The organism is Pseudoxanthomonas sp. PXM03 (assembly GCF_014852005.1).
GTDB lineage: Bacteria > Pseudomonadota > Gammaproteobacteria > Xanthomonadales > Xanthomonadaceae > Pseudoxanthomonas_A.
Genome location: NZ_JACVAU010000001.1, coordinates 443,015 through 499,855, shown reverse-complemented (window position 1 = coordinate 499,855; position 56,841 = coordinate 443,015). Strand labels below are relative to the sequence as shown.

Genomic DNA, 56,841 nt, shown 5'->3' with positions numbered 1-56,841 from the left:
CCAGCCTGCCGGGGTCGGTCTGCGGATAGTGCTGGCGCAGATACGCGCGCACCGTGTCGGACACGCAGATCACGCGCTCGCCGTACGTCATCACCGCGCTGTAGCGCCCGGGCGAATTGAGACCGTGCATGGTGGTGACGAATCTCGGCCGCGCGGCCGCGGGCATCGCACGGATCGCCCACAGGCCAAGCCACGCAGGGAGCCGCGAGCGCGCGTGCACGATGTCGGCCCCGACATCGGCGAACAACCGGCGCAGCGCGATCACATGGCGCAACGTCGGCAGTGATTTGCGACCGATGTCGAGCGTGACGTGCTCCGCGCCCATCGCCCGCAACGCCGGCTCCAGCCGCCCGCCCGCCGACACCACCACGGCACGGTGGCCTGCGCGCACCAGTGCATCCGCGATCTCGAGGGTGGAACGTTCGACGCCGCCGGATTCCAGCGCCGGCAGCAGCTGGACGACGGTCAGGCGGCGCATGGGCGATGGGCCGCGCGCTTCGGCCGCATCAGGCGATCAGTCGGCCAGGACGAAATGCGAACCGCAGTACGGGCACTGCACATCCCCGCCCGGCGCGTCTTCGATGGGCAGGTAGACGCGCGGGTGCGAATTCCACAGCGCCATCGACGGCAGCGGGCAGCTCAGCGGCAGGTCGGCGCGCGAGACGGTGTAGCGCTTCTCGGCGTTGGCGGGCGCGGTGGCGGTCTGGGTCATGGCGATGCGGGACGTGCTGGAACGAGGCGGCCAGTCTACCAGCCGGTGCCGTGACGGCCCAAGGAAGGAATTCCCATGACGGAAAACGCCGCCCGGCGCGAGCGGGGCGGCGTTTCCGGCAGCATCCGGCCGGCGCGCGAAGGCCGGGGAAGGCGTGCTTACTTCTTGGCGTCGGCCGTGGCTTCGGTGGTGATCTTCAGCGTCACTTCGTCGCTGACCATCGGGGCGTACGCGCCCACGCCGAAGTCGCTGCGCTTCACGGTGGCGGTGGCATCGAAGCCGATCGCCGGCACCTTCTTCATCGGGTGCTCGCCGGCCTTGTTGAGGGTCACGTCCAGCACCACCGGCTTGGTGATGCCCTTGATGGTCAGGTCACCGGTGACCTTCAGCTTGCCTTCGCCGGCCGCTTCCACCTGGGTGCTCTTGAAGGTGGCGGACGGGTACTTGGCGGCGTCGAACCACTTGTCGCTGGTCAGGTGCTCGTAGAACTGGTCGGCCAGCGCGCTCAGGCCGCTCAGCGGCAGGGTGACCTGGACGCTGGACGCGGAGACCTTGTCGGCGTCGTACACCAGGGTGCCGTCGGCCTGGCCGAAGTTGGCGCTCGGGTTGGAGAAGCCGAAATGGTTCCAGGTCGCCAGCACGTTGGTGTGGCCGGGGTCGATCTTGTAGGTGACCGGCGCGGCGAAGGCGGAGCCGGCGAAGGCGAACAGGGCGGCAACGAGCAGGGTCTTGCGCATGGGATATCTCCGGGGTGGTGGGGTGTCAGAGGATGCGCGCGGCTTCGTCGAAGCCCAGGCGCGGGGAACGCGGGAAAATGCTGGCCGGGTCGCCATGGCCCAGGTTGACCAGGATGTCGGACTTGATCGCGGTGCCGGCGAAGAAGGCCTCGTCGACCTTCGCGGCGTTGAAGCCGGTCATCGGACCGGCATCCAGGCCGAGCGCGCGCGCGGCGACGATCAGGTAGCCCGCCTGCAGGCTGGCGTTGCGCAGCGCGGGCTTGAAGCGGTTCTCGCGCGGGCCGTCGAACCAGGCCTTGGCATCGGTATGCGGGAACAGGAACGGCAGCTTCTCGTGGAAGTCTTCGTCGCGGCCGATGATGACGGTCACCGGGGCGGCCATGGTCTTGGCGTAATTGCCCTCGTCCAGCGCCGGGCCCAGCTTGGCCTTGGCTTCGGCCGACTTCACGAACACGAAGCGTGCCGGCGTGGTGTTGGCCTGGGTGGGACCGAACTTCAGCAGGTCGTACAGCTGGCGCAGCGTGTCGTCGCTGACGTCACCGCCGAACGCATTGTAGGTGCGGGCGGTGCGGAACAACTGGTCAAGCGAAGCGGCGTCGAGAACGTGGGGCATGGCATACCTGTCGCGAAGAGGGAAACAGCATCCGCAGCGGCCGGCCTGGGCCGGCGGATCGGACGGGCAGTGTAGGGTGTCCTGACTATGGCAACATCCAACCGACCCGGAACGGATTGTTTTAACCAGTGGAACGAACGAGCCCTCCCACGACCGATTCGGCGCGCCCCTGGACCCTGACCGATGGCCACGCCGGCAATGTGCGGCAGGCCCGGGCGTTGATGAAGGAGCTGGATGCCGGTGAAGCGCGCGAGTGGATGCTGCAACCGCGTGCGCCGTGGCGCTGGGCGGCCCCTCGCCTCTGGCCCGGATCCGCGCAGGCCTTCGGAAGCGCTTTCGCCACTGCCCTGCGCACGCCCCCTCCGCTGGCCGTCGGCTGTGGCCGGCAGGCTGCGCTTGCGACGCGGCTGCTGCGCGGGCGCGGCAGCAAGGCGGTGCAGATCCTGGCCCCTCGCATCGACCCCATGCACTGGGACGTGGTCATCGCGCCGGCGCATGACGGCCTGCATGGCCGCAACGTCATCACCCTGACAGGCAGCCTGAACCCGGTCGACGATGCCTGGCTGGCGGACGCGCGCCTGCAGTTCGCGACCTTCGCCCACCTGCCCTCGCCACGCACCGCCGTATTGCTGGGCGGCGACAGCGCGCATGCGCGCTTCGACCCTGCAGCCTTCCTGGCGTTGGCCGCGGACCTGGACGCGGTGCTGGCGCGCGAGGGCGGCAGCGTGCTGGTGACCACCTCGCGGCGCACGCCGCGCCAGGTGATCGACGCGGTGCGCCAACGCTATGCAGCCACGCCCGGCATTGTCTGGTGCGGCGAACACGATGGCCCGAACCCCTACCCCGGCCTGCTGGCCTGGGCCGACCGCATCGTCTGCACGCCGGACTCGGTCAACATGCTGTCCGAAGCCTGTGCGACCAGGGTGCCCGTGCATGTCTTCGATCCCCACCGCGTCAGTGGCCGGCCGCGCCGGTTCCTGGACGCCCTGCTGCAACGCGGGCGCATCCGCGTGATGGATGGCGCACTGCAGGCCTTCGATGTCGAACCGCTGCGGGAAACAGCGCGCGTGGCCGCGGCACTCCGCGACCGCCTCGCGCCCTGACTTCAACGGCGCGCTTCCGTCGCCATCCGCACCGCCAGCGCCGCCAGCACCGTGCCCATCAGCCAGCGCTGGGCCGTGGCCCAGAAGGGCCGCTGCGCCAGAAAGGCGGCAACACTGCCCGCGAATACCGCAATCAGCGCATTGACGACCAGGCTGACGAGGATCTGCACCGACCCCAGCGCGAGCGACTGCGCCAGCACGTCACCGCGCGCAGGGTCGATGAACTGCGGCAGCAGCGACAGGTAGAGCACGGCGATCTTGGGATTCAGCAGATTGGTCAGCAGTCCCATCAGGAACAGCTTGCGTGGGCCATCGGCGGGCAGTTCGCGCACCTGCAGTAGCGAACGGCCACCGGGTCGCACTGCCTGCCAGGCCAGGTAGAGCAGGTAGGCTGCGCCGGTGATGCGCAGCGCGTCGTACGCATAGGGCACCGTCATCAGCAGCGCCGTGATGCCGAAGGCGGCGCACAGCATGTAGACCACGAATCCGGCGGCAACACCGCCCAGCGATATCAGTCCGGCACGCGTGCCCTGGCTGATCGAGCGCGACACCAGGTAGATCATGTTCGGCCCTGGCGTGAGGACCATGCCGAGCGCGATCAGTGCGAAGGCGAGTAGCGGGGAAGCGTCGGGCACGGAGCATCTCCTGGTGGAGGAAAGGATGCCCAGGCGCGCGGCGGCGATGCCCGCGCTTCCCGAGGGTGCTCCCTCCAGGCGCCAGTCACGCGGGGGTGCAGGTTATCGACGGACGCGCGCGACTGGCAAGCGCCCCTCACGGGGCGAACACCAGTCCATGCGCCTCCGCCGTGCGGACGACCAGCGCGCGAGCAGTCGCCAGCGCGGCATTCTCGACCACCAGTCGCGGCCGCCGGTCCAGCGTGCAGGCCAGCCCTTCGGCCACGAAGGTGGCATGCACCTGGCAGAGTGCCTCGGCTTCCTCGCGCGGCAGCACGCCGGCCTCCGCCATCGCGATGATCAATCCGCTGCTGTCGCGCGGTGCGAGCAACGCCGGGTGCGTGGCGGAGTCGCGCAGCACCAGGTACTGCAGCAGGAATTCCAGATCCACCAGCCCGCCCGCGCCCTGCTTCAAGTCGAAGCGCGCGGCATCGCTGCGGTCCAGTTCGCCGCGCATGCGTGCGCGCATGTGGATCACGTCGTCCCGGAGTTTCGCGGCATCGCGCCGAGAGGACAGCGTTTGCGCACGGATACGTTCGAACGCCGCCAGCAGGCCGGCATCACCGGCGATGCCCCGGGCACGCACCAGGGCCTGGTGCTCCCAGGTCCAGGCGCGCTCGCGCTGGTAATCGCCGAAGCTGGCCAGCGACGAGACCAGCAGGCCCTTGGCGCCGTCGGGGCGGAGGCGGACGTCCACATCGTAGAGGCGGCCCGCCGCCGTCACCGCGCCCAGCAGGGCGACGATCTTCTGCGCCAGGCGCGCATACCAGCGTCCCGCTTCCAATGGGCGCGCGCCATCGGATTCGGCATCGGCTGGCGCATCGAACAGGAACACCAGGTCCAGGTCCGAACCGAAACCGAGTTCCTCGCCGCCCAGGCTGCCGTAACCGATCACCGCGAACCGGCCGCCTGCGACAACGCCATGTGCCGACGCGACATCGCGCGCAGCGACCTGCACGACGACCCGGACGACCTCGTCGGCCAGCCACGCCAACTGGCGCACACTGTCGCGCGCCGCCTGGCGACCATCGAGCGCGGCCAGCGCCACGCGGAAGCTCAGCGCGAGTCGCCGCTCGTTCACGACACGCAGACAGGTTTCCGGATCGTCCTCCACCAGCGCCGCTTCGCACTCCATGCGCAGTTCGTCGCGGTCGGGCATCGGGCCGGAGACGCGGGTGTCGAGCAGTTCGTCGAGCAGCAAGGGGTACTGCGCCAGCCGCTCGGACAGCAGCGCACTGCGCGCCAGCACGTTGACCAGCCGCGCCAGTGCGCTGGGCTGTTCGTCGAGCAGTGCGAGATAGCTGGCACGGCGCAGGATCGCCTGCAGCAGCGACAACACGCGCCGCAATGCCGCATCCGGTTGCGACGACCGTGCGCAGGCGTCGAGCAAGGCCGGCAGCACGCGATCGAGCCGCACACGCGAACCATCGGACAGCGCGCGCACGCCACTGAACTGGGCGAACTCCCGCAGCGCACCGTCGGCGCTGGCCGCATCGGCGAACCCGGATGCGGCCAGCGTCTGGACATCGCCCCCATCGGGCAGCGCTCGCCAGTACAGCGCCAGCGCATCCGGCGCGGCGTCGCGCTGGCGCGGTGCGAGCAGCTCGGCGAACTCGGCCGACACCCGCGCACGCTGCAGGTCCAGTGCGACGCGCAACGCATTCCAGTCCGGATAGTCCAGGCCACGCGCGATGCGGTGGCGGTCCATCGCGTCCTCCGGCAGCGCATGTGTCTGCGCATCGCGCAGCATCTGCAGGCGATTCTCCAGCCGGCGCAGGAAACGGTAGGCCTGCGCCAGCGCATCGCCCTCCTCTTCGGACATCTGCCGCGTGGCGACCAGCGCGGGCAAGGCCATGCGCAGCCTCCGCTCGCGCAGCGCGGCTTCGCGCCCACCGCGGATCAGCTGCAACGCCTGCACCAGGAACTCGATCTCGCGGATGCCGCCGGGCCCGCGCTTGATGTCATCGGCCAACTCGCGGCGCGCGACTTCGGCGGCGATCGCCGCCTTCATCTCGCGCAGCCCGTCGAGCGCCGTGTAGTCCAGGTAGCGCCGATAGACGAACGGGCGCAGCGACTCCAGCCAGCGCTCGCCCGCCTCGATGTCACCGGCCACAGCGCGCGCCTTCAGCCACGCGTAGCGCTCCCAGTCGCGGCCTTCGCGCTGGAAATACTGATCCATGCCGGCGAACGAGAGCGCCACCCGCCCGGCGTTGCCGAACGGCCGCAAGCGCAGGTCGACGCGATGGCAGAAGCCGTCGACGGTGGGCTCGTCCAGCAGCTTCGCCAACCGCTGGCCCAGCCGCATGAAGTAGTCCTCGGCCGCGAGCGATCGCGCACCGTCCGACTCGCCGCCCTGCGGATACGCGTAGACCAGGTCGATGTCCGACGAGAAGTTCAGTTCGCCGCCGCCCAGCTTGCCCAGCCCGAACACGACCAGCCGCTGCACGCCGCCGTCGGGTGCGCGCACGATGCCATGGCGTTGTGCGAACTCGGCTTCCAATGCCTCCAGCGCGGTCTGCAGGCAGACTTCGGCCAATCGCGTGGTGCCCGCAAGCGTATCGTCCACCGTATCGAGGCCATGCACATCGCGCCACACCAGACGCGTGGATTCGGCGGTGCGGTAGCGACGCAGCAACTCGGGCCATTGCACGGCGTTGTCCGCCACCAGCGCAGGCACTGGCCACGGTGCGGCGCCATCGTCGTGCAGCAGTGCCACCAGCAGGTCGGGCTGCCGGCGCAGTGTTTCGAATGCGAAGTCGCTGGTCGCGATCACGCGCGACACACGATCGACATTGCGCGCGTCGCCGAGCAGGGCATCCAGGTCCGGCGACGCGGTGCGCAGGCGCGCCAATCCGCGTTCGGTCAGTGCTTCAAGCTCGGCATCGAGGGAGAGAGTCGCGTCGTTCATCGCGGCCGATTGTGGCATGGGCCAACGGCTGTTGTAGGAGCGACGTCAGTCGCGACCGCGGACCACGACTCGGCATTGCACCCTGGCCAGGACGCTTCATGTCAGGGGGCATGCTTTGCACTCCTTACACGCTCGCTGGCGGGCCGGCCGTGCGGTCGCGACTGACGTCGCTCCTACAACAAGCGGATCACGCCGCCTGCGACAGATCCGGCAACGCAGCTTCGTGCTGCAGCGACAGGCCGAACTGGTCCGCCATGTGCGTCAGCAATACCGGCTTCACCTGGTCCATGCCGGTGGGGCCGCCGAGGTCGGCGAGCGAGACCACCTGCAGGCCCTGGTAACCGCAGGGATTGATGCGGTGGAACGGTTCCAGGTCCATCGCGATGTTGAACGCGAGGCCATGGAACGTGCAGCCGCGCCGCACGCGGATGCCGAGCGCACCGATCTTGGCACCGGCCACGTACACGCCGGGGGCGCCGTCCTTGCGCTCGGCATGGATATTCCACTCGGCCAGCGTGTCGATCATCGCCTGCTCGATCTTGCAGACGTAGTCGCGCACGCCGACTTTCAACCGCTTCAGGTCGAACAGCGGATACGCGACGATCTGCCCGGGACCGTGGTAGGTCACCTGCCCGCCACGATCGACATGGACTACCGGGATGTTGCCCGGCGCCAGCACGTGTTCGTCCTTGCCGGCCTGGCCGAGGGTGAACACCGGATCATGTTCGACCAGCCAAAGTTCGTCGCCAGTGGCCTCGGTGCGCGCGTCGGTGAACCGCTGCATGGCACGCCACACCGGCTCATACGGTTGCCGTCCCAGTTCGCGGACGACGCAGGGCGACGTCACAGCGTCCACTTCACTTCCGGATGGTCGCGCAACGCAACGTGGGCGGCGTCGTATTGGGCGCGGTCGTTGGCCTGGAAGCGGATGCGCACGGACACGTACTTGCCGTTGGCCGAGTGCTTCCACGTGATGTCTTCGTGCACCACCGCGATGCCGGAGGCTTCCAGCAGGCGGGGAAGTTCAGTTTCCAGCCCGGTGCCGGCCGTGCCCATCGCGCTGAGCTCGAAGGTACCGGGGAACTGGAAGCCGTGGTCGGGGTTGTCGGATTTGATTTCCATGCGGGAATTATTGGGATGGCGGGCGGGAAAGCCAAGCCGTGGCCCCCCGGAACGAAGAAGGGCCGCTTTCGCGGCCCTTCGTATGCATGCGGCAGCTGGTTCAGCGCGCCAGCTGCACCAGGCTGGACGACACCCACCCCTTGTTGCCCAGCTCGTCCTCCACTTCCCACATCATCCCGTCCTTGTTGCCGGTGGGATACAGCAGCATGCCGGGGTCGAGGTCGCGCACGGCCTTGCCGGTGCCCTTGGGATTGGCGAACAGGCGGCCCGGCTTGGTCATCTCCACTGCCTGCTGGGCGTTGGACGCGGACGCGTTGCCGGACAGGCCGCCCAGCTCGGTCACCAGGTTGGTGTACGCCTGCAGGTAGGCCAGCGTGATGACCTGGCCGATTTCGGTGTTGGCATAGCCGCTGGCGCCGCCGCCGCCCCAGTGGCTGCCCGTGAACAGGCTGCCACCGGCACCCCAGCCGATGTCGGTCTTCTTGGCGCTGCCTTCGGCCATGGCGACCTGCTCGGACGAACGCACGTCGGTGACCGTCAGCACCACATCGGCGGTCTTCTTCTTGAAGTCCAGCCCACCGACGGCGCGGCCGAGGTTGCCCCCCACCAGACCCCCGAGCAGGCCGCTGATCGCATTGCCGCCGGCATTGCTGTTCTGCGAGATCAGGTCGGGCACCAGCACGTAGTCGGCGGCGCGGATCTGGCCCTTGCCGATGTTGGAGCGGTTGCGCAGCTCGCCGCTGGCCGCCAGCTCGCGCTCGGCCATCGCCGCGCCCATGCCCACGCCGCGATCGACAAGGGTGAAGCAGCGCGACTTGTTGACGAAGACCTTGATCAGCTTCGATGGCGCCGGCAGCTGCTGGCCGCTCCACCAGTTCACACCGTCCTCCGGTTCGATCACCGAGATCGAACCCAGCGGCTTGCTGCAGGTCGGGATCTCGGCCATCTGCTGCTTGCGCTGGTCCTGCGCGCTCTGGCGCTGCGCGAAGGCAGGCAGCGTGGCGGCGATGGCCAGCATGCCCACTGCGATGCGGAGCGTGTTGTTCGTTCCCCTGTTCACTCGTCTATCTCCTTGAAAGGTTGTCGCCCCATGCGAGGGCATTCCGTCGATGCGGGGGCGCCACGGCACGTGTGCCGTTGTCCCCGCCTCGATGATAGGCCATGGCGGCCATGTTCCCCGGTAGGCACGAGAAATGTGACTGGCTGCGGCCAGCCGCGCAGCATGATGGCCGATGCGCGCCTTGCGCCATAATCCGCTCCCCTCCCGCGAGTCCGGCCGTGTCCTACCTGCTCATCAGCATCGTCTGCAGCGTCCTGGTCTCGGTCCTGCTCAAGCTGATGCTGCGGCGCGGCATCGATATCGCCCAGGGCATCACCTGGAACTACCTGGCCGCGTCGTTGTTGTGCTTCGCGCTGCTGGACCCGCCGCTGGCAGCCCTGTCGCGTGCCGGCGCGCCGCACGTGGAACTGGCCCTGCTGGCCCTGTTGCTGCCCGGCATCTTCCTGGCGCTGTCGGCGTCCGTGCGCGCCGCGGGCATCGTGCGCACCGACGTGGCGCAACGGATGTCGCTGGTGCTGTCGCTGCTGGCGGCGTTCCTGTGGTTCGGCGAACGCGTGGACAGCCTGAGGATCATCGGCCTCGTCCTCGGCGTGGTGGCCATCGCCATGCTGGTGCTGCGCCCGCGACACGGGCCGGCCAACGATGCAGACGCGGGCTGGACCGGCTGGGCGTTGCCGCTGCTCGTACTGATGGGCTATGCGAGCGTCGACGTGCTGTTGAAGCGTCTTTCCGCCGCGGGCACGCCCTTTGCCGCCTCGCTGCAGGTGGCTTTCGTCGCGGCTTTCGTGGTGATGCTGGCCGTGCAGATGCTGCGTGCCTGGCGTGGGCGGATCGCGCTGACCGGTGCTGCGCTTGCCAGCGGCCTGCTGCTGGGCACACTGAACTTCGCCAACATCCTGTTCTACGTGAAGGCCCACCGCGCATTGCCGGAGAACCCGGCGGTGGTGTTCTCGATGATGAACATCGGCGTGGTGCTGCTGGGCACGCTGGTGGGCATGCTCGGTTTCGGCGAACGTCTGAGCCGCCTTAATCTGCTGGCCATCCCGCTGGCCATCCTGGCGATAGGCTTGATCGCCGCGGGCATGCGCTGAGCGGGAAATGAAGAAGCCGGCTTCCGCCGGCTTCTTCGTCGTCATGGCGCGTGGCGGATCACTCCGACTCCCACCACATCCAGAAGGCGTCCCACAGGCGCTTGAAGAAGCCGGCTTCCTCGATGGCGGTGATCGCCACCAGCGGCGACTGCGCGACCACCTTGCCGTCCAGCGTGACCTTCACCGTGCCGATGGCCTGGCCTGCGGTGATCGGTGCCACCAGTGTCTTCGGCACGTCCATGGTCGGCTTCAGGTCGTCGTAGCGGCCGCGCGGGACGCTGACCAGCATCGGCTGCGCCACGCCCAGCTGCACGTCCTTGGTCTTGCCCTTCCACACGCGCTGGGTGGCGATGGCCTTGCCGGGCTCGTACAGGCGGTGCGTCTCGTAGAAGCGGAAGCCCCAGTTCAACAGCGCCAGGCTGTCGTCGGCGCGCTGCTTCTCGGACGTGGAACCCATCACCACCGCGATCAGGCGCTGGTCGCCGCGCTTGGCCGAGCTCATCAGGCAGTAGCCGGCAGCGGAATGGTGGCCGGTCTTGATGCCGTCGACGCTGGGGTCGCGCCACAGCAGCAGATTGCGGTTCGGCTGGGTGATGGCGCCGACCGTGAACTCCTTGATCTTGTTGAAGGCGTACTGCTCGGGGTATTCGCGGATCAGCGCGCGCCCCAGCAGGGCCAGATCGTACGCAGTGGAGTAGTGCTCCGGTGCCGACAGGCCATGCGCGTTGGCGAAATGCGAACCCTTCATGCCGATCTGCGCGGCGTAGTTGTTCATCAGCGCCGCGAAGGCTTCCTGGCTGCCGGCGGCATGTTCGGCCAGCGCAATGGCGGCGTCGTTGCCGGACTGGACAGCCATGCCGGTCTCCATGTCCAGCAGCGATGCGGTCTTGTTGACGGCGAACCCGCTGTAGCTGCCATCGGTGCCGGCGCCGCCCTCGCGCCAGGCGCGCTCGCTCATCATCACCTGGTCGGTGGGCTTGATCTTGCCGTTCTTCTGTTCGGCCGCCAGCACGTACGAGGTCATGACCTTGGTGATGCTGGCCGGTTCGACGCGCTCGTTGTAGTTCTCGCCCGCCAATACCTGGCCGGTGATGTAGTCCATCAGCACCCAGGCAGTAGCGGTGGGCGTGGGCGCGGGCGGGATGGCCACGGCAGCGGACGCCGGTGCGGCGGCGGGTTGCGGAGTCGGCGCCGGGGTCTGGGCGATGGCCAGGCCCATGGCGGTGGTCGCGAGCGCGGCAAGGACGAAACGGAACTTCATCGGCGGAAAACTCCTGGCGAGGCCGTGGGCCTGACGATTCAAGGCGATCATTGTAGGGAGGCCGGCCGCGGGTTGGGTTGGAAAGACGTAAAAACCGGCGAACAGGCGGCTTGCAGGGTTACTCGCGGACCACCTGCGGGCGGCCGAAACCCAGGCTCGCGATCCTGCCGGCGAGGACTTCCGCCGTGGCGACATCGGGTGCACCCACGCGCAGGCGCCACAGCGTGCGGCCCTGGCCGGGGACGTCGCTGAGCCGCGCATCGACGATGCCGGCCGCCGCGAGGCGTGCCAGTGCCCGGTCCGCGTTGTCGCGGCTTGAGAAGCTGGCGACCTGCAGTTGCAGAGCGGAGGGCGGTGATGCCGATTCCGCGGCGGCACCAGCCGGCGCTGTCGCGGCCTGTACCGGCTGCGGCGGCGACGCGACGCTGGAAACCGGGGATGCCACCGATGCCCCGGGCTTGCCGGACGCCACGCGCACGCCGTTGGCCTTCATCCACGCTTCGAAGCCGGCCGCACTCGGCGCATCACCCGGCTTGGCAGGCACGTGGTAGCGCGCGGTGTCCTGCGGCAAACGTCCGACCAGATGATCCATCGCGGAAGGCGCGGGCGCGGTGGCCAGCGTGCTGTCGTCCGGCGTCAGTGCGCGCACCTCGACACGTCCGGTGCCGCGCTGGGTGATGCCCAGGCGCACGGCCGCTGCATAGCTGAGGTCGATCACGCGGCCTTCGTGAAACGGCCCGCGATCGTTCACCCGCACCACCACCGACTTGCCGTTGTCCAGGTTGGTGACGCGGGCGAAGCTGGGTAGCGGCAGCGACTTGTGCGCCGCGCTGTAGGCGTACATGTCGTACACCTCCTGGTTGGAGGTGCGGCGGCCGTGGAACTTGTTGCCGTAGTACGACGCCGTGCCCTGCTCCACGTAGCCATCGACGCGGTCGAGCACCCGGTACTGCTTGCCGAGCACCGAGTAGGGCGACTTGTTGCCCACGCGCGAGCGCGCCTCGGCGGTGACGACGGGTTCGCGGATGCAGTCCAGGTCCGGCACATGGTCCGGCGTGGTATCCGACACGCCCGGCTTGTAGAGACCGCCTGCGGTGTAGTCGCCGCGCGTGGCCAGGTTTTCCCGGGCCGGGGCGTAACGCGAGCAGTCCTTGCCGGCGACGGTGGGCGAAGGCGCCGTCGGCGACGGCCGGACCGCACCGCCGGTTGCGGAAGGCGACGGGGACTTCTTCGGCGCCGTGCCGCACGCGGCCAGGGCCACTGCCAGCACGGGCAATGCCAGCCACTTCATGCCGACGGGATCTCGCGGCCCGCGATGGCCTGCGACAGCTGGTGCACGGCCATCGCGTACATCTTCGAATTGTTGTAGCGCGTGATCGCGTAGTAGTTCTGGAAGCCCAGCCAGTACTGCTTGCCGTCGGCGCCATCCAGCTGTACCAGCGTGGCGGTGGCGTCGGGGGCGACGGGATCGAGCGGGCGATAGCCCTTCTCCGCCAGCTGCGCCAGCGTGTAGTCGGGCGTCCACGTTTCCGGATTGAACTCGGCGAAGCCCGGCTGCAACTGCGCACGTGCGACCACCGCACCGCCCGGCACCCAGCCGCCGCGTTCGCCGCCCTTCTTGCGGAAGTAGTTGGCGATGGACGCGAAAATGTCCGGATACGTGGTGAACAAGTCGCGGCGACCGTCGCCGTTGCCATCCACCGCGAACTCGCGGTAGCTGGATGGCATGAACTGGCCCAGCCCCATCGCGCCGGCATAGCTGCCGGTCAGCGAGGCGATGTCGAGCTTCTCCTCGCGACCCAGCGCGAACAGCTGCGCCAGTTCGTCGCGGAAGAACTGCTCGCGACGGTGTTCGTAGGCCGCGCGCTCGGGATTGCCGCTGCGCGGATAACGGAATGCCAGTGTGTACAGCGCATCCAGCACCTTGTGGCGACCGGTGAAGCCGCCGTAGTTGGTCTCCACGCCGATGATCGACACGATCACTTCGGCGGGCACGCCGTATTGCTGTTCGACGCGGGCCAGTTCATCGCGGTGCTCGGCGATGAACGTGCGGCCACCATCGATGCGCGCCTGCGTAAGGAAGCCGACGCGGTACTCGCTCCACGGCTTCACCCGCTCGGCGGGACGCGACATCGCGGCCACCACGCTGTCCAGGAACTGCGCCTTGGCCAGCGTGGCCTCGATCTCGGCGGGTGCGATGCCGTACTTCGCCGCGGTATCGCGCACGAACTGCGCGCGCGCGGTGGGAAAGTCGACCGGCTTCAGCACCTCGGCGGGCACCTCGGCGACGCGCTCGATCGAGGTTTCGGCGGGCGTCGTCGGAGCAGGAGCGGAGGGAGTCGCCGAAGAAGCCGGCGGCGGTTGCGGTGTGGCGCAGGACGCAAGGCCCAGCACCAGCAGAGAGGAAAGTGCGTGTCGCATCATCGGCGCGAGGGTAGCACGCGATTTTGCGGGCAGGGTGAACAGAGCACGTCGTGATGCGGCATCAATACCCGTGCACGGGCCGGTGCGCGCGCACCGCCATCACCAGTCCCAGGCCCGCGAGCAGCGATACCGCAGACGTGCCACCGTAACTCAGCAGCGGCATCGGCACGCCGACCACAGGCAACAGGCCGGACACCATGCCGCCGTTGACGATGACGTAGACGAACAGCGCCATCCCCAGCGTGCCGGCGAGCAGGCGCGAATACGTGTCGCGCGCGTCCATCGCAATCCACAGGCAGCGCCCCACCACGAACAGATAGAGCGCCAGCACCGTGGCCACGCCGGCCCAGCCGAACTCTTCGGACAGCACCGAAAAGATGAAGTCGGTGGTGTGCTCCGGCAGGTAATCCAGGTGCGACTGCGAGCCCTGCCCCCAGCCCTTGCCGGTCCAGCCGCCGCCGCCGATCGCGATCTTCGACTGCAGGATGTTCCAGCCCGCGCCGAGCGGATCGTTCTCGGGGTCGCGGAAGGTCAGGATGCGGTTCTGCTGGTACTCGCGCAGGAACGAGAACCACGAGATCGGCGCGAACATCACCAGGCCCACCGCCGTGCCGCCCAGTACGCCCGCCGTGATGAACCACCACCACGACAGCCCCGCGAGGTACAGGCCGAATACACCGCTCGCAGCGACCAGCATCGCCGTGCCGAAGTCCGGCTGCATCAGGATCAGGCCGGTCGGCAACCCGATCAGCAGCGCCGACACGAAGGTCGTTCGCCAGCCCGGTGGCAGCGGCTCGCGATGCAGGTACCACGCCAGCATCATCGGCAACGCGATCTTCAACAGTTCGGAGGGCTGCAGGTAGAAGACCTTCAGGTCGATCCAGTGCGCACCGTGCTTGCCCGTGCCGATGAACAGCACCAGCACCAGCGGCACCAGCGCCACCGCGAACACGCCGGGTGTCCACGCGCGCAACCGCACCGGCGTGACGCGCGACAGTGCCCACATGGCGGCCAGGCCGACGCCGAAGCGCACGCCCTGCGCCAGCATCAGGCGCGCACCCAGCGCTTCGCCGCCGGCGCTGTACAGCACCGCCAGGCCGATCGCCATCAAGGCGACCAGCGCTCCCAGCAACGGCCAATCGAGCGTGCGCAGCAGATGGCGCAGCAGGTCGAAGCCCCAGCGCAGCAGGTCGGTCATGCTGGACGCCTTTCCGTCGACGCCGCCTCAAGCCCCTCTCCCCTCGGGAGAGGGGTTGGGGTGAGGGTCGGGACAGGCGCTGCGGCGTGCATGCGCGAAAGAACGGGTGCGAGCGCGGCCACCCCATGAGGGTCTCCATCCATCCGGTCTTCGCCAACCCTCACCCCAACCCCTCCCCCACGGGGAGAGGGGCTTTGAGCGGGCGCTCCCGTCGGCGGCGACACCGGTGAAGTGGGCACCGCGGGCGTGGCCTGCGGCACGGGTGGGCTCGGTGAAGCATTGCCGTTCCCCGTTCCCGGTTCCCCGCCCTCCACCGCTTCCTTCTCCGGCATCTTCCCCAGCAGGTACGCATCGAAGATCTTGCGCGCCATCGGTCCCGCCGTGCTGCCGCCGTAACCGCCACCTTCCACCGCGATGGCGATGGCGATCGTGGGGTTGTCGGCCGGTGCGAAGCCGACGAACAGCGAGCGATGGCGCAGGTGCATCGGCAGGCTGCGCGGATCGACGGCGGCGGTACCGCGACGGCTGATCACCTGCGCGGTACCGGTCTTGCCGGCCATGAGGTACGACGCGCCCTGTGCCACGCGCCAGCCCGTGCCGCCCGGCTGCATGGTGTCCTGCATGCCGAGCCGCACCACTTCCACGTTCGCCGGGTTGGGACTGATGGCGATGGGCGCAGGCTGCGGCGTCGGTTCCCATGGCCGATCGAAGCCCACGCGCGTCTGTCTGACCAGGTGCGGGCGCCGCATCTGCCCGCTGGCGATGCCGGCCGTGGCCCGCACCAGTTGCAACGGCGTGACCTTCCAGTCGCCCTGCCCGATGGCGACGTTCACCGTGTCGCCCGGATACCAGCGCTCCTTGCGCGCCTTGAGCTTGGCCTGCGGCGACGGCAGGATCCCGCCGATCTCGCCACGCAGGTCGATGCCCGTGGGTTCGCCGAACCCGTAATGCTCCATGTACTGGTCGAACTGTTCGATGCCCAGATCCAGCGCGAGACGGTAGTAGTACGTATTGACGGATTGCGAGATCGACTTGCGCAGATCGGTCACCCCGTGGCCGCGCCGGCTCGCGTCGCCCCAGCCGCGACTCGTACCCGGCAGGTAGAACATGCCCGTGGAGACCACGGTGTCCTCCGGCTTGCGCTTGCCGCTGTCCAGGCCGGCCAGCGCGATCAGCGGCTTCAGCGTGGAACCCGGCGCCACGCCGCCCAGCACCAGCCGGTTGAACTGCGGCCGCGACGGATTCTCGTTGAGCGCCCTGAAGTCCTTGCTGGAGATGCCGTTGACGAACAGGTTGGGGTCGTAGCTGGGCAGGCTGACCATCGCCAGCACCTCGCCCGTGCGCGGATCGACCGCGATGGCCGACCCTTCCAGCTCGCCGAACGAATCGACGATGGCCTGCTGCAGCGTCGCGTCCACGCTCAGCCGCAGGTCGGTGCCCGCCTGCGCCGGCACGCGGCCGACCACGCGCAGCGCGCGCCCTTCCACGTTGGTCTCGACCTTCTCGTAGCCGATCTTCCCGCGCAACTGCTCGTCGTAGTAGCGCTCCAGGCCGGTCTTGCCGATGTGGGTCAGCGCGGAATTGATCTCGCCGAGTTGCTCGAGGTCCTTCTCGTCCACGCGACCGACATAGCCGACGATGTGCGCGAACAGGTCGCCGTAGGGATAGCGCCGGGTCAGGTACGGCACCAGTTCGACGCCCGGATAACGCCAGCGGTCCACCGCAAAGCGCGCCATTTCCTCCTCGCCCACACGCAGCTTGAGCGTGATCGGGCGGAACCCGCGCGTGGTCTTGCGGGTGGCCTCGAAGCGTTCGATGTCTTCGGGCGAGAGTTCGATGATCCTGCCGAGCTCGGCCACCAGCTTCGCCGGTTCCTTCACCTTGTCCGGGGTGACGTCGAGCCGGAACGCCGGCACGTTTTCCGCCAGCAGCAGTCCGTTGCGGTCGTAGATGGCGCCGCGGCCGGGCACGACGGGGCGCGGACGGATGCGGTTGGCTTCCGAGCGCGTGGCGTAGTCGTCATGGTCGACCACCTGCAGCTTGAAGTACCAGGCGCCCAGGCCGATCAGGCACAGCGCCACCACCACGAAGCCCGTCACCGCACGCCGACGGAACTGGTCGGCTTCGGCATGCGGGTTCTTGCTGCGCCGGCGCGGCCCGATCATCGCTCAGCCCCGCTTGCGGCGACCCAGCCGCAGCGCGTCCATCAGCACGAACAGCGGCGGCCACAGCAACATGCCCAGCAGCGGCGCCCACCAGTATTCCCACGGAAGCGTCGGTTCGCCCAGCGCCAGATGCACCACCGTGGTCACGATGCGATCGTTGAGCAGCAGGCCACCGATGGCCAGCGCCTGCTGCGACATCGGGAAGAAACGCAACCGCGCGCGGAAGCGCTGCAGGATGAACGCCATGATGAGCAGGCGCAGCGCCTGTTCGCCCAGCAGGGTCCCGAACATCAGGTCGGCGACCAGGCCGATGGCGACGGCGAAACCGAGGCCGGCGCTGTCCGGTGCCTCGATCACCCAGTAGGCCACGATCAGCGCCAGCCAGTAGGGACGCAGCGGCTGCAGCAGGTCGGGCAACGGCAGCAGGCCCAGCAGCAGGGCGATGACAATGCTCACCGGCATCAGCCAGCCCGCGCGCGAGCGACTCATCGTTGCGGCTCCTGCGGCGGAGGTTCAGTGCGTCGGGCGCGTGCGTTGAGCCCCTCTCCCCCCGGGAGAGGGGTTGGGGTGAGGGTCGGGACGTTCGCAGCGTTCGTAGCCTGCGAGGAAACCGTCGCGGGCGCGGTGGCCGCTTGTTCAGCGGCGCCCACACTGCCTTCGTTGCCCCTCACCCCAACCCCGCTCCCGGCGGGAGAGGGGCTTTGGGTCGCGGGTGCGGACGCGGGCGCGTCTTCCGGCTGTGTCGCGCCTTCCACGGGCAACGACGCTTCAGGCAGGAACCGCGCCGGATCGGCCGGCGGCAACGGCTGTGGCGGTGCGGACTTCAGCAGCAGCACGTCGCGGCCGCGGTCCAGGCGTGCGGCCGGCGTGACGTCGCCGATCAGGAACGCGTGGCTGTCATCCGGTCGCAGGGCCGAAATCGTGCCGACCGGGAACCCGGCCGGAAAGCGGCCACCTAGGCCGGAGGTCACCAGCAGATCACCCACCTGCGCGCCACTGTTCAGCGGCACATCGGCCAGTTCCAGCAGATCGCTGCGGCCGCGCCCATAGACGATCAGCCGCACGCCGTTGCGCGCGATCACCACCGGCACCGCGTGGTCGGGGTCGGTCAACAGCAGCACGGTGGCATGGGCAGGCGTGGTCTCGATGATCTGGCCCATCAGGCCGCCCGCGTCGATCACCGACTGGCCGACGGTAGCTCCCGCGCGGCTGCCCGCATCCAGCACCAGGCGCTGGCGGCCGGGTGCCAGGTCGATGTCCAGGATGGGGGCCAGTTGCACGTCCAGTCCGCGGGATGTCTTCACGCCCAGCAGCGCGCGCAACTGCGCGTTGTCGGCCGCCGCCGTTTGCAGGCGGGCGAGCCGGGCGTTGGCGACCAGCGCATCGTTGCGCAGGCGCGCGTTCTCTTCCTGCAGCCCGCTGCGCGTCGCGGCATCGTCCTGTACGCGGGTGGTCACGCGGCCGGGCAGGCCAGCCAGCCACCACAACGGCTGCGTGACCACGTTGGCCTGCGCACGCACCTGCGACAGCCAGCCACCACGATGGTCCAGGATCACCAGCGCAATGGTCAGCGCCAGATAGCCCAGCAACCGGAGCGTACTGGCGACTTCACCGGGGCGGGAGGCAACGGGGGGACCGGCGTAGGAAGGCATCAGGGCCGGGCGTCGGGAAGGGGGACTCGGGAATGGGAAAACGCGCGTGGACGGCGTCTCGAATCGTGCGCCTCCGGCAACGGCTGCGGAAGCGGACGCGGGTCGGGAAAACCAGGAACACGGACGGGCGACATGCCCATCCCCGACTCCCGGTTCCCCTTTCCGTTCTTCATTCCGGCGCGAAGAACTCGTTGCCGTGCATGTCCACCAGCTCCAGCGCACGACCGCCACCGCGGGCCACGCAGGTCAACGGATCGTCGGCCACCTGCACGTGCAGGCCGGTCTCCTCGCTGATCAGGCGGTCGAGGTCGCGCAGCAGGGCACCGCCGCCGGTCAGCACGATGCCGCGCTCGGCGACGTCGGCGCACAGTTCCGGCGGGGTCTGCTCCAGCGCCAGCTTGACCGCGCTGACGATGCCGGACAGCGGCTCGTGCAGGGCTTCCAGCACTTCGTTGGAGTTGATCTTGATCATCTTCGGCACGCCCTCGGCGAGGTTGCGGCCGGAGATCTCCATCTCCTGCACCTCGGCCTGCGGGTAGGCGCAGCCGATCTCCAGCTTGATGCGCTCGGCGGTGGCCTCACCGATCAGCATGCCGTGGTTGCGGCGCACGTAGTTGGTGATGAACTCGTCGAAGCGGTCGCCGCCGATGCGGACCGACTGCGAATAGACGATGCCGTTCAGCGAGATCACCGCTACCTCGGTGGTGCCGCCGCCGATGTCGATGACCATCGAACCGCGCGCCTCGGTCACCGGCATGCCGGCACCGATCGCCGCCGCCATGGGCTCCTCGATCAGGTAGACGTCACGCGCGCCGGCCTCTTCGGCCGATTCCTTGATGGCGCGGCGCTCCACCTGGGTGGAGCCTGCCGGCACGCACACCAGCACGCGCGGGCTGGGGCGCAGGAAGCGCGACTTGTGCACCTTCTTGATGAAGTACTTCAGCATCGCCTCGGTGTAGGTGAAGTCGGCGATCACGCCATCCTTCATCGGGCGGATGGTGGTGATGTGGCCCGGGGTACGGCCGAGCATCTGCTTGGCCTCCGCGCCGACCGCCGCGACCGAGCGCGAACCGCCGATGGCACGGTCCTGGCGCACCGCCACGACCGAGGGTTCGTTCAGCACGATGCCCTGCCCGCGCACGTAGATCAGGGTATTGGCCGTGCCCAGGTCGATGGACAGGTCGTTGGAGAACATGCCGCGGAGCTTCTTGAACATCGGGGGACGGGTTCCTGCTGGGGGCGGATCGCCTTGAAATGGCGATTTTTTGGGCAAAAAACGAAGTCAGCTAGCCTAACAATCCGGCATGGTGCGGGCAAGGAAAAATCTCGTGAATACACGGGGAAAACCGCTGTTCGCTGCGTCCGCCCGCACGCATGGTCCTGGCGACCGCGCGGCCGGCAGCGCCGGATCAAGGCTGGTCGGCACCGGCCCCAGCCGGTAACCTTCGCACCGGCGCACCGGGAATGGGGCGCACGTCCCGATTTTCCTGCGGCCCGGGACGGCCGCATCCGCCTCCAACCGAGTCTGCCGATGTCCGCACTGATCTGTGGTTCCCTTGCCTACGACACCATCATGGTGTTCCCGGACCAGTTCAAGAACCACATCCTGCCGGACAAGGTGCACATCCTGAACGTGTCGTTCCTGGTGCCGCGCATGCGCCGCGAGTTCGGTGGCTGTGCGGGCAACATCGCCTACAACCTGAAGCTGCTGGGCGGGGATCCGATCCCGATGGCCACGGTGGGGCAGGATTTCGGCCCGTATCGCGAGCACTTCACCGAGCAGGGCATCCGGCTGGAGAAGGTGAAGGTGATCGACGAGCTGTTCACCCCGCAGGCGTTCATCACCACCGATCACGACAACAACCAGATCACCGCCTTCCATCCGGGCGCGATGATGCGCAGCTACGAGAACCACGTGAAGGACGTGGCCGGGGTGACGTTCGGTATCGTCAGCCCGGACGGACGCGAGGGCATGATCCAGAACGCGGCCGAGTTCGCGGAAGGCGGGATTCCCTTCATTTTCGACCCGGGTCAGGCCATGCCGCTGTTCAACGGTGAGGAACTGCGCAACTTCATCGAACTGGCGGACTATGTGACCGTCAACGATTACGAGTCCAACCTGCTGCAGGAACGCACCGGCTGGAACGAGGCCGACATCGTCAAGCGCGTGAAGGCCTACATCACCACCCGCGGCCCGCACGGCTCGCAGATCCATACGCCGGACAAGACCTACGACATCCCGCCGGCGCACGAGCGCCGCGTGACCGACCCCACCGGCTGTGGCGACGCCTTCCGCGCCGGCCTGATCTTCGGCATCGAGAAGGGCTACGACTGGCTGACCATCGGCCGCATGGGCAACCTGATGGGGGCCTTGAAAGTCGAGCACCCGGGCACCCAGAACCAGCGCTTCGACTACGACGAGTTCAACGAACAGTTCAAGCAGCAGTTCGGCTATTCGCTGTAACCGCAACCAGCGCAGCCCCGCTTCCCGCCGGGGCCTTGGCTGCGGCTGACACGCCTCCGGCCCATCGGCACACTCGCGCTGCCGATGCGCAATGCGTAAGGTAAGACCGGGGGATGGCGCTGGCGCCGGTCTCCGCGCCGTCAGCAATCAGGCAGGGGCAGCATGGTCGGGCAGCAACGCCAACCCATTCCACGGGATCCAAGCGATCCCGTGCCCGCCATCGCCCTGTTCCGTCGGTTGTCATGCCAGGCCCTGCTGGTCGCCGTGGTGGTCTTCCTTGCCAGCGGCCTCGGCATCCTGACCCGTCCCGAGAAGCAGCTGGCCGCGTTCTGGCTGACCAATGCATTGCTGTTGGGGCTGTTCGCGCGCCGTCCGGCGCTTGCATCACCCGCCGGCTGGGCTGCGGCAGCGCTGGGCTATGTCGCGGCGGACCTGCTCACCGGCACTTCGCTGCCCACCACCCTGCGCCTGACGGCGGCAAACCTGGCGGGCGTACTGGCCGGGTATCTCGTGTTCCGGCACATCCGCGAGGAAGACCTCCGCCTGCAGCATCCGCTGTCCATGCTGTGGGTGCTGGCGGTCTCGGCAACGGCGGCGGTGGGCGCGAGCCTGGTGGGCAGCCTGACCTCGCACGCGATGATGCGGATGGGCTTCCTGACCGCCAGCGGCTTCTGGTTTTCCGCCGAACTGGTCAGCTACGTCACCGTCCTGCCGGTCGTCCTGCTGGCTCCCGCGCCCGGGCAAGGGCTTCGCGAACTCCGCGACGGACTGGACCGCGCACGCCAGCGGCCCCTGCTGCTGATGCCGCTGGTCGCGCTGGCGCTGACGATCCTGCTGGGCGTGGCCATCGGCGGCCCCGGCGCCATCGCGTTTCCCGTACCGGCATTGCTGTGGTGCGCGTTGGCGTATCGGCTGTTCACCACGGCGGTGATCACGGCATTGCTGTGCATGTGGACATTGATCGCGATCGCGACGGGCCTGATCGATCTGCAACTGCAGGAGACCAGCGTGCAGCCGGTCATTTCATTGCGCATGGGCATGGCCCTGCTGGCCGTGGCACCCCTCACGGTCGCCAGCGTCAACGCGATGCGCAACCGCCTGCTCGCCACCCTCAACCACACCGCCGACCACGACGCGCTGACCAGCGCATTGAACCGCCGCGCCTTCCTGCGCCGCGGCGGCGACCTGATCGCGCACGCCCACCGGCACGGCCAACCCGTTGCCGCGATGATGCTGGACATCGACCACTTCAAGTCGGTCAACGATCGCCACGGACACGCCGCGGGCGACACCGTGCTGGTGACGTTCGCGCAACGGATGCGCTCGCACCTGCGAGAAGACGGCCTGTTCGGCCGTCTGGGGGGCGAGGAATTCGCCGTCCTGCTGCCGGGCGTCGACGCGGTGTCGGCCATCGCCGTGGCCGAGCGCCTGCGCGAACTCGCAGGCGAACCCATGCCGCTGGACGACGGGCGCATCCTCGACATCACGGTAAGCGTCGGCGTGTCCGCTCCCTCCCGTCCTGAGAGCGCCGACGCGCTGGAACGGCTACTCAGCCAGGCCGACGTGGCGCTCTATCGCGCCAAGGCGACGGGGCGCAACCGGGTGGTGGCGTAGCGCCGTCGGCCTCAATCCCATCCCGGCATCTGGCTGCCGTCCAGGCCGCCCGTTTCGAACACGGCCTTGTGCGTGCTGCCATCCTTCACCGTGAACTCGATCTCCAGCACCTTCGTCTTGCGCGCGAGCCGCCACAGGGCCTTCTCGTCGTCGATGAACATCGCGGTGGCTTCATCGGTATCCGGACGGTTGGCCGACATGCGTCGGGGTACCGCGCCATCGGCGACCACGGACACCTGGCAGCGGCTGTAGCAGGCCCGGGCGAAGTCGCTCGCCTGCAGCACCAGGTAGCTGCTGCGCTTCCAGGTGGGATGATCGCGGAACACCAGTTGCACCGGCTTGGCCCCGTTGCCGTCCACATCCACCGGCTCCTTGCTCAGCAGCGCGGCCGAACGCTGCGTGCCGCCGTCGGTGCCTACCTGCGAGTAGTCCCACAGGGCTTCCATCCGGCGCTGCTCGCGCGCGGCTTCAGCCTTTCCCTTCACGTCATCCAGGCCCGGGCCGATGCGGGCAGCCGCCTCGCTCTGCGGATACTGGTCGAGCAGCGCCACGCCGTGGATGCGCGCCATGTCCCAGTCGCTGGAGGCCACGGCGCTGTCGTATTTCTTCGCCAGTTCGGCCGCCTGCTGCTCGACGGCGGCGGCCTGCGCGGCAGCAGCGGCAGCGCGTTCGGCTTCGCGATCGCCGCAGGCCGAGACGGCCAGGCAGGCGATCGCCAGCAGGAAGGACTTCATTGCGTGCTTCTTCATCGGGGTACGCCTCGCTGGATCAACAGGGCGACTGCGGCCGCCACCTCGTCGGGTTTTTCCATGATGGACATGTGGCCGCAACCATCGAGTGAAACCTGCATGGCCTGCGGCATCTTCGCGGCATACAGCGCCATCGCGCTGGGATCGATCACGCGGTCCTGCCGGCACCACAGCAGCAGCGCCGGCTGGCGGATCGCCGCAGCCGCTTCGCCGGGCAGGAAACGTTCGTTGCTGCGGCCGATGCGGTCCAGCACCTGCTGCTCGAATGGCGCCTGCGCGATACGCCAGTCGATCACCGCCCGCGATGCCGGCCACGGGATGGACGGCTGCACGCCGCGATCGTGGAAGACGGTATCGAGGTAGCGCTGCAGCGACGCGGCATCGTGGACGGCAAACGGATTCTGCCCGGCCAGCACCTCGATGCCGAAGCGGTTGTCGGCGAACCGCACGCCTGCCGCATCGATGAGGCCCACGCGTGCGACGAGTTCCGGATGCCGGGCCGACGTGATCGCCACGATGCCGCCGCCCATCGAATGGCCGAGCAGCACGATCGGGCTGCCATCGCGCCGGACCTGCGCAAGGAACGCCGCCAGCCTCCCGGCCTGCGCGGAGAATCCGTAGTCGGCCCCGGCGACACGCTGGCTCTCGCCCCAGCCCGGCAGGTCGGGGATGACGAGCCGGTACCGGCCGCGCAGCCGCGCCGCGAGTGGATACCAGTTCTCCTTGCTGCCGGTGAAGCCATGCACCATGACCACCGTCGGGGCATCGTCCGACGCCGCTTCGCGCTCGTCGTAGGCCCAGCGGTGGTCGCCGATGACGATGCGTTTCTCGGACAGCCCGACCCACGCTCCCTGCACGGCCATGACGGCACGCAGCGGCGCCATCGGGTCCCGCCATGCCCACGCCACCAGTGCACAGACAAAAACGGCCGCCCCCAGGGCGACCGTCCGTGCGCGGGTCAGGCGGAGCGGCATGCCTTACGGGCCCGCCGGTGCCTTCGCCAGCGTCGCCTCGACCGAACCCGTCGTGATCGGGTGGTAGCCCGGCCTGGCGCGCGCGAAGCTCTCGCGTGCGAAGGCCAGGCCATCCGGCGTCTTCGCCAGTTCTTCGTAGATCGGCATGATCAGCTTGCGGCGGCCGACGCGCTCGATGAACCTGGCGATCTCCGGACGCGCATCCACGTAGCCGCTGCGGATCGTCAGCGGATACCAGCGCATCGCGATCTCGCCATTGGCGGTGCCCGTGAAGTGATACGCGTCGTCGAGCTGCTTGAGCTGCTCCACGGTCAGCTTGTCACCCATGCCCTCGATGAAGTGCACCCACTGCTGGGTGATCCAGGTGCCGGTGACCTGCGGGTTCGGCAACTGGCCGCTTCCCTGCCAAGCGATGCGTGCGGTGTCGGTGCTGGAGAAGCCGCGAGACTGCACCTGCGGAGCGCGCGCCGGAATGCCCGGCGCATAGATCCATTCCTGGATCTCGGCATCGCTGACCAGGTTCGGATGCTTGTCGAACAGGTTCTTCTTCGCATAGTCCAGGAACTGTTCAGTGGTGATGCTCTGGAAAGCGAAGTGGTCGAAGTAGCCGCGCAGGAAGGCGTCGAATTCCTGCCGGCCGAAACGCTCCTCCAGCATCTGCAGGAACCAGGCGCCCTTGTCGTAGGACACGGCGCTGAGCGCGTCGTCGGCATCCAGCTTCGTGCCCGGCTTCACCGCCAGCGCCTGGGTGGCCTCCGGCATCGTGCCGATTTCCTTCTTCAGGCTGTTGCGCGCGATCGCGTATTCCATGCTGGCCTGTTCCTTGCCATACAGGGATTCGACGATGCGGTTCTCCACGTAACTGGTGAAGCCCTCATTCAACCAGCCGTGCTTGGCGCTGGAGAACGTCACCAGGTTGCCCGACCAGCTGTGCGCCAGCTCATGCGCGATCAGCGAGACCAGCGTCTTGTCGCCGACGATCACGGTGGGCGTGATGAAGCTCAGGCGCGGGTTTTCCATGCCGCCGTACGGGAACGACGGCGGCAGCACCAGCATGTCGTAGCGGTCCCAACGGTAGGGGCCGTACAGCTGCTCGGTGGTGGCGATCATCTTTTCGGTGTCTTCGAACTCCTTCGTGGCCTTGTCGACCATCGCCGGCTCGGCCCATACGCCGCTGCGGGCGGAGATCGGCTTGAAGACCAGGTCGCCTGCGGCGATCGCCATCAGGTACGACGGGATCTTCTGCGGCATCTTGAAGGTGTAGTCGCCGTCGCGCACGGCGGCCGGATCGTTGTCGGCGCTCATCAGCACCATCACGTCCGGACGCGAGGTCACGTGCGCGCTGTAGGTGTAGCGCACCTGCGGCGTGTCCTGCAGCGGCACCCAGCTGCGCGCGTGGATCTGCTGCGACTGGCTGAACATGAAGGGCAGCCGCTTGCCTTCGGTCATTTCCGGTGTCAGCCACTGCAGGCCGGAGGCCTCCGGCGAGCTCGTGTAGGTGACCTTGACCTTGGCGTTGCGCGCCGGCGTCTCGATGGTCAGCTTGCTGCCCAGCACCGGATCCTTGGCGGCCAGCGCGTACTGCAGCGGCGCCCATTCTTCCGACCGATCGGCCTGAGCCTGTCGAAGGCCCTCGACCTTCTCGATGGTCAGGTCGCGCGTATCCAGCACCAGCTGGGTGGCGGCCTTGTCCTTCCAGTCCAGGGTGTAGGTGGCGATACCACCGATGGTCTTGGCATCGAAGTCGACGGCGATGTCCAGCGCCAGGTCGGCGATGGCGACCTTCTGCGGTTCGGCATAGGAATGCTCGTCGCGGTCGACGGCCTTCTCGATGGCGGGCTTGGGCATGGCGGCCACGGGGGCGGATTCAGGTTCCTTGGAGCAACCGGCCACCAGCACGGCGGCGCAGGACAACAGCAAAGCCAGTGAACGCATCAGGGGACTTCCAGCGATCGGGGGAAGTCCCAAGTTTACCGCGCCGCGCGGCGGACCGGCCCGTCCTGCCGGGATGCGGCGCGCCTGCTCAGACCTTGTAACCGGTATGGATGGCCACGATGCCGGCGGAGAGGTTCTTGTAGCTCGTCCTCGCGAAGCCCGCAGCATCCATCATGCCCTGCAGTTCGGCCTGCGGCGGATGTTTGCGGATGCTCTCGGCCAGGTACTGGTAGCTGTCCGCGTCCTGCGCGAACAGTTTCCCCAGTTTCGGCAACACCTTGAACGAGTGGAAGTCGTACACGGGCTTGAACCAGTCCACCGTGACTTCGGAAAACTCAAGCACGCGCGCCTGGCCACCGACCTTCAGCACGCGGTGCATGTCGCGCAGCGCGGCGTCCTTGTCGGTGACGTTGCGCAGGCCGAACGCAATGGTCACCAGGTCGAAGCTGGCGTCGGGAAACGGCAATGCCTCGGCGTTGCACTGCACGTACTCCAGGCCCTGGACCAGGCCGCGGTCGGTCATGCGGTCACGGCCCACCGACAACATGCCGGCATTGATGTCGCCCAGCACGATCTGTCCGGTCTCGCCGACGCGGTCCTTCAGCAATGCGGCGATGTCGCCCGTGCCACCCGCGAGGTCCAGCACGCGGTCGCCGCGCTTCACCTGGCAGGTGCCCACGAAGTAGCGCTTCCACACCCGATGGATGCCGAGGCTCATCAGGTCGTTCATCAGGTCGTAGTTGCCGGCGACCGACGTGAAGACCTCGCCCACCAGCTTCTGCTTGTCCTTGGCGGCGACATCGCGGAAGCCGAAATGGGTGGTGCCGCGTTCGTAGGGAGATTCGCTCATCACCGGATTATCGCACTACCGGCCGGGCCAGCCCACGCCCAGGGCATCCACCCCGTATCCAAGCAGGCCGGGCGACCCCGGACCTGCGTGCTCAGCGCTCCATCAGCGCACACACGGCCTGGAGGCGCAGGGCCCTGGGCAGGACGTCGCAGCCGCGCCTGCGGGCCCTGTCGGCCGCGGCGGCCACCGGCGTCACGCGTGGTGGCTGGCTGACCGGCGGCGACGAAGAAGCCGCGACCATGGCCGGCCTCACGAGCACGGGCGCCGGCGAGCTCATCGAGCGCGGTCGTGGCCCGACGCGCACCACAAAGCCATTCGCCGTCGCCGACACCACCTCGACCCAATGCAGATCGTCGGGCGTGTTCCAGCGACCGCCCGCCTTCAGCATCGAGCCTTCATTGCTCGACAGGGTGGCGGCGGGAACATCACGGTCGACGCTGTGGGCGATGCCGTAATCCTCCAGCTTGTGGATGATCACCGCGTCACCGGCCAGCTTGGCCTCGTAGGTCCCGGTGCGCCGCCGCGCTTCCAGCGTGTAGATCACGGTCTTGTACGGATCCGGTTGCGACGGCATGGCCAGCACGACCATTTGCGCATGGGTCGTCTGCACCAGACTGGCGGCATCCAGCACGAACTCCTGCGTCTCGCGGTTGTCGGCGGCGATGGTGCGCTTGCGCGACGCCGGCAACCAGCCCAGCCGCTCGCGCTGGTACATGTTGATGTGCTTGGGCAGCAGGCCGTAGGTCGTATCACTGGTGGCGTTGCGCCAGGCATCGCTCATCAGGTCCCACGGATTGTCGTAGGTGTCGCTGTCACCGTCGGAATTGTCGGAATGCGGCAACCCGTAGCCATGCCCCATCTCGTGGGCAAGCGGCGCCAGGTTGGCGAACGACCAGGGTGGGCTCCACGTTACCCGCGTGCAGGTGTACACACCGTCGAGCGTCGCACAGGCGCCGCCGCCCCACGCGTTGCCATCCAGTTCACCGTTGAACATCAGGTTGACGCCCTGGATGTTCCTGAAGTCCACCTCGGCATCCGCAGCCGCCGCGCAATCCGCGAAAAGCGTGGACAGCTGCGCCTTCTGCTTGCCGTTGGTGGTGGTCAGGTAAGCGGCTCGTGGTTGCGGCAAGGTGTACCAGCCGTGCGCCGTGCTTCCCGCAAGGTTGACCTGGCCGTAGGACACCTCCGACCAGTAGTGGCCCAGCTGGCCCGGCGCGTTGCCGTACTGCTCCTGGAAATAGGCGCGCGGCTTCTGCTCGCTTTCGATGTCGGCGAACTTGCACATCAGCGTCACCCAGCGCGTCGCGCCGAGCACGGGCGCCGCGGCCATCACGCGGCCATCCGCACCCACCGATGTCGCCCGTTGCGGAACCCGTCCGGTGGGCACGATGGTGTCGATCACGGCGCGTGCAGACGAGGACGACATCACCTTCGTGGCCGGTGCCCGGTACGACACCGCGACATGGCGGTTCGCCAGCGCATACAGGTCGCCGGCCGCGCGCCGGGATTGCGCGACATCCAGCGGCATGCGCTGGCCAGGACCGGTTTCCAGCCATACGTCCAGCTGCGGCGCTGCCAGCGCCCGGCCATGCAGCGCGCGCGGAGGGTCCGCCCACTGCAGTTGCAGGATGCCTTGCACGACGGTTTCCGCCCGCAGCGGAATGGCCGGAAGAATGCCTGCCAATGCCAATACACATCCGGTGATGAGCGCCCGAACGCTCATCTGCCGTGCATCGGCCGATCGGTGTTTGAACACGCGCGACCCCGCTCACGATCGGCGGGCCGACATGACACCGCCATGGGGGGTGTCGGCTGGCTTGCGCGGGTCTTGAGCCGGTTTCGCGGCCAATGCGCCCATTCGCGACACGGATGTTCCGAACTGAGATGCAGTACAGGAATCGAACGCGAACCTCATCGTGTTCGCGGACAACGCCGCGCACTGGCGCCGCGTCAGGGAATACCGGAGCGTGTCGGGAGATCCCCTACGGCTCAGCGCTCGCGCAGTGTGCACACCGCCGCGCGCGAGTTGCCCGTACGCGCGGAACTGCAACGGGCAGGTGGCATCGCGCGCACGCCACTGCCGCTCTCCGGCGCGACGACCGGGGATGACGCGGATGAGGACGTCACGGGCGTCGTCCTCACCAGTGCGGGCAGCGGACTGCTCATGACGCGCGGCGGACCGATCGTCAACACGAAGCCGGTCGCCGTCTGCGCCTTGACGGTGACCACATGCGACCCTTCAGGCGTAACCCAGCGCTCGCCCACCTTGAACATGGAGCCTTCGTTGTTCGCGCGATTGGCCGCCGGCACGTCGGCATCGACGCTGTACGCGGTACCCGAGCGCTCGACCCTGTGGATGATCACGGCGTCGCCGGCGAGTGCATTCTCGTAGGCACCCTGACGCCTGCGCGCCTCCAGCGTGTAGACGATGGTCGCGTACGGATCCGCCTGCGGCGACAGTGACAGCACCAGCATCTGCACATCGCCGGACGTTGGCAGGTGGGCATAGTCCAGCGCGATGTCGCGCGTGGCCAGGTCACCCAGCGCGATCACCCGCTGGCGCGCCGTGTCCACCCAGTTCAACCGGTGCCGCTGGAACATGTTGATGTGCTTGGGGCGCGTGCCGTACGTGGCGTCGCCCACTGCATTGGCCCAGCCATCGCTCATCACGTCCCACGGATTGTCGTAGGTGTCGTCGTCGCCGTCGGAGTTGTCCGAATGCGGCAAGCCGTAACCGTGGCCCATCTCGTGCGCGAGTGGCGCGAGGTTGCTGAAGGACCAGGGCGGATTCCACGTCACGCGCGTGCAGAAGTTGGTCCTGCCTTCCAGCGGCGCGCAGCTCCCGCCTCCCCAGGCATAGCCATCCAGATTGCCGTTGAACATCATGTTCACGCCCTGCACGCTGTTGAAATCCACCGTCGCGTCCGCCGCCGCACCGCAATCGGCGAACAGCTTCTTGAGATCGGCCTTGTCCTTTCCGTTCTCCTGCGTGACGTAATGGCTGCGCGGCTGCGGCAGCGTGAACCAGCCGTACGCACTGCTGCCCGTCAGGTCGATCTTGTTGTAGGACACCTCGCGCCAGTAGTGGCCGAGCTGCCCGACCGCCTCGCCGTACTGGGAATCGAAGAACGCCTTGTTCTTCTGCTCGGCATCGATGTCGCTGAACTTGCACATCAGGGTGACCCAGCGCGTGTTGCCACCCACGGGCGCCGCAGCCATCACGCGCGCGTTGGCGGGATGCACGGGCGCCGATTGCGTGACCCGATCCGCCGGCACGATGGCCTGGATGGCCGGCGCCGACGACATCACGCGCCCCTGTGCCGCGAACGCCACCGCCACGCGGCGATTGGCCAGCACATACAGATCGCCTGCTGCCAGGCGTGCCTGCGCCGCGTCAAGCACGATGCGGCTGCCATCGTCCTTCACCAGATGCGCGTTGAAGCGGGGTTGCAGGCGTGCCTGTCCGGGAGCCGGCCGCGCGGGATCGCCCCACTCCAGTTGCAGTAGCCCCTGTTCGATGGTCTGCGCGCGGACGTTACCCATCCCGGCAAGACCCAGCATCGCCACCACGATGATCGCCCACCTGCGACCCTTCGCCGCTCGCGTCTCCATGTCCACTCCCCCACTCCATCGTCATGCGGATGCGCGCCGCGCGCGCGTGAGGCGTTGTAGTGCGCACGCATCATGCGCGCCGTGAGTGGCATCACATTCGGGGATGTGTGATGCTGGATTCTTGAGCAGCGTCACGCTGCATGCCGACGACGACCCCTTCATGAGCCACGTGCCCGACTACCGCGCCCTCCTCGAAACCGCCATCGCCGAAGCGCGCCTAGGCCTGGCCGAAGGTGGCATTCCGATCGGGGCCGCGCTGTACCGCGACGATGGGCGATTGCTGGGCTGCGGCCACAACCGCCGCGTGCAGGAAGGCGATCCTTCCGTGCACGGCGAGACCGATGCCTTCCGCAAGGCAGGCCGCCAGCGGCGCTACCAGGACACCATCATGGTCACCACGCTCGCACCCTGCTGGTACTGCAGCGGACTGGTGCGCCAGTTCAACATCGGCACCGTGGTGGTGGGCGAATCGGTGAATTTCCAGGGCGGCATCGACTGGCTCCGCGAAGCCGGCGTCAATGTCATCGATCTGCAGAACCGGGAATGCATCGATCTGCTGGGCGACTACATCCGCGCCAATCCCGAGGTGTGGAACGAGGATATCGGCGAGGACTGAAGCCTGCGGCCCTCAGGCCGGTTTCATCACCATCAGCCAGAAGATCGCGATCACGCTGATGAAGGCAGGCCAGCCGAGCCAGAACCACCAGCGCATCGCGTGGTAGTAAGCCGGCGGCAGCGGCTGCGATGCTGCCACCGCCTGCAGGGCCAGATCACGTGCACGGATCTGCAGCCACAGCACCGGCAGCCAGCACACGCCGATCACGAAAAACAGCATCAGTGCCGCCTTAACCCAGAAGACATCCAGTGGCAGGCCCAACAATCGGGTCAGCCACCAGCCCGTGGCCAGCTGCACGATGACGGCCGGCGCAGTGAAACAGGTGTCGGCGATGACCACCGTGCGCGCGGTGGATGCGATCACGCGCGGATCGCCGCGCAGGTGCGCCAGCCACATGAAGAACGCGATACCCAGCCCCGTGCCGAATAGCAGCGTGGAGGCCAGGATGTGGATCCACTTCACCCACAGGTAGGTCATCTCAGCGTCGCTCCGTCAGGACCCACAGCACTGCCAATGCGGGCAGCAACACCAGGTTCTTGGCCATTCCGCCCAGCGGATCCCACCACAGCGCCGGGACCATGCCGCCGAGCATCAGCGTGTAGGCCACCAGCAGAAGCAGCATCGCGCCGATGGCGGCACGGGGGCGCCAGCCGCTGGCCAGCCAGAGGCCCAGCAGGAGATCGGCCACGCCCCCCGCGCGCGCCAGCATGATGGGATCCCACGCGGCCAACGGCGTGCCCGACGACAGTCGCAGGATGTCGGCGGCCGGTGTGACGCAGCCGGCCAATGCCGACAGCAGCCACAACGCCACCACGGCCCAGCGCAGGGCGGGCGCGAGGAAGTACAGCTGCGCCTGCCAGCGGTCCTGCACCTGGCTGGGCGCCTGCGCCAGGGCCTCCGCAAGCGTACGAGGCCGCAGCCGGAACGAAGCCTCCAGTCGATCGGCCGCCTCCGGTGCCGTCGTGTTGCCCCGTCGCAACATGCGCCACATCGTTCGCCCGACAGGCCCCCGCCCCACGGCTTCCATCACCGATACCGCGAGCGAGACGCAGGCTTCCGGCACGGCCACAACGCGTTCGCCGGGAACGCGCAACCAGCGTCGCCATTGCCGCTGATAGTCGTGCAACGACATCGGCGCGGGGCCGCCCACTTCGTAGGTGCCGGAGACCGTGCCATCGACCGCGCGCGCGACAAGTTCGCCCACGTCTTCGGCCGCGACGGGTTGCACCTGCCAACGGCCATCGCCCGGCAGCCACTGCGCACCCGGAAATCCCGCCAGGGCGCGCAGCAGCGACGTGCCGCCGTAGGAACCACTGACCGAATAGACCACCGACGGACGCAGCACGACGGACGAGACGGCGAGCGCAGTGAGCTGTTCGTCGAAACGATGCTTGGACGCGATGAAGGGCCCGTCTTCCGGCAGGCCGAGCGCGGAGACCTGCACGAACCGCTTCACGCCACGGTCCACGCAGGCGTGTGCGAGCGCCAGCGGCGCAGCCACGTGCACGGCCTCGAAGGTCTGTCCGCCCTCCTCACGGAGGATGCCTGCGGCATTGACCACCGCATCCACGCCGTCCAGCAGTGGCCTCCAATCCTCGGGACGCTGCATCGCCATCAGGTCGCAGGCGCGCTCGTCATCCGCGAGCGCGTGTTCCTTCGGACGCACCGCGCGCAGCACGCGCCAGCCGTGGCGATGGAGCGCTGCCACCAGATAGCCTCCGATGAATCCCGCACCTCCGACCACCAGCACGGTGCGCCCATTTCCCTCGGGAGATCGCTGCGCCATGCCTGCCATGCGGTCGTTCCGTGTCCGTGGAAATGAAGGGCAGCGCAGGATCAGGCCTTGCGCACGAACTCCGATTTGAGCTTCATCGCGCCGATGCCGTCGATCTTGCAGTCGATGTCGTGGTCGCCATCGACCAGGCGGATGTTCTTGACCTTGGTGCCCACCTTCACCACCAGCGAAGAACCCTTGACCTTCAGGTCCTTGATGACGGTGACGGTGTCGCCATCCTGCAACAGGTTGCCGTTGGCATCCTTGATGACGCGCGCGTCATCGTCTGCGAGGGCTGAGCCGGCGGACCATTCATGGCCGCATTCCGGACAGGCCAGCTGCACGCCATCCTCGTAGGTGTACTCGGATCGGCATTGCGGGCAGGGCGGCAGCGTGCTCATGGGAAGGACGACATCGTTCGGACGGAGCAGGATTGTAACCGACGACCCAGACTCCCCTCCCGCAAAGGAAGAACCCGCCTTGCGGCGGGTTCGTGGCATCACAGGATGTAGCGGCTCAGGTCGGGATCCTGCACCAGCTCGCCGAGGTGCGCATCGACATACGCGCGGTCGATGGTGACGCTCTGGCCATCGCGGTCAGGCGCTTCGTAGCTCAACGTGTCCAGCAGGCGCTCCAGCACGGTATGCAGGCGCCGCGCGCCGATGTTCTCCTGGCGTTCGTTGACCAGCGCGGCGATCTCGGCAAGACGATCGATGGCATCGTCGCTGAAGCGCAGCGCCACGCCTTCGGTCTTCATCAGCTCGACATACTGCTTGCTCAACGCGGCCTTGGGCTCGGTGAGGATGCGGATGAAATCTTCCTTGCTCAGGGCCGAGAGCTCGACGCGGATCGGGAAGCGACCCTGCAGTTCCGGGATCAGGTCGCTGGGCTTGGCCAGATGGAACGCGCCCGAGGCGATGAACAGGATGTGGTCGGTCTTCACCGTGCCGTATTTGGTCGACACGTTGCTGCCTTCCACCAGCGGCAGCAGGTCGCGCTGGACACCCTCGCGGCTGACGTCGCCGCCGCTCATGTTGCCGCCCCGCTTGGCGACCTTGTCGATCTCGTCGATGAAGACGATGCCATGCTGCTCGCAGGCCTCGATGGCGGCGGCGCGGATGTCGTCCTCGTTGACCAGTTTGGCGGCCTCTTCCTCGACCAGCTGCGGGCGCGCGGCCTTGATCGTCACCGTGCGCTTGTGGGTCTTGTTGCCGCCCAGGTTGGAGAACATCTGCCGGAGCTGCTGGCCCATCTCCTCCATGCCAGGGGGCGTCATGATGTCGACACCGACATTGGCGGCGAGCTCCAGCTCGATCTCGCGTTCGTCAAGGTCGCCGTTGCGCAACTGCCGGCGCAGCTTCTGCCGGGTCTCGGATTCCTTCGACGATGGCTCCGCGCCGATGTCGACCGTGGTGGTGTTCGCACCGAAGCCGAACCCGCCGCCGGCGCCTTCGCGTCGCGGCAGCAGCGCATCCAGGATGCGGTCCTCGGCGCGGTCCTCGGCCTGGGTACGCATGCGCGCCTTGGCCTGTTCGCGATACATCTTCACCGCCGTGTCGGCCAGGTCGCGGACGATCTGCTCGACATCCTTGCCCACGTAACCGACCTCGGTGAAGCGCGTGGCCTCGACCTTCACGAACGGCGCGTTGGCCAGCGTGGCCAGGCGGCGCGCGATCTCGGTCTTGCCTACGCCGGTCGGGCCGATCAGCAGGATGTTCTTCGGCATCACCTCGTTGCGCAGGCCGGCATCCAGCTGCATGCGGCGCCAGCGGTTGCGCAGCGCGATGGCGACCGCGCGCTTGGCGGCGTGCTGGCCGACGATGTGGCGGTCGAGTTCCTGCACGATCTCGCGCGGGGTCATGGTGGAGGACGTGTTTTCGGTCATGGCGATGGTTCTGTAGGAGGGGCTTCAGCCCCGACCGCACGGGTCGGGGCACATGGACGGCCGGAGCATCAAAGCTCTTCGACCACCACGTTGCGATTGGTGTAGATGCAGATGTCGCCAGCGATGTTCAGCGATTCGACGGCGATGGACTTCGCGTCCAGTTCGGTGTGCGCGAGCAACGCGCGGGCGGCGGACAGTGCGTACGACCCGCCGGACCCGATGGCGATGATGCCGTCCTCCGGCTCGATCACGTCGCCGGTGCCGCTGATGATCAGCGACGTCTCCTTGTCGGCGACGGCGAGCAACGCTTCGAGCTTGCCCAGGCGGCGCTCGGTGCGCCAGTCCTTCGCCAGCTCCACGGCAGCACGCGTCAGTTGCCCGTGCTTTTCCAGCTTGGCCTCGAACAGCTCGAACAGCGTGAAGGCATCGGCGGCGGCGCCCGCAAAACCGGCCAGCACCTGGCCGTCGCGGCCGAGCCGGCGCACCTTGCGTGCATTGCCTTTCATCACGGTGTGGCCCAGCGTCACCTGCCCGTCGCCGGCGACGGCGACGTGGCCATTGCGACGTACGCAAAGGATGGTGGTGGCGTGGAAGACGTTCGGGTTCTGGCTGGGGTCCATGGAGGCCTCCGGGGTGTTCCCCCAGAGGTGGGGACGCCGCTCCTTGGTTCAAGCATGACTTTTGGGTTGGTTGGTCTTCTGTAGGAGCGACGTGAGTCGCGACCGCACGTCTGCACAAGCAGGACAGTCGCATCAGGCGTGACCTCGTGGACGGTGCGCGGCCGCCTGGGGATCGTGGTCGCGACTCACGTCGCTCCTGCAGGGCGGGTCAGCGTTTCCGCTTCGCCCGCGGATGCGCCGCGTCGTACACCTTGGCCAGGTGCTGGAAGTCCAGGTGCGTGTAGATCTGCGTGGTGGCGATGTCGGCATGCCCCAGCAGTTCCTGCACGCCACGCAGGTCGCCGGAGGATTCCAGGATGTGGCTGGCGAAGCTGTGCCGCAGCATGTGCGGGTGCACGTGCTTGAACAGGCCCTGCCGCTGCGCCAGCTGCTTGATGCGGATCTGCACGGCGCGTTGCGAAATCGGCCCCTCCCCTCGCCCCGGGAACACGAACGCCTCGTTGCCCACCGTCCGCTCCTGCCGCCACTCGGCGAGCGCGTTGCGTGCATGCGATCCCACGGGCACCTTGCGTTCCTTGTTGCCCTTGCCCAGCACCGTGACCATGCCGCCCACCATGTCGAGGTCGCGCCAGCGCAGCGCGCACAACTCGCTGAGGCGAAGCCCGGAGGAGTAGAACAGTTCGAGCAGTGCGCGGTCGCGCTTGCCCAGTGGCGCATCCACCGGCACTTCCACCAGCCTGACGGCCTCGTCGGCATCCAGCACCTGGGGCAGCTTGCGCGGCGCCTTGGGTGCGCGCAGTGCTGCCGCGGGACTGGCCACGATGCGGCCATGCTTGAGTTGCCACTGGTAGAAACTGCGGCAGGCAGACAGGCGACGCTGCAGGCTCTTCGGCGACAGGCCGCGCCTGTGCTCGCTGGCGACGAAGCCGCGCAGCTGCTCCGCATTTACCTCCACCAGATTGGCGACGCCCTGGGCCTGCGCCCATTCGGTCAGCGCGGCGAGATCGCGGCGATACGCGTCGAGCGTGTGCGCGGAGACGCGGCGCTCCACTTCAAGATGGGCGAGGAAGTCGGCGACCGAGTACATCCCTTCGCCCCGTCATTCCGGCCAACGCCGGAATCCGCCTTGTTTCTGCTGTCGTGCCTGCATGCAACGCGCAAGGGCCACGTGGATGCCGGCCTTGGCCGGAACGACGGCGTGAGGCGCGGGCCCTCCGTCAGGCATCGAACCGTTTCAACGCCGTCACCAGCGTCTCGCCCATCATGCGCAGGAACAGGGTGCCCATGCCGGGATAGAAGCGGTTGCCGTCACGGCTGCCCACGGCCACCAGGCCGATGCCGGGCAGCGGCAGCAACGCCGACGAAGCGACTTCCTCGGCGCGCGCGCCGTACAGCAGCACGTGTTTCTCGGGCTGCAGGCGGCCGCAGATCGGCTCGCCATCGCGCAGGCAGTCGCGGAACGGGGCCATGTGCGGATTGTCGGCCGGCACGATCTGCAACCAGTCGTTCTCCACCAGGCCGTCGACGGGCTGCAGCAGCACGATGCTGACGCGGTCGCCGTTGAAATCCTCGGCCAGCGAGGCCGCCATCGCCCGCAGCGTGTCAGCGGCCGTGCCCTGCTTCATGAGGGTGAGGGCGAGCTGGTGGGTACGCACGGCCAGGCGCTCGTTTTCCTGCGCGTTGGCGAACAGGTCACCGAGGCGCTTGGACAATTCGCGGTTCTTGTCGCGCAGCACGTCCAGCTGGTAGCTGGCCAGCGACGCGGTGGGGCCTTCATCGCGCGGCACCACCAGGCTCAGCGCCAGGTCGGGGAACTGTTTCAGGAAAGTGGGGTGCCGTCGCAGCCATGCTGCGATCTCGTGGGCGCCCAGCTTCTCTTGCGTGTCGCTCATGCTTTCCATTCCCCTTCGAATACGAATGCCGCCGGCCCGGACATGATGACCGGCGCGTCGTCGGACGGCCAGCGGATGCGCAGCTCGCCACCGGGCAATGCGATGGCCACGTCACGATCCACGCGCCCGCGCCGGATCAGCACGGCCGCTGCCGCGCAGGCGCCGCTGCCGCAGGCCAGGGTTTCGCCGACGCCGCGCTCGTACACGCGCAGGCGCACGCGGTCGCGTGCGACCACTTCGGCGAAACCGACGTTGACCGACTCCGGGAAGTGGCGCGAGCGCTGTAGCAACGGGCCGTAATGCTTCACGGGCGCGGCATCGACGGATGGGACTTCGATGACCGCGTGCGGATTGCCCATCGACACTGCGCCGAACCGCAGGCGGAGTCCTTCGTCCACATCGGCGTCGTACTCCGGCTGGACATGGTCGAAGCCGTGCAGCGGAATGCGCGCCGGCACGAATTCCGGCACGCCCATCGCGATCGCATAGCGGTCGTCGCCGATGCGCTCCACCGCGTGCGTGGCCAGCGGACTGTCCACGTTGAAGGTGTCGCCACGCGCCGCGCCGTCGCGGACCAGCCAGGCGGCGACGCAACGCGCGCCGTTCCCGCATTGCTGCGAGGGTGAACCGTCGGAGTTCCAGATGCGATACGCGGCCACGGCGCCCGCGCTGCGCGGCCGTTCGACGGTCAGGATCTGGTCGCATCCCACGCCGATATGGCGATCCGCCAGCTGCGCCGCCAGCCGGGCATCCGGTGGCGGCGCGCCATCACGCAGGTCCAGCACGACGAAGTCGTTGCCGGCGCCGTGCATCTTGGTGAAGCGCATCGGCGTGGACCGTGCGTGGAGGGTCTCAGCCATTCCCGTCGGTGGCCGGCACCGTGGCCGGATCGATGGGCGGCTCGGCAGGCAGGGTGTCCGTGGCCGGCGTTTCAGGCGACGCGGCGGGGGCCACGGGGGCTTCCTCGACGGGCTTCTCCGGCAGGAACAGCGGGCCCTTGGCTCCGCAGGCGGACAGGGCCGCCATCAGGGCGGCAGCGGCGAAAAGACGGGCGTTCCGGTTCATGTCGCGAGTATAGCCACAGGCCGATGAATGCGCCGCGCCTTCACCGCGTACGCGGGGGTTCCGGTCGCATCCACAGCCACACCGCGACCGTCGCCATGCAGGCGACCGGCAGGGCGACCATCCACCATCGATGCGAGCCGGTCCACAGCATCAGTGCCAGCAGGATCGCCGCACTGGCCAGCATGGTCCAGGTGGCCATCCACTTCGCGCGTCGCGATACGGCACGGTGCAGGTGCCAGTCATGGATCATCGGGCCGAAGCGCGGGTGCGTCATCAGGCGGCGATGCAGCCGCTCCGAGCCGCGCGACGCAGCGTACGCGGCGATCAGCACGAACACCGTGGTCGGCAGCCCCGGCACGAACACACCGAGGATGCCCAGGCCCAGGCTGGCATACGCCAGCAGCCACCACGCCCAGCGGAAGCGCGCGGGACGCCGGGCAGCGGGCTCGTGCAGCGAAGGAGACTTGTCTTCCACGGCGCCCTTGTACCCCAAATCCACCACCGGGCGCGAACACGCCCGGCGCGGAGGGAAACGCGGCGCGCCATCGACGGCTTTCCAGTGCTGGAACATGGGCATCGCCTGGGGATGCGCCGTGGCCCGCAACGAAAAGAGCCGGGTCTCCCCGGCTCTTTTCCAGCGCGTACTGTCGCTTACTTCGAGGCGACGCCGAGCTGGTCCAGCATGAAGGCGAACATCTCGGCGCGTTCGCGGTACTGGCGGAAGCGGCCCGACTTGCCGCCATGGCCGGCTTCCATGTTGGTGCGGAACACCACCGGGTCCGTGCCGGTGTTCAGGTCACGCAGGCGGGCCACGTACTTGGCCGGCTCCCAGTACTGCACCTGCGAGTCCCACAGGCCGGTGCCGACGAACATCGCGGGATAGGCCTTCGCCTGCAGGTTGTCGTAGGGCGAGTACGTGAGGATGTAGTCGTAATAGCCCTTCTCTTCCGGGTTGCCCCACTCGTCGTATTCGTTGGTGGTCAGCGGGATGCTGGGGTCCAGCATCGTGGTCGCCACGTCGACGAACGGCACCAGCGTCAGGATGACCTTGTACTTCTCCGGCGCCATGTTCGACACCGCGCCCATCAGCAGGCCACCGGCACTGCCGCCCATCGCCGCCACACGGTCCTTGGCCGCATAGCCTTCCTTGACCAGGTAGTCGGTGACGTCGATGAAATCGGTGAAGGTGTTGACCTTGTTGTACAGCTTGCCGTCGTCGTACCAACGGCGGCCCATTTCCTGTCCGCCGCGGATATGCGCAAGCGCATAGACCACGCCACGGTCCAGCAGGCTGACATTGGTGATGCTGAAGTTCGGGTCCATCGACGCGCCGTAGCTGCCGTAGGCGTACTGCAGCATCGGCGCCTTGCCATCGCGGGCAAAGTCCTTGCGGTACACCAGCGTCACCGGGATCTTCGTCTTGCCGTCACGCGCCGGCGCCCACACGCGCTCGGTGACGTACTTCGAGGCGTCGTAGCCAGGCACGGGCTGCTGCTTCAGCTGCCGGCGTTCGCCGGTCCTGGTGTTGATCTCGTAGGTCGTGGCCGGCGTGGTCATTGAGGTGTAGCTGTAGCGCAGCCAGTCAGTGCCGGTCTCCGGATTGGCGGACAGGCCCATCGAGTACGCCGGCTCGTCGGCCTTGACGTAGTCGCTGCTGCCATCGGCCTTGATCACGCGCAGGCTTTCCAGTGCGTTGGCACGCTCGGCCACCACGCTGAAGCCGTCGAACAGTTCGAAGCCCTCGATGAAGACGTCATCGCGGTGTGCGATCCAGTCCTTCCAGTCCTTGCGGGAGACCGAATCGGTCGGCGCGGTGACCAGCTTGAAGTTGGTGGCGCCATTGGCATTCGTGCGGATCACCCAACGGTCGCCGAGGTGGTCGGCCTGGTACTCGACATCGCGCTCGCGCGGCGCCAGCACGGTGAACACGCCTGGGCTGGCAGCCGGCGTGCAGCGCATCTCCGAGGAGACCGTGCTCTCCACACTGATGCAGATGAACTTGTCGTCGCGGCTGCGGCCGATGCCCATGTAGAAGCTGTCGTCCTCTTCCTCGTAGACGAGCTTGTCCTGCGCGGCCGGCGTGCCCAGTACGTGCGACTTCACGCGCTTGCTGAGCAGGGTCTCCGGATCCTTGTCGACGTAGAACAGGGTGCGGCCATCGTCGGACCAGACCAGGTTGGGCTCGGCGTTGGTGATCGTGTCAGGCAGGATCTCGCCGGTTTCGAGGTTCTTGAAGCGGATGGTGTACTGGCGGCGGCCATTGGTGTCGTCGGCATAGGCCAGCAGGCGGTTGTCCTGGCTGACCTCGTAGTCGCCGACGTTGTAGTAGTCCTTGCCTTCGCCCAGCGCATTCACGTCCAGCAGCACCTGCTCGCCGGCGAAGTCCCCTGCGGCGTTGGCCGCCTGGATGGATACCGCATCCAGACCCGGACCGTCCTTGCGGCGCGCATGCACCGGGTAGTCCTTGCCGGTCACGAAGCGGGCGTAATACCACCAGCCACGCTCGCGATACGGCACGCTGGCGTCATCCTGCTTGATGCGGGCGACGACCTCGTCGTAGAGCTTGTCTTCCAGCGGCTTCAACGGCGCCATCACCGAGTCGGTGTAGGCGTTCTCGGCGTTGAGGTACGCCAGCATTTCCTTGTTCTCGCGCTTGTCGTCGCGCAGCCAGTAGTACTCGTCGTTGCGTTCGGCGCCATGCGGCGCCTTCACCACGTGCGGCTTCTTCGCCACGTCGGGCGGAGTGGCGGTGGCGGCGAGGGCGGAGGTGATCGGGGTACTCATCAGGACGGTGGCGGCCAGCAACAGGGAAGTCGGTTTCATGGATGGGGTCCGGGGATGCGGGATGCAATGGGAAGCGGTCTGCCCCCTCCTCCGCTTGCGGGGGAGGGTTGGGGTGGGGGCAAGCCCGTTGACTTACCGCGCCAAGAGCACCCCCATCCCCGTCTTCCCCCGCAAGCGGGGGAAGGAGCTGTGTACCGTTACTTGGCCAGCTGCTGCCAGAGGAAGGTATAGGCCAGCGCGCTCATGTGCGCGGCCTGGGCGTTGTTCGCCGCACCGCCGTGGCCACCCTCGATGTTCTCGTAGTAGCGCACGTCCTTGCCCGCTTCCAGCATCCTGGCGGCCATCTTGCGGGCGTGGCCCGGGTGGACGCGGTCGTCGCGGGTGGAGGTCATGAACAGGGTCGGCGGATAGTCCTTCTTCGCGTCGAACAGGTGGTACGGCGAGAAGGTCTGGATGAATTCCCAGTCGGCGGTGTCGGGGTTGCCGTACTCGGCCATCCACGAGGCGCCGGCCAGCAGGTGGCTGTAGCGCTTCATGTCCAGCAGCGGCACCTGCACCACGACCGCGCCGAACAGTTCGGGATACTGCGTCAGCATGTTGCCGGTCAGCAGGCCACCGTTGCTGCCGCCCTGGATGCCCAGGTGCTTCGGCGAGGTGATCTTGCGGGCGATCAGGTCCTGCGCGACCGCAGCGAAGTCCTCGTACGCCTTGTGGCGGTTGGCTTTCAACGCGGCCTGGTGCCAGCGCGGACCGTACTCGCCGCCGCCGCGGATGTTGGCGACGGCATAGACGCCGCCCTTCTCCAGCCAGCCCTTGCCGACGCCGCCGGAATAGCCCGGGGTCAGCGAGATCTCGAAGCCGCCGTAGCCGTACAGCAGGGTCGGCGTGCTGCCGTCGTACTTCAGGCCTTCCGGGCGAACCAGGAAGTACGGCACCTTGGTGCCATCCTTCGACGTGGCGAAGTGCTGCTCGATCTTCTTGCCCGAGGCATCGAAGAAGGCCGGCATCGACTTCAGTTGCTCAGGCTGCTTGCCGATCTCGGCCAACGACAGCGTGGTCGGGGTCAGATAATCGGTGGCCGTCAGCCACACCGCGTCGCTGTCGTCGCTGTCCACATCGTTGACGCCGATGGTGCCGAAGGACGGCGCGCCGACGAAGGCGCTGGTCTTCCAGCCCGAAGCCGACGGCGTGAGCACGCTCAGGCGGTTCTTCACGTCCTCCAGCACGTTGAGCACCAGGTGGTTCTTCGTCCACGTGAAGCCGGCCAGCGAGGTCTTGTCGGTCGGCGCGAACAGCACGTCGAAGTCGCGCTTGCCGGCCATGAAGTCCTCGAACTTCGCGGCCAGCAGGCTGCCGGCGGCATGGGTCTTGCCGCCGACGGTCCACGGCTCGCGCAGTTCCAGCGTCAGCCATTCCTTGTGCACGCCCTTGTTGGCGGAATTGGGTGCGTCGATCTTGGCCAGCGTGCCGCCGGCACCGCGCAGGTACAGCTCGTCGTTGTAGAAGGCGATGGTGCGGCTGACGAAATCGCGCTGGAAGCCCGGCGTGTCGTCATGGTAGGCCGCGATGTACATGTCTTCCGCGGTGCCTTCGTACACGACGGCGGCCGATGCGAGCGGCGTGCCCCGCTTCCATTCCTTCACGATGCGCGGGTAACCCGAGCTGGTCAGGCTGCCGGCGCCGAAGTCGCTGTAGACGTAGACGGTGTCGGCGTCCTTCCAGCCCAGCGCACCCTTGGCCTCGGGGCGGTAGAAGCCGTCGGCCAGGAACTTCTTGTTGACCAGGTCGAACTCGCGGGTCTCGTCGGCATCGGCACCGCCGCGCGACAACGCGACCAGGCAGCGCGCGTAGTCCGGCTTGCGGCAGTCGGCACCGTGCCAAACCCAGTTCTTGCCTTCGGCCTTGTTCAACGCATCCAGGTCCAGCACGGTTTCCCACTGTGGCTGGGCCTTGCGGTACTCGGCCAGCGTGGTGCGGCGCCAGACGCCGCGCTCGTGCTGCTTGTCCTTCCAGAAGTTGTAGTAGTACTCGCCGACCTTCTGCACGCCCGGAATCTTGGCATCGGAATCGAGGATGGCGCGGATATCCGATTCCAGCTGCTTGAAGGCCGGGGTCGAGGCGATCTCGGCCTCGGCCCTGGCGTTCACGCCCTTCACCCAGTCCAGCTGCTTCTGCCCTTCGACGTCCTCCAGCCAGGCATACGGATCGTTCGTCACGTCAACCTCCTTGGCATGGGCAGGGGCTGACAGCGCGCCAGCGACGGCGAGGCCTGCGGCCAGGCAGGCATGGATGAGTCTGGGCATCGGGTGCGGCTCCGGAGGTGCGTTTCATGAACATGGCACGCTAGCACAAGGCCCGGAGGGCACCCCCTGCCGAAGGTCAGGCAGCCCGGGACAGGGCGCCGCCCCCGTCGCGGATGCGGCGCGCCTGCGGGCTGCGACGACGGCGCGCCGTCCGATGCGACCTGGCCCCACGGGCCGGAAGCCGGAAACGGTGCAGGGCCCACCAGGCCACGGCAGGCATCCCGACCAGCCACAGGGGCAGCCAGCCCAACCAGTCGGTGCTGGCGCGGGCCAGCGGCAGCAGCAACACCAGCGCAACGCCTGACAGCACCACGCGGCGCAGGACACGATCCAGATGGACATCGGGGCGGTCCTGGCGGACCGCATGCGAAACCTGAAACGAGGACATGGACATGGCGGAGGATTCCCTTGTGTGATGTCAGTACGACGTCACATTCACGCAGTGGCATCTCACGGGTTGCGACATCACCGGTTAACATCTCCGTCGCATCCTGATGACTAGCGTGTCCGTATGACAGGGAGAAGGGAGTCCCACATGCCCATGGCGTTGCCAATCCGCGTGGTCCGCATTGCACTGCTCGCGCTGCTGCTGGCACTGGCGGGCGGCTGTGCCAGCCGCGGCCCGGCGCGCGCGGCACCCGACGCGGTGGACCTGCCCCGCTTCATGGGCACCTGGCATGTCGTCGCGCACATCCCCTACTTCGCCGAGCGCGGGCACGTGGCGGCGCGCTACGAGTACACGCTGCGCGACACCGACAAGGTCGGCGTGGCGTACCACTACCGCGAAGGCTTCAGCGAGCCCGAACAACTGCGCGAGGCACGCGCGTCGGTCAAGGGGGAGTCCGGCAACCGCGAATGGACGCTGTGGTTCGTCGGCGTGGTGCCCGCCAAGTGGCGCATCGTCGAAGTGGCGCCCGACTACTCATGGGCACTGGCGGATTACCCCGGCCGCGACATGGGCTGGATCATGGCCCGCGATCCGCTCATGGACGACGTGCGCTACGAGGAACTGGTGAAGAAGGCGCGCGACCACGGCATCAACGCCCGCCAGCTGGTCCGCGTGCCCCAGGTGCCGGCGCAGGTGGGGAAGCCGGGCTTCGGCGAGCCGAAGGAGCCGTAGAGAGGTCCGCTGCAGGAATCCCTGCGCGCGCGCCGTCAGTCGCGACGGAAATCAGAGGGGCGGGGCGTGTCGCCTCGTGCGAGCAATCGAGGCTCCCTTACTCCATCCCCTGCTTGTCCGGGATCCGGGACCCGTTCCTCCGCAGTCGCGACTCACGTCGCTCCCATAACCCTGCGCCCTGCCGCGAAACTATTTCTTCCCGTAGTTCGACAGCGCCAGTTCCAGCAGCGCCTTGGCCTGCTCGCGCAGCACGGCGGGCTCGACGATCTCCGCATCCGCGCCGTAATGCAGGATGTCCATCAACAGTTCGCGCGAGACGCTGTAGGGAATCTTCAGTTCGTAACGGCCGTCCGGCAGGTGGCGGCCCTGCTGCTTGGAATGCCACTGTTCGTCGGCGACCCAGCGCGCGGCCTTGGCGCTGAAGAGGATGGTGGCCCAGCCCTTGGGTTCGCCCGAGAAGATGCCGTAGCTCGACGCCAGATGCTGGTTCAGCTCCTCGTTCGGCAGGTCGCGTGCCGGCTCGTCGCCCAGTCGCGCGTTGCCGATGCGATCCACCGCGAAGCTGCGCAGCGCGTTGCGCTCGTGGTCCCACGCATCGAGATACCAGTTGTCGCGGTAGTGGGTGATGCGCTGCGGCGATACCGCGCGCCGCGTGCGCTCGTCGGTGGAACGCGCGCGATATTCGAACTGCAGTTGCTTGCGCTCGAGTACGGCCGACGCCACGGTGCGGAAGCTGGCTTCATCCAGCGTGCGACCGCGGTGCGGGATCACCCGCACGCGATCCACGGGCCAGTGGTCCACGCCCGCGTGGTCGGCCAGCAGGCCTTCGATGCGCTTCTGCAGCGGCGCCAGTGCCCCGGAGAGCACGCCACCGCCTGTGCGGACCAGCAACTGCTGCGCGGCGAGCAACGCATACAGTTCTTCCGAACTCAGCCACAACCCCGGCAGTTCGAAACGATCGCTCTCGGCCGCGTGGTAGCGGAAGCCCGCTTCACCATCGCCTTCGATCGGCGCCATCAGCGCATCGCGCAGGTAGGCGAGGTCGCGGTAGACGGTGGCGCGCGAACAACCCAACTCCTCCTGCAGCCGCTTCACCGTGACCGGATAGCGCGCCGCCTTCAGGATGCGGTGCAGGGCGGTGATGCGTTCGATCTTGTCCATGGGCAGCGTGGCAGCGGGGGGCGTGGCCGGATTATCGCCGACGGTTGGCCGTTTTCGTCGCCTGCCTGCCGTTGGAAGAGACACAGGGGACAAGCGCCGACGGCGCCTTGGGCCCGTGCGGTGCCTGGTGCCGTGGCGTGTCTTCGCCGCCGCGACGCCCTCAACGCACGGACCCAAGGCGCCGCCTCTTCCCGGGAGCATGCCGACCATGTCGCCGCGCGCCGTCCTGCCCCTGCTGTTCGCACTGGCCGCCTGCCAACCCTCCCCGAACGGCGACACCGGAGCGCCCGCCGCCCCGCCAACACCGCCCGTCGTCCCTGCGCGCGACGCCGTGCGGGATGTGAAGGCGTCGATGCAGCGCTTCCTGGCCGCCCGCCGCTTCCATGCACGGATGCAGGTGGAGGGCGCCCGGCCGATGACCGGCGAGATGGACTACGTGGCGCCGGACCGCTACAGGATCGTGTTGCCCGGCGGCACGCAGACAGTGATCGGGAATGTGCTGTACATGCAGGTGGACGGCCGACGCACGCAGGTTCCCCTGCCTCCGGAGACGCTCGCCCCGTGGCGCGACCCGCTCGCACTTCAGCAGGCCGGGCAGGGTCTGTCCGCCGAACACGTCGGCGACGACACCATCGCCGGCCACCCTGCCCGGCGTTACCGCGTACGCCACGACGACCCGGAAGCGGTGGCGTTCGACTACTGGATCGGTCCCGGCGGTCTGCCGCTGCAACTGCGCCACAGCGGTCGCGACGACGAGGGGCGCGCCTACACGGTGCTGTTGACGTATTCGCGCTACGACGACCCGGCGATCAGCATCGACGCGCCGCCTTGAGTGGAGCCAGACGGCCACGACGGGAAGACGACGCGTCCCGGCGCAGGAATGCTGGCGACCGTGACACGCATCCTGAATCGAGCGCGTCTCCGTGGCAGAATGCATGTCGCAAACCTGAATCGGAACAAGCACTTGGGTTGTGGCGCCGTCGGCTCACATCTACCATGTAACCGCTTACATTTCCTCTCCATTTCCTCGAGACCCGCCATGTCACGCCCGACGCCCCCCTCCTTGCTGGCACTCGTCCTGATCGCCGGCAACGTTGCGCCTGCCCTGGCTGGCGAGGTGGTGCTGCCGCGTAACGAGAAGGGGGAAGCCATCCGTGCAGGCAAGGGTTTCGGCAAGCAGGGCAGTGCGGCGCTGCCGGTCATCGCCATGGCGGTGCGCCCCATTCCCGAAGCGCCCCCCGAGCCGGCACCGCCGACGCCCACGCTCACCGGTGGCGGTGAACTGGGCATCGCCGCCACCAGCGGCAACAGCAACACCGAGAGTTTCAACGGACGGTTGGACCTGACCTATACCGACGGCGGCGCATGGCGCCACAGCGCCAGCCTGTTCGGCCTGCATTCGCGCTCCGAATACACCCGGACCCAGGACGACGGCAGCGTCATCCGCGACAGCCGCACTACGGCTAACCGCTACACGGTCAACGCCAACAGCGCCTATCTGATGGACGAACGCGGCACGCTCAACACCGCCGTGCGCCACGAAGAAGACGACTTCGGCACCTACAGCCGGCAGCAGTCCGTCAGTCTCAGCTACGGCAACCGCGTCCTCGAGGGTCAACGCGGCCACCTCGACCTGCAGGTCGGTCCCGGTTATCGCCGCGCGTACGACACGCTCGATGACCGCACCGAAGCCGGCTTCATCGGCCGTGGCCTGATCGACCTGCGCTACGCGCTGAGCGAGAACACCGAGATCGTCAACAAGCTGCTGGTGGAATCCGGCGAATACAACACCTTCGCGCAGAACGACCTGGGCGTCTCGGTCACGATGAACTCGCACCTCGCGCTGAAGGCGGGTTGGCAGGCGCGACACAACAGCGATGTCGCACCCGACATCAAGAAGACGGACACCCTGACCACGATGAACGTGGTCTACCGCTTCAAGTAAACGCGCGCGCCGCTCAGGCGAGGAACGCGCCCGCGCCCTGCGCCAGCAGCTGGGCAGCGACGCGTTGCCCCAGCGCCTCGGGATCGCCGGCCGGGCCGGTATCTTCCGCGCGGATCACCTGCCCCTCCGCTGAACCCACCAGTCCCGACAGCGACAGCGCATCGTCCATGCGCTGCGCAAACGCAGCCACCGGAACATGGCAGCTGCCGTGCAGTGCCCGGTTCATGGCGCGCTCCGCCTCCACGCAGACGCGCGTCGCGGCATCGTCCAACGCCGCGAACAGCGCATGCGTGGCGGGATCTTCCGCCCGGCACTCCACCGCGATGGCCCCCTGCGCGGGTGCCGGCAACCAGTCCGGCGCATCCAGCCGCACACGGATGCGCGAAGCGAACCCCAGGCGTTGCAACCCGGCGCACGCCAGCACGATCGCGTCGTAGTCGCCGGCATCCAGCTTGGCCAGGCGCGTATTGACGTTGCCGCGCAGGTCCAGCAGCTGCAGGTCCGGGCGCAATGCGCGCAGCTGCGCCTGCCGGCGCAGCGATGACGTTCCCACGCGGGCGCCATGGGGCAGCGCTGCGATGCCGTCATAGTGGTGGGAGATGAAGGCGTCGGCCGGATCCGCGCGCGGCAGGATGGCGGGCAGCGCGAAGGGACCTTCGAGCTCCATCGGCACGTCCTTCAGCGAATGCACGGCGCAGTCGGCCTCGCCGCGCAGCATGGCCAGCTCCAGTTCCTTCAGGAACAAGCCCTTGCCCCCGATGGCGGCCAGCGAGCGGTCCAGCACCTCGTCGCCACGCGTGCTCATCGGCACCAGCTCGACCGCCAGCCCGGGATGGGCGGCGCGCAGCCGGTCGGCGACGTGTTCGCTCTGCCAGAGGGCGAGCGGGCTCTTGCGGGTGGCGATGCGCAGCAGGGTCATGCGGGCATTATCCCGCATGGCGCCACGTCCGCGCGCGCTCAGAGCGCCTTGACGGTCTCGCGCAGGCCCGCCACGCAGCGGCGGCTCACTTCCAGCGGCTCCTTGCCATGGCGCAGGATGGCCTGGACATGGCCATCGCCGATGCGCTTGATCTCGACCAGTTCGTGGCGCGCGACCAGGCAGTTGCGATGGATCCGCACGAAGCGGCCACCGAATTCCTCTTCCAGCGATTTCAGCGATTCCTCGATCAGGTCCTCGCCGCGCGCGTGGTGCACGACCACGTACTTCTCCTCCGCCTGCAGGTAATGCACTTCATCCACCGGAATCAGCCGCAGGCTGCCCCGCAAGCGTGCACACAGGTGGGTCCGTGGCTGGCTGCTCGATGACGCCGGCGCCTGGGTCTCGCGCCCGGCGATGAAGGTGCGCGCGCGTTCGAGCGCGGCGGCCAATCGCTCGGCGCGGATCGGCTTCATCAGGTAATCGATGGCGGCGGCCTCGAAAGCCGACAGCGCGTGTTCGTCATAGGCCGTGCAGAACACCACGGCGGGACGCGGGTCGAAGGCGGCCAGATGGCGGGCAGCCTCGAGTCCGTCCACGCCCGGCATGGCGATGTCCAGCAGGACCATGTCGGGGCGATGCTGCGAACAGGCCTGCAACGCGTCCAGGCCGTTCTCGGCCTCGGCGACCACCTCTATGCCGGGATGCTCGGCCAGCAACGCGCGCAGGCGCTCGCGGGCAAGGGGTTCGTCGTCGGCAATAACCACTTTCACGGCAAAGGCGTCCTCGGTGAACGTTGGCGTGATCCCCCGCGTCCTAGGTTACCCATGGCGGCGCCATGCGTCATCCTTCGGGGGGCGCGTGGGGATTACAACGCAAACCGCCGGCTCATCCAGTCACCCAGGTCACGGATTTCCTCCGCGCACACCTGGTGTGCCATCGGATAGCGGTGCCATTGCACGTCGAAACCCAGGTCCCCGAGTGCGCGAGCGCTCTGTTCGGCATGGATGAGCGGGATCACCGGATCCCCCGTGCCGTGCGCCATGAACACCGGTTGCGCGGTGGCCGCAGCCGCCAGGTGCGTGGCAGCCTGCGCCGCGCCCGGCAGGTAGGTGGAGAGCGCGATCAACCCCGCCAACGGCACCTGCCTGCGCAGGCCGGCCGCCAGGGTGATGGCACCGCCCTGGGAGAATCCCGCCAGCAGCAACCGCTCCGGCGCGATGCCCCGCGCCTGCTCGCGCGCGATCAGTGCCTCCACCTGCACCAGCGACTCCTCGATGCCGGCGCTGTCCGCCCGAGTGGGGAAGTCCATGCCCACGATGTCGTACCACGCACGCATGCGGACGCCGTTGTTGATCGTCACCGCGCGCACGGGCGCATGCGGGAAGACGAAACGCAGCGCCGGCCATTCCGGACGCACCAGTTCGGGCACGATCGGGGCGAAGTCGTGGCCATCGGCACCCAGGCCGTGCAGCCACAGCACGGACCACTGGGGTGCCGGGCCGGTTTCCTGTTCGACGGTATCTAGGATCGGAGAAGTGGAGGAGGTCGTCATGCCGCCATTCTCGCCGCAGATGCGGGCGGACACCAATCAGCCGTCGCCGGCCCCTGCGGCAGGCAACCGGAAGCGCACTGTACGACGTGATGCATGCGCCTGGCCGGTCGCCTCAAAACGCCAGCGTTGCGCGACCGCGAGCGCGGGCGCATCGAACATGCCCTCGGGCGTCGATGACACCAGGCGCACGTCGCGCACGCTGCCGTCGGGCTGGATGGTGAAAGCGACTTCCGCCTGCCCTTCCACGCGCGCGCGCAGCGCAGGCAATGGATATCGCGGCTGTGCATCCTGCAGCAGGCGCGGCGCCCGGTTCTCCTGTACGACACGCGACGGCACCACGGAAGGGCTGGTGGCCGGCACTTCTTCCTGTCGCGCAGGGAGCGGCGCAGGCGAAGGCGCGACGTCGGGTGCGCGGACAACCGGTGCGGCGGCGACTACGGGCGCAGGCGCAGATGCACGCGCTGTCTGTGCCGGCGATGCCTCCAGGGTCGAGGACGTGGGGGATACGGCCGGCTGTGCTGCCGCCGCGTCAGCTGCGGCAGCCTGCAACGCCTGCTCGCGCAGCAATGCCGCCACCCCGGCGCCCAGTCGAGGCAGCGCAGGCGCCCGCCCATCGATGCGTTCGATCAGACCCAGCAGGCGCTGCGCCTCCCCTGCATCGCCACGCGCGATCGCCTGTTCGGCAGCGATCAGCACATAAGGCTGCAGTTCCGTCAGCGCCGCCTGCGCACGTACGCGCTCCGCCGCTTCGGCGCGCGCCGCCAGATAGTGTTCCACCGCGTTGTCTCCCGCCGGGACAAGCATCCGGTTTTCCGCCAGTGCCTGTGTCGCCCGCGCGTAGTGCGTCGCGGGCGCCGCTGCGTCCGGCCGAATGTCCGCCGCGACAGGCAGCGCTGCTCCGCCTTGTTCCGCGTCGGGCGCGGATGCGCCTTGGCACCCTGCCAGGCACAGCAGCAACCCGCCCCCCATCCACGTCCGTTTCGCTTTCATGTCCACCCCTGTCATGCGGGCGGCAAGCCTAGGCGGCGATCATGACGACGGTGCGTCAGGCCATGCCCGCCCTCGACACCGCTCGCGCCCGGCACTTCCGCTCGGGAGTTGTCCCGCGAAGGCGCGCGATGGCGGCATCGAAGGCGGGGTGCGGCCTGGCGGCCGGGCTGTAAGCGTTTGCAGGTGCGTCGAGCCCCGCGCCACGTGAAACTTCAGGTAAAGTGCGGCGATCAGGGGCCGATACCGCATCGTATCTCCCCGTTTCGGGGATGGCTGAGCAGGGAGTGCCGTGGCGAACCCGGTCCATCAGGCGGAAACCGTTCTTGGGGAAGAACTGACCGTGAGGCCCACTGCCATCGCCATGCCGCCGCACTTCGCCAATGGCGCGCCCGACGTGTCCTGGGTCATCGACCACAGCGACAACGCGGTCGTCGTCTGCGACGACGCAGCGCACATCACCTGGATCAACCAGGGCTTCACGCGCATGCTCGGCTACACGCTGGAGGAAGCCGCCGGCCGCCGCCCCAGCGATTTCCTGGCCGGCCCGCACACCGATCCGGAAACGGTCGAATGGGTGCGCGGCCAGTTGAACGTCCAACAGGGTTACCGCACCGAACTACTGGTCTACGCCAAGAGTGGCGTGCCGCTGTGGATCTCTGCGGTCGTCAATCCCGTCTTCGACCCCGAGCGCAACGTCCGCTATTTGCTCGGCGTCTATACCGACATCACCCACAGCAAATTGCACGAGGAGCTGCACCGCAAGGTGCTGGGCGCCATCGTCCGGGAGCAGCCGCTGCAGGAGGTGCTGACGCTGGTCTGCCGCGAAGTCGAAAAGGTCATGCCGGAAGCCGTGGCGTCGGTGATCGCGCTGGACGACTACGGCCGCCTTCGCCCGCTCGCGGCTCCCAGCCTGCCCGACGCCATCGGCGCGCTGATCGACGGCGAGCTCGCGGGTCCGATGGTCGGCGCCTGCGGCTCGGCCGCCTGGAGCGGGCAGCCCGTCGAATGCAGCGATATCGAACGCGACCCGCGCTGGCAGGCGTACAACGCCCCGTTCCTCGCGCTGGGCATCCGTGCATGCTGGTCGAGTCCGATCAAGGCCCATGATGGCCGCGTGCTGGGCACGTTCGCGCTGTACTACTGGGAAAACAGGGCGCCCGACGATTTCCACCAGCGCGTGGTCGATGTCTGCCTGCACCTGTGCGCGTTGGCGATGGAGCGCGAGCGCGCTCGTGCGCGCATGCACCAGCTCTCGTTCTTCGACACCCTGACCGGGCTGCCGAACCGTGCGCTGTTCAACAGCAAGGTCGAGCAGATGCTGCTGGGCGCCGCGCGACGCGACAGCGCCGTGGCGTTGCTGTTCATCGACATCGACCGCTTCAAGATCGTGAACGACACCCAGGGCCACACGGCCGGCGATGCGCTGCTGCGCGAGCTGGCCAAACGCCTGGGCAGCGAACTGCGCGAAGGCGACGTGGTGGCGCGACTGGCCGGCGATGAATTCGTGCTGGCCGTTCCCGACCGCAGTGCGGAGGAAGCCGCCAACCTGGCCGATCGCCTGATGGCCCGGCTGTCCGAACCGGTAAGTGCAGGCCGGATGATGCTGACGCCGCAGGCCAGCGTGGGCGTGGCGATGTTCCCCGCCGATGGCTGGGATGTGGATTCGCTGGTACGCCATGCCGATATCGCGATGTACCGCGCCAAGTCAGAGGGCGGCGCGCGCATCGTGTTCTACAGCCTCGAGATGAACCAGGCGATGCAGGAGCGGCTCGCACTGGAGAATGCGCTGCGCGAGGCGGTGCGCAGCGGCCAGTTGCGCCTGCACTACCAGCCTCAGGTCGCGCTGGATGACGATGCCCGCCTGCATGGCGTGGAAGCGCTGCTGCGCTGGCGCCATCCGGAGATCGGCGAGATCTCGCCCGCCACCTTCGTGCCGATGGCCGAGGAGTGCGGCCTGATCGACGAGCTGGGCCGGTGGACGCTGGAAGAAGCCTGCACCCAGATGGCGGACTGGCGGCGGCGCGGCGTGCCGGTGCCGCGCGTCTCGGTCAACCTGTCGGCGATCAACTTCGAACAGCAGGACCTGCCGACCTTCATCGGCAATGTACTGGGCAAATGCGGGCTTTCCCCCTCCGAGCTGATGGTGGAAGTGACCGAGAGCGTCATGCTGGCGCAGAAACCCGAGGTACTGGCCAACATCGATGCGATCCACCGCATGGGCGTGAGCCTGTCGATCGACGATTTCGGCACCGGCTACTCCAGCCTGAGCCATCTCCACCGCCTGCCCATCAGCGAACTGAAGCTCGACATGAGCTTCGTGCGCGACCTGGAGCACAGCGAGTCCGCCCGTGCACTTACCACGTCCATCCTGCGCATCGGCGAAAGCCTGGCGTTGAAGGTGGTCGCCGAGGGTGTCGAGAATGCGGCGCAACGCGCCGTGCTGGCCTCGCTCAACTGCGATCTGTTGCAGGGCTACTACGTCTCGCGCCCCCTGTCCCCGCACTCGCTGGAACGCTGGATCAGCCTGCAACCACCGGTGGAGTGAGCGAAAGGCGCGCCTGGTCTTCCAGCAGGAAGCCCAATGCCTCAGCACAAGGGGCCGCCACGCGGAACCGCAGCAGCTCATCGGCGCGCGTCCGCCCCAGGTTGACGGCGACCACCGGAATATCCGCGCGCACGGCGGCATGCACGAAGCGCAACCCGGAGTAGACCATCAAGGACGAGCCGACCACCAGCATGGCGTCCGCGCGCCGGAGATGCGCCATGGCATGGTCGACGCGCGCGCGCGGCACGTTCTCGCCGAAGAACACCACATCGGGCTTCAACAGTCCCCCGCAAGCCTCGCAGGCCGGCACCTGGAACGTGCCGAAATCGCGCCCTTCCAGATCGGCGTCGCCGTCCGGTGCCGCGCCTGCGTCCAGATCAGCCCATCCCGGATTGGCCTGCGCCAGGCGGATCTGCAGGTCGGCGCGCGATGACGCCGTTGCGCACGCAAGGCAGACGACGCCATCCAGCCGGCCGTGCAGATCGATCACCGACTGACTGCCTGCGGCCTGATGCAGGCCATCCACGTTCTGGGTCAGCAGCAGTTCGCAGTGGCCCCGCGCCTCCAAGGCCGCCAATGCACGATGCGCCGCGTTCGGCCGTGCGGCCTCGATGCGCGGCCAGCCGATCATGCTGCGCGCCCAATAGCGTCCGCGCGTGATCGCATTGCCGACGAACGCCTGGTAGGTGACCGGCGGCGTGCGCTTCCACGCGCCCTGCTCGTCCCGGTAGTCGGGAATGCCGGACGCCGTGCTGCAGCCGGCACCGGTCAGCACGAACAGGCGCCGATGGGACGCTACGAAGTCCTCGAGTTCGGTGTTGCTCATGCCCAAAGCATAGGGCATGCGCACGGACGCATGAATCAGGGCCGGGGCGCGGGACAGTAGCTGCGCAGGTAGTCCATGTGCGCCGGCATCCGCTGTACGTTGCCCAGCACGCTGGTGCGGATGCCGTCGAGGAAACGCTGCAAGTCGGCCGGCGACAGTACGTCCGCCGTCGGGTGATAGCGTTTCGGCACGATGCCCTGCCCCATCATCACCTGGATCCAGGAGTTCTCGCCGAACAATTCGCCGGGCACGTGGAACACCGTACCGGTCTCGCGGAACAGCTCGATGCGATGGCGCAGGGTGGACGGGATCTCCATCTCCGCGATCTCGCGCCAGTAGGGCGAGTCGCGGCGATCGCTGAGGTGGTAGTGCATCACCACGAAGTCGCGCACGTGCTGCAACTCTTCGTCCAGCCTCGCGTTGTACTCGTCGATCGCCGGCTGGGTGACCACCTGCGGGAAGTTCTGCAGCAAGTGCACGATGCCGCGCTGGATCAGGTGGATGGTGGTCGACTCCAGCGGCTCGATGAAGCTGCCGGCCAGGCCCAGCGCCACGCAGTTCTTCGCCCAGCACTGCTGGCGCTGGCCAGGCTTGAACCGGATCGGCCACGGCTGCTTGATGACTTCGCCTTCGACGCTGCCGAGAAACTCCTCGCGCGCCTCGTCGTCGCTCATGTGGCGGCTGGAATACACGATGCCGTTGCCGACCCGGTGCTGCAACGGGATGCGCCATTGCCAGCCCGACTTGCCGGCGATGGCGCGGGTATAGGGCACCGCGTCGCGCACCGCGGTGGTCTGGGTGGCCAGTGCGCTGTCGTTGAACAGCCAGTGCGACCAATCGGTGAAGCCCACGCCCAGCGTCTTGCCGATCAGCAGCGCGCGGAATCCGGTGCAGTCGATGAAGAAGTCGCCCTCGATGGCGTCTCCGTTCTCCATCTTCAGCGCGGTGACAAAGCCCGACTCCGCATCCGTCAGCACCTCGGCGATCTTGCCCTCCACGCGCTTGGCGCCGTGGCGTTCGCTGAACTGCCGAAGGAACTTCGCGTAGAGGCTGGCATCCATGTGGTAGGCGTAGTGGATGCCGCCATTGGGCAGATGCGCGAAGCGGTCCCCCATCGCCGCCTTCAGTTCGAGGCAGTAATCCTCGTAGCCGCTGGCCATCCCTTCCTTGCGCCCGCGCAGCCAGAAGTGCTGGAACCCTGTGGATGCCCGATCCTTTCCGCTGAATCCGAAGGAATGGATGTAGCGATGCCCGACCTCCAGCCAATGCTCGAACGAAATACCCAGCTTGACGGTGCCCTGCACCGCGGCCATGTACTCCTGCTCATTGATGTCGATCATGCGGTGGAAGCTCAGCAGCGTGGGGATGGTGGCTTCGCCAACGCCCACCGTGCCGATTTCCTCCGATTCCACCAGCGTGATGTCCAACGTCCCACCGAGGACGCGGGAAATCGCTGCGGCCGCCATCCAGCCGGCCGTGCCGCCGCCGGCGATGACCACGCGCTTCACGGGCCGGCTGCGGATGTCGCTGGTAGGGTTGCTCACGGACAGGTTCCTTGGTGTCTTGTTCAGCGGTTGATGCGCTTGAGCAGGCGCGCACGAAGGTCGCGGGCCCGCCCTTCATCCAGCGGCGAGAGCAGGCGACGGGCGGGCTCCGGGACATGGGCGGACGTCTCCGCGTCTGCCTCGAATACGTAGTGGCGGAATACGTCCTTCCAGGCATCGCGCTCATGCGGCGGCAGGTCGCGCACCGTCATCAGCGCATACATCAGTACGTTCATCGGCGTGTCCATCCAGTCCGGCGCATCACGCCACCAGTAGTTGACCAGCACGTTGAACGGCTCGAGCCCCTCCATGTGGTGCCACCACATGCTGGGGATCAGGACCGCATCGCCTGGCCCGAGTTCGGCCACCTGTGCATGCCGCA

52 protein-coding genes, 1 pseudogene and 1 riboswitch (2 of these 54 only partly in view) are annotated in these 56,841 nt (G+C 67.8%); of the genes and pseudogenes, 9 read left to right on the top strand and 44 right to left on the bottom strand.

The features are described 5' to 3' along the window. The 4 genes from IB223_RS02240 to IB223_RS02225 form a co-directional block, all read right to left on the bottom strand. On the bottom strand, positions 1-478 hold the 5' end (the start) of the coding sequence (locus IB223_RS02240) for a glycosyltransferase (protein WP_192200054.1). Its footprint begins 662 nt before the window's first position; only the first 478 of its 1,140 coding nucleotides appear in the window; it begins with the start codon at positions 476-478; its stop codon lies off the left edge, out of view. Between the two features lie 36 nt (positions 479-514). Beyond that, positions 515-712, bottom strand: coding sequence for a zinc-finger domain-containing protein (locus IB223_RS02235; RefSeq protein ID WP_192200053.1), 198 nt, complete (start codon positions 710-712; stop codon positions 515-517). 158 nt (positions 713-870) lie between these two features. Further along, positions 871-1,449: a YceI family protein gene (locus IB223_RS02230; protein WP_192200052.1), complete on the bottom strand. Its 579-nt coding sequence runs from the start codon at positions 1,447-1,449 to the stop codon at positions 871-873. Positions 1,450-1,474: 25 nt separating this feature from the next. After that, positions 1,475-2,062: a malonic semialdehyde reductase gene (locus IB223_RS02225; RefSeq protein ID WP_192200051.1), complete on the bottom strand. Its 588-nt coding sequence runs from the start codon at positions 2,060-2,062 to the stop codon at positions 1,475-1,477. Between the two features lie 128 nt (positions 2,063-2,190). On the opposite strand from IB223_RS02225, the gene IB223_RS02220 reads away from it, so the two are divergent. Beyond that, positions 2,191-3,165, top strand: a complete 975-nt coding sequence (locus tag IB223_RS02220; RefSeq protein WP_343227128.1) for a mitochondrial fission ELM1 family protein — start codon at positions 2,191-2,193, stop codon at positions 3,163-3,165. Between the two features lie 2 nt (positions 3,166-3,167). Here the strand turns inward: IB223_RS02220 and IB223_RS02215 are convergent, their stop codons facing one another. The 5 genes from IB223_RS02215 to IB223_RS02195 form a co-directional block, all read right to left on the bottom strand. Then, the gene (locus IB223_RS02215; protein WP_192200050.1) at positions 3,168-3,800 is read right to left on the bottom strand and encodes a LysE family translocator; all 633 of its coding nucleotides are present in this window, start codon (positions 3,798-3,800) and stop codon (positions 3,168-3,170) included. Positions 3,801-3,820: 20 nt separating this feature from the next. Next, positions 3,821-3,899: riboswitch (ZMP/ZTP riboswitch) on the bottom strand. A 37-nt stretch (positions 3,900-3,936) separates the two neighbouring features. Then, positions 3,937-6,747: a bifunctional [glutamate--ammonia ligase]-adenylyl-L-tyrosine phosphorylase/[glutamate--ammonia-ligase] adenylyltransferase gene (gene glnE, locus IB223_RS02210; RefSeq protein ID WP_192200049.1), complete on the bottom strand. Its 2,811-nt coding sequence runs from the start codon at positions 6,745-6,747 to the stop codon at positions 3,937-3,939. 187 nt (positions 6,748-6,934) lie between these two features. Next, a complete protein-coding gene (lipB, locus tag IB223_RS02205) occupies positions 6,935-7,594 on the bottom strand; it encodes a lipoyl(octanoyl) transferase LipB (RefSeq protein WP_343227127.1) in 660 nt (219 codons plus the stop codon). Next, on the bottom strand, positions 7,591-7,869 hold the full coding sequence (locus tag IB223_RS02200) for a DUF493 family protein (protein ID WP_192200047.1): 279 nt from the start codon (positions 7,867-7,869) through the stop codon (positions 7,591-7,593). Before IB223_RS02200 ends, lipB begins: the two co-directional genes overlap by 4 nt. 100 nt (positions 7,870-7,969) lie before the next feature. Next, complete coding sequence (locus IB223_RS02195) at positions 7,970-8,887, bottom strand: CsgG/HfaB family protein (RefSeq protein WP_192201210.1); 918 nt, start codon at positions 8,885-8,887, stop codon at positions 7,970-7,972. Between the two features lie 260 nt (positions 8,888-9,147). On the opposite strand from IB223_RS02195, the gene IB223_RS02190 reads away from it, so the two are divergent. Continuing rightward, positions 9,148-10,020 (top strand): DMT family transporter, encoded by an 873-nt coding sequence (locus IB223_RS02190; RefSeq protein ID WP_192200046.1) that lies wholly within the window; start codon positions 9,148-9,150, stop codon positions 10,018-10,020. Between the two features lie 58 nt (positions 10,021-10,078). Here IB223_RS02190 and IB223_RS02185 read toward each other — a convergent pair whose 3' ends face one another. From IB223_RS02185 to IB223_RS02150, 8 genes and pseudogenes are all read right to left on the bottom strand, one after another. After that, the gene (locus IB223_RS02185) at positions 10,079-11,281 is read right to left on the bottom strand and encodes a D-alanyl-D-alanine carboxypeptidase family protein (protein ID WP_192200045.1); all 1,203 of its coding nucleotides are present in this window, start codon (positions 11,279-11,281) and stop codon (positions 10,079-10,081) included. Between the two features lie 118 nt (positions 11,282-11,399). Beyond that, the gene (locus IB223_RS02180; RefSeq protein WP_192200044.1) at positions 11,400-12,572 is read right to left on the bottom strand and encodes a septal ring lytic transglycosylase RlpA family protein; all 1,173 of its coding nucleotides are present in this window, start codon (positions 12,570-12,572) and stop codon (positions 11,400-11,402) included. Next, positions 12,569-13,705 (bottom strand): lytic murein transglycosylase B, encoded by a 1,137-nt coding sequence (mltB, locus tag IB223_RS02175; RefSeq protein ID WP_192200043.1) that lies wholly within the window; start codon positions 13,703-13,705, stop codon positions 12,569-12,571. Before mltB ends, IB223_RS02180 begins: the two co-directional genes overlap by 4 nt. A gap of 61 nt (positions 13,706-13,766) precedes the next feature. Continuing rightward, positions 13,767-14,903 (bottom strand): rod shape-determining protein RodA, encoded by a 1,137-nt coding sequence (gene rodA / locus IB223_RS02170; protein WP_192200042.1) that lies wholly within the window; start codon positions 14,901-14,903, stop codon positions 13,767-13,769. A gap of 326 nt (positions 14,904-15,229) precedes the next feature. Then, positions 15,230-17,068, bottom strand: a pseudogene (mrdA, locus tag IB223_RS02165) (penicillin-binding protein 2); the annotation flags it as partial. 3 nt (positions 17,069-17,071) lie between these two features. Beyond that, positions 17,072-17,557 (bottom strand): rod shape-determining protein MreD, encoded by a 486-nt coding sequence (gene mreD, locus IB223_RS02160; protein WP_192200040.1) that lies wholly within the window; start codon positions 17,555-17,557, stop codon positions 17,072-17,074. Beyond that, positions 17,554-18,720: a rod shape-determining protein MreC gene (mreC, locus tag IB223_RS02155; protein ID WP_192200039.1), complete on the bottom strand. Its 1,167-nt coding sequence runs from the start codon at positions 18,718-18,720 to the stop codon at positions 17,554-17,556. Before mreC ends, mreD begins: the two co-directional genes overlap by 4 nt. 169 nt (positions 18,721-18,889) lie before the next feature. Continuing rightward, positions 18,890-19,936 carry a rod shape-determining protein gene (locus IB223_RS02150; RefSeq protein WP_055937350.1) on the bottom strand — a complete coding sequence of 349 codons (1,047 nt, stop codon included), beginning with the start codon at positions 19,934-19,936 and terminating at the stop codon, positions 18,890-18,892. A 315-nt stretch (positions 19,937-20,251) separates the two neighbouring features. Here IB223_RS02150 and IB223_RS02145 point away from each other — a divergent pair, with 315 nt between their 5' ends. Both IB223_RS02145 and IB223_RS19010 read left to right on the top strand, forming a co-directional pair. After that, positions 20,252-21,184, top strand: a complete 933-nt coding sequence (locus IB223_RS02145; RefSeq protein ID WP_192200038.1) for a carbohydrate kinase family protein — start codon at positions 20,252-20,254, stop codon at positions 21,182-21,184. Between the two features lie 210 nt (positions 21,185-21,394). Next, positions 21,395-22,798 carry a GGDEF domain-containing protein gene (locus IB223_RS19010; RefSeq protein WP_192200037.1) on the top strand — a complete coding sequence of 468 codons (1,404 nt, stop codon included), beginning with the start codon at positions 21,395-21,397 and terminating at the stop codon, positions 22,796-22,798. Between the two features lie 11 nt (positions 22,799-22,809). Here IB223_RS19010 and IB223_RS02135 read toward each other — a convergent pair whose 3' ends face one another. The 6 genes from IB223_RS02135 to IB223_RS02110 form a co-directional block, all read right to left on the bottom strand. Next, positions 22,810-23,532 (bottom strand): hypothetical protein, encoded by a 723-nt coding sequence (locus tag IB223_RS02135; protein ID WP_192201209.1) that lies wholly within the window; start codon positions 23,530-23,532, stop codon positions 22,810-22,812. 11 nt (positions 23,533-23,543) lie between these two features. Further along, positions 23,544-24,521 (bottom strand): alpha/beta hydrolase, encoded by a 978-nt coding sequence (locus IB223_RS02130; RefSeq protein ID WP_192200036.1) that lies wholly within the window; start codon positions 24,519-24,521, stop codon positions 23,544-23,546. A 3-nt stretch (positions 24,522-24,524) separates the two neighbouring features. Next, entirely contained in the window at positions 24,525-26,456 is a 1,932-nt protein-coding gene (locus IB223_RS02125) for a M1 family metallopeptidase (protein WP_192200035.1), read from the bottom strand. An 88-nt stretch (positions 26,457-26,544) separates the two neighbouring features. Next, a complete protein-coding gene (ubiE, locus tag IB223_RS02120) occupies positions 26,545-27,306 on the bottom strand; it encodes a bifunctional demethylmenaquinone methyltransferase/2-methoxy-6-polyprenyl-1,4-benzoquinol methylase UbiE (RefSeq protein ID WP_192200034.1) in 762 nt (253 codons plus the stop codon). 91 nt (positions 27,307-27,397) lie between these two features. After that, the gene (locus tag IB223_RS02115; protein ID WP_192200033.1) at positions 27,398-28,945 is read right to left on the bottom strand and encodes a hypothetical protein; all 1,548 of its coding nucleotides are present in this window, start codon (positions 28,943-28,945) and stop codon (positions 27,398-27,400) included. Positions 28,946-29,295: 350 nt separating this feature from the next. Then, positions 29,296-30,918: a hypothetical protein gene (locus IB223_RS02110; protein ID WP_192200032.1), complete on the bottom strand. Its 1,623-nt coding sequence runs from the start codon at positions 30,916-30,918 to the stop codon at positions 29,296-29,298. Between the two features lie 160 nt (positions 30,919-31,078). Here IB223_RS02110 and IB223_RS02105 point away from each other — a divergent pair, with 160 nt between their 5' ends. Further along, on the top strand, positions 31,079-31,534 hold the full coding sequence (locus IB223_RS02105) for a nucleoside deaminase (protein WP_192201208.1): 456 nt from the start codon (positions 31,079-31,081) through the stop codon (positions 31,532-31,534). 12 nt (positions 31,535-31,546) lie between these two features. On the opposite strand, the gene IB223_RS02100 is transcribed toward IB223_RS02105, so the two are convergent. The 13 genes from IB223_RS02100 to IB223_RS02040 all read right to left on the bottom strand — a co-directional run bounded on the left by IB223_RS02100 (position 31,547) and on the right by IB223_RS02040 (position 44,245). Beyond that, a complete protein-coding gene (locus tag IB223_RS02100) occupies positions 31,547-32,011 on the bottom strand; it encodes a DUF2269 domain-containing protein (protein WP_192200031.1) in 465 nt (154 codons plus the stop codon). Position 32,012: 1 nt separating this feature from the next. Then, on the bottom strand, positions 32,013-33,329 hold the full coding sequence (locus tag IB223_RS02095) for an SDR family oxidoreductase (RefSeq protein ID WP_225590761.1): 1,317 nt from the start codon (positions 33,327-33,329) through the stop codon (positions 32,013-32,015). 41 nt (positions 33,330-33,370) lie between these two features. Continuing rightward, positions 33,371-33,709 (bottom strand): zinc ribbon domain-containing protein YjdM, encoded by a 339-nt coding sequence (locus IB223_RS02090; RefSeq protein ID WP_192200030.1) that lies wholly within the window; start codon positions 33,707-33,709, stop codon positions 33,371-33,373. Positions 33,710-33,807: 98 nt separating this feature from the next. Continuing rightward, a complete protein-coding gene (gene hslU, locus IB223_RS02085) occupies positions 33,808-35,193 on the bottom strand; it encodes an ATP-dependent protease ATPase subunit HslU (protein WP_192200029.1) in 1,386 nt (461 codons plus the stop codon). Between the two features lie 68 nt (positions 35,194-35,261). Next, positions 35,262-35,813, bottom strand: coding sequence for an ATP-dependent protease subunit HslV (gene hslV / locus IB223_RS02080; RefSeq protein WP_192200028.1), 552 nt, complete (start codon positions 35,811-35,813; stop codon positions 35,262-35,264). Between the two features lie 208 nt (positions 35,814-36,021). Continuing rightward, positions 36,022-36,900, bottom strand: coding sequence for a tyrosine recombinase XerC (gene xerC / locus IB223_RS02075; RefSeq protein WP_192200027.1), 879 nt, complete (start codon positions 36,898-36,900; stop codon positions 36,022-36,024). 130 nt (positions 36,901-37,030) lie between these two features. Beyond that, positions 37,031-37,705 (bottom strand): DUF484 family protein, encoded by a 675-nt coding sequence (locus IB223_RS02070; protein ID WP_192200026.1) that lies wholly within the window; start codon positions 37,703-37,705, stop codon positions 37,031-37,033. After that, on the bottom strand, positions 37,702-38,565 hold the full coding sequence (gene dapF, locus IB223_RS02065) for a diaminopimelate epimerase (protein WP_192200025.1): 864 nt from the start codon (positions 38,563-38,565) through the stop codon (positions 37,702-37,704). Before dapF ends, IB223_RS02070 begins: the two co-directional genes overlap by 4 nt. Continuing rightward, on the bottom strand, positions 38,558-38,770 hold the full coding sequence (locus tag IB223_RS02060; RefSeq protein ID WP_192200024.1) for a lipoprotein: 213 nt from the start codon (positions 38,768-38,770) through the stop codon (positions 38,558-38,560). Before IB223_RS02060 ends, dapF begins: the two co-directional genes overlap by 8 nt. Positions 38,771-38,810: 40 nt before the next feature. Continuing rightward, entirely contained in the window at positions 38,811-39,224 is a 414-nt protein-coding gene (locus IB223_RS02055; RefSeq protein ID WP_225590895.1) for a YbaN family protein, read from the bottom strand. A 197-nt stretch (positions 39,225-39,421) separates the two neighbouring features. Next, a complete protein-coding gene (locus tag IB223_RS02050; protein WP_192200022.1) occupies positions 39,422-41,593 on the bottom strand; it encodes a S9 family peptidase in 2,172 nt (723 codons plus the stop codon). Positions 41,594-41,751: 158 nt separating this feature from the next. Further along, positions 41,752-43,857 (bottom strand): prolyl oligopeptidase family serine peptidase, encoded by a 2,106-nt coding sequence (locus tag IB223_RS02045; RefSeq protein ID WP_192200021.1) that lies wholly within the window; start codon positions 43,855-43,857, stop codon positions 41,752-41,754. A gap of 76 nt (positions 43,858-43,933) precedes the next feature. Beyond that, positions 43,934-44,245 carry a hypothetical protein gene (locus IB223_RS02040; protein ID WP_192201206.1) on the bottom strand — a complete coding sequence of 104 codons (312 nt, stop codon included), beginning with the start codon at positions 44,243-44,245 and terminating at the stop codon, positions 43,934-43,936. Between the two features lie 147 nt (positions 44,246-44,392). On the opposite strand from IB223_RS02040, the gene IB223_RS02035 reads away from it, so the two are divergent. Next, positions 44,393-44,977 carry a lipocalin family protein gene (locus tag IB223_RS02035; protein ID WP_225590759.1) on the top strand — a complete coding sequence of 195 codons (585 nt, stop codon included), beginning with the start codon at positions 44,393-44,395 and terminating at the stop codon, positions 44,975-44,977. Positions 44,978-45,166: 189 nt separating this feature from the next. Here IB223_RS02035 and IB223_RS02030 read toward each other — a convergent pair whose 3' ends face one another. Continuing rightward, complete coding sequence (locus tag IB223_RS02030) at positions 45,167-46,138, bottom strand: YafY family protein (protein ID WP_142123220.1); 972 nt, start codon at positions 46,136-46,138, stop codon at positions 45,167-45,169. 208 nt (positions 46,139-46,346) lie between these two features. Between IB223_RS02030 and IB223_RS02025 the strand changes: the two genes are divergently transcribed. Together IB223_RS02025 and IB223_RS02020 are read left to right on the top strand one after the other, a co-directional pair. Continuing rightward, positions 46,347-46,970: a hypothetical protein gene (locus IB223_RS02025; RefSeq protein WP_192200020.1), complete on the top strand. Its 624-nt coding sequence runs from the start codon at positions 46,347-46,349 to the stop codon at positions 46,968-46,970. A gap of 207 nt (positions 46,971-47,177) precedes the next feature. Next, positions 47,178-48,083 carry a DUF481 domain-containing protein gene (locus IB223_RS02020; RefSeq protein ID WP_225590757.1) on the top strand — a complete coding sequence of 302 codons (906 nt, stop codon included), beginning with the start codon at positions 47,178-47,180 and terminating at the stop codon, positions 48,081-48,083. 13 nt (positions 48,084-48,096) lie between these two features. Here the strand turns inward: IB223_RS02020 and hemC are convergent, their stop codons facing one another. From hemC to IB223_RS02000, 4 genes are all read right to left on the bottom strand, one after another. Beyond that, positions 48,097-49,002 carry a hydroxymethylbilane synthase gene (gene hemC / locus IB223_RS02015; protein WP_192200019.1) on the bottom strand — a complete coding sequence of 302 codons (906 nt, stop codon included), beginning with the start codon at positions 49,000-49,002 and terminating at the stop codon, positions 48,097-48,099. Positions 49,003-49,040: 38 nt separating this feature from the next. Continuing rightward, positions 49,041-49,772 (bottom strand): LytTR family DNA-binding domain-containing protein, encoded by a 732-nt coding sequence (locus tag IB223_RS02010; RefSeq protein ID WP_192200018.1) that lies wholly within the window; start codon positions 49,770-49,772, stop codon positions 49,041-49,043. A 95-nt stretch (positions 49,773-49,867) separates the two neighbouring features. Further along, a complete protein-coding gene (locus tag IB223_RS02005; protein WP_192200017.1) occupies positions 49,868-50,554 on the bottom strand; it encodes an alpha/beta hydrolase in 687 nt (228 codons plus the stop codon). Between the two features lie 36 nt (positions 50,555-50,590). Then, positions 50,591-51,544 (bottom strand): energy transducer TonB, encoded by a 954-nt coding sequence (locus IB223_RS02000; RefSeq protein WP_192200016.1) that lies wholly within the window; start codon positions 51,542-51,544, stop codon positions 50,591-50,593. Positions 51,545-51,884: 340 nt separating this feature from the next. Between IB223_RS02000 and IB223_RS01995 the strand changes: the two genes are divergently transcribed. Continuing rightward, a complete protein-coding gene (locus IB223_RS01995; protein ID WP_337730784.1) occupies positions 51,885-54,089 on the top strand; it encodes an EAL domain-containing protein in 2,205 nt (734 codons plus the stop codon). Here IB223_RS01995 and IB223_RS01990 read toward each other — a convergent pair. The 3 genes in view from IB223_RS01990 to IB223_RS01980 are tightly spaced (at most 35 nt apart) and all read right to left on the bottom strand, a layout consistent with a single transcriptional unit that may run on beyond the window. Then, the gene (locus IB223_RS01990; RefSeq protein WP_192200015.1) at positions 54,064-54,915 is read right to left on the bottom strand and encodes an NAD-dependent protein deacetylase; all 852 of its coding nucleotides are present in this window, start codon (positions 54,913-54,915) and stop codon (positions 54,064-54,066) included. The genes IB223_RS01995 and IB223_RS01990 overlap by 26 nt on opposite strands. 35 nt (positions 54,916-54,950) lie before the next feature. Beyond that, the gene (locus tag IB223_RS01985) at positions 54,951-56,459 is read right to left on the bottom strand and encodes a tryptophan halogenase family protein (protein WP_343227126.1); all 1,509 of its coding nucleotides are present in this window, start codon (positions 56,457-56,459) and stop codon (positions 54,951-54,953) included. A 23-nt stretch (positions 56,460-56,482) separates the two neighbouring features. Then, positions 56,483-56,841, bottom strand: the final stretch of a protein-coding gene (locus IB223_RS01980; protein WP_343227162.1) for a cupin-like domain-containing protein. Its footprint extends 658 nt past the window's final position; 359 of the gene's 1,017 nt are visible here — the last part of the coding sequence; its start codon lies beyond the right edge, outside the window; it ends in the stop codon at positions 56,483-56,485.

What these genes read in the sequence shown, in the direction of transcription:
- IB223_RS02235 (WP_192200053.1), bottom strand. Translation starts at nt 712, where the DNA reads ATGACCCAGACCGCCACCGCGCCCGCCAACGCCGAGAAGCGCTACACC.
- IB223_RS02230 (WP_192200052.1), bottom strand. Translation starts at nt 1,449, where the DNA reads ATGCGCAAGACCCTGCTCGTTGCCGCCCTGTTCGCCTTCGCCGGCTCC.
- IB223_RS02225 (WP_192200051.1), bottom strand. Translation starts at nt 2,062, where the DNA reads ATGCCCCACGTTCTCGACGCCGCTTCGCTTGACCAGTTGTTCCGCACC.
- glnE (WP_192200049.1), bottom strand. Translation starts at nt 6,747, where the DNA reads ATGAACGACGCGACTCTCTCCCTCGATGCCGAGCTTGAAGCACTGACC.
- IB223_RS02200 (WP_192200047.1), bottom strand. Translation starts at nt 7,869, where the DNA reads ATGGAAATCAAATCCGACAACCCCGACCACGGCTTCCAGTTCCCCGGT.
- IB223_RS02195 (WP_192201210.1), bottom strand. Translation starts at nt 8,887, where the DNA reads ATGCTGGCCATCGCCGCCACGCTGCCTGCCTTCGCGCAGCGCCAGAGC.
- IB223_RS02185 (WP_192200045.1), bottom strand. Translation starts at nt 11,281, where the DNA reads ATGAAGTTCCGTTTCGTCCTTGCCGCGCTCGCGACCACCGCCATGGGC.
- IB223_RS02180 (WP_192200044.1), bottom strand. Translation starts at nt 12,572, where the DNA reads ATGAAGTGGCTGGCATTGCCCGTGCTGGCAGTGGCCCTGGCCGCGTGC.
- mltB (WP_192200043.1), bottom strand. Translation starts at nt 13,705, where the DNA reads ATGATGCGACACGCACTTTCCTCTCTGCTGGTGCTGGGCCTTGCGTCC.
- rodA (WP_192200042.1), bottom strand. Translation starts at nt 14,903, where the DNA reads ATGACCGACCTGCTGCGCTGGGGCTTCGACCTGCTGCGCCATCTGCTG.
- mreD (WP_192200040.1), bottom strand. Translation starts at nt 17,557, where the DNA reads ATGAGTCGCTCGCGCGCGGGCTGGCTGATGCCGGTGAGCATTGTCATC.
- mreC (WP_192200039.1), bottom strand. Translation starts at nt 18,720, where the DNA reads ATGCCTTCCTACGCCGGTCCCCCCGTTGCCTCCCGCCCCGGTGAAGTC.
- IB223_RS02150 (WP_055937350.1), bottom strand. Translation starts at nt 19,936, where the DNA reads ATGTTCAAGAAGCTCCGCGGCATGTTCTCCAACGACCTGTCCATCGAC.
- IB223_RS02145 (WP_192200038.1), top strand. Translation starts at nt 20,252, where the DNA reads ATGTCCGCACTGATCTGTGGTTCCCTTGCCTACGACACCATCATGGTG.
- IB223_RS02135 (WP_192201209.1), bottom strand. Translation starts at nt 23,532, where the DNA reads ATGAAGTCCTTCCTGCTGGCGATCGCCTGCCTGGCCGTCTCGGCCTGC.
- IB223_RS02130 (WP_192200036.1), bottom strand. Translation starts at nt 24,521, where the DNA reads ATGCCGCTCCGCCTGACCCGCGCACGGACGGTCGCCCTGGGGGCGGCC.
- IB223_RS02125 (WP_192200035.1), bottom strand. Translation starts at nt 26,456, where the DNA reads ATGCGTTCACTGGCTTTGCTGTTGTCCTGCGCCGCCGTGCTGGTGGCC.
- ubiE (WP_192200034.1), bottom strand. Translation starts at nt 27,306, where the DNA reads ATGAGCGAATCTCCCTACGAACGCGGCACCACCCATTTCGGCTTCCGC.
- IB223_RS02110 (WP_192200032.1), bottom strand. Translation starts at nt 30,918, where the DNA reads ATGGAGACGCGAGCGGCGAAGGGTCGCAGGTGGGCGATCATCGTGGTG.
- IB223_RS02105 (WP_192201208.1), top strand. Translation starts at nt 31,079, where the DNA reads ATGAGCCACGTGCCCGACTACCGCGCCCTCCTCGAAACCGCCATCGCC.
- IB223_RS02100 (WP_192200031.1), bottom strand. Translation starts at nt 32,011, where the DNA reads ATGACCTACCTGTGGGTGAAGTGGATCCACATCCTGGCCTCCACGCTG.
- IB223_RS02095 (WP_225590761.1), bottom strand. Translation starts at nt 33,329, where the DNA reads ATGGCAGGCATGGCGCAGCGATCTCCCGAGGGAAATGGGCGCACCGTG.
- IB223_RS02090 (WP_192200030.1), bottom strand. Translation starts at nt 33,709, where the DNA reads ATGAGCACGCTGCCGCCCTGCCCGCAATGCCGATCCGAGTACACCTAC.
- hslU (WP_192200029.1), bottom strand. Translation starts at nt 35,193, where the DNA reads ATGACCGAAAACACGTCCTCCACCATGACCCCGCGCGAGATCGTGCAG.
- hslV (WP_192200028.1), bottom strand. Translation starts at nt 35,813, where the DNA reads ATGGACCCCAGCCAGAACCCGAACGTCTTCCACGCCACCACCATCCTT.
- xerC (WP_192200027.1), bottom strand. Translation starts at nt 36,900, where the DNA reads ATGTACTCGGTCGCCGACTTCCTCGCCCATCTTGAAGTGGAGCGCCGC.
- IB223_RS02070 (WP_192200026.1), bottom strand. Translation starts at nt 37,705, where the DNA reads ATGAGCGACACGCAAGAGAAGCTGGGCGCCCACGAGATCGCAGCATGG.
- dapF (WP_192200025.1), bottom strand. Translation starts at nt 38,565, where the DNA reads ATGGCTGAGACCCTCCACGCACGGTCCACGCCGATGCGCTTCACCAAG.
- IB223_RS02060 (WP_192200024.1), bottom strand. Translation starts at nt 38,770, where the DNA reads ATGAACCGGAACGCCCGTCTTTTCGCCGCTGCCGCCCTGATGGCGGCC.
- IB223_RS02050 (WP_192200022.1), bottom strand. Translation starts at nt 41,593, where the DNA reads ATGAAACCGACTTCCCTGTTGCTGGCCGCCACCGTCCTGATGAGTACC.
- IB223_RS02045 (WP_192200021.1), bottom strand. Translation starts at nt 43,857, where the DNA reads ATGCCCAGACTCATCCATGCCTGCCTGGCCGCAGGCCTCGCCGTCGCT.
- IB223_RS02040 (WP_192201206.1), bottom strand. Translation starts at nt 44,245, where the DNA reads ATGTCCTCGTTTCAGGTTTCGCATGCGGTCCGCCAGGACCGCCCCGAT.
- IB223_RS02035 (WP_225590759.1), top strand. Translation starts at nt 44,393, where the DNA reads ATGCCCATGGCGTTGCCAATCCGCGTGGTCCGCATTGCACTGCTCGCG.
- IB223_RS02030 (WP_142123220.1), bottom strand. Translation starts at nt 46,138, where the DNA reads ATGGACAAGATCGAACGCATCACCGCCCTGCACCGCATCCTGAAGGCG.
- IB223_RS02025 (WP_192200020.1), top strand. Translation starts at nt 46,347, where the DNA reads ATGTCGCCGCGCGCCGTCCTGCCCCTGCTGTTCGCACTGGCCGCCTGC.
- IB223_RS02020 (WP_225590757.1), top strand. Translation starts at nt 47,178, where the DNA reads ATGTCACGCCCGACGCCCCCCTCCTTGCTGGCACTCGTCCTGATCGCC.
- hemC (WP_192200019.1), bottom strand. Translation starts at nt 49,002, where the DNA reads ATGACCCTGCTGCGCATCGCCACCCGCAAGAGCCCGCTCGCCCTCTGG.
- IB223_RS02005 (WP_192200017.1), bottom strand. Translation starts at nt 50,554, where the DNA reads ATGACGACCTCCTCCACTTCTCCGATCCTAGATACCGTCGAACAGGAA.
- IB223_RS02000 (WP_192200016.1), bottom strand. Translation starts at nt 51,544, where the DNA reads ATGAAAGCGAAACGGACGTGGATGGGGGGCGGGTTGCTGCTGTGCCTG.
- IB223_RS01990 (WP_192200015.1), bottom strand. Translation starts at nt 54,915, where the DNA reads ATGAGCAACACCGAACTCGAGGACTTCGTAGCGTCCCATCGGCGCCTG.